Below are 57,671 nucleotides of genomic sequence, written 5' to 3' on the forward strand. Positions count from 1 at the left end.
TCCATTGATAGAGGCTGTCCCATTCATGCTGGCCTCCTCACTCCAGCCAGCATGATGAATCAGATTTTCGCTCCTTTGGGAATCCCTGGCGATTCGAAACGCTCGAAATCCGCTCTAGAAGAAAGATCCGGTTCAGCCAAGGTGCCCGTCGCGGCAGATCAAGGATGCTCGCGGACGCCAATGCACTGGCGGTCAGTCCGAACCAGCTGGAGGCGGCGGTGAACATATCGTTTCCAATACCGCCTTCCGGAAAGAGAAACAGCCGGGAAAGGCCCAACGTCCCCATGTATACCAGCATGGCCATGAAGGTGGCGAAAGCAAGCAAAATGAAATAAGGCTTGCGGTCATAATAGAAGAAGACAAGCTGGATCACGAGCAGCACCCCCATGCCGCCGAACCACGTGCCGGAAGCGAGGCCCAGGATCGTCGTGCGGATGGTATGGTCAGCTGGCGAATAGAGCGAAACCGTCAAGGTAAGCGAGGAATTCACCGCAGACGCGCGAATATAGATCCTCGCCTCTTCATCGGCCGCCAGATCGATAGGCACCACGTTGTCGAGGCCGGAAAGATCATCGTCCCGCAGGGGACGGTGGTCCCCCATCCGATAATGGGTCATCACGGCAGAACCGCTGTTGTCGTTTTCCGCAAGAATATAGACATCGAGTTCGTCGATGAAATTCGGCGATAAAGAGAGCAGCAAAGGACGCTCTTTGTCGCTGGGAAGTGTCAGTCTCACCCACGCGGCGGTCCGCCTAAAGCCGAGATTGATGCTATTCCCCCGGACGGGTGAAAACTCATTTTCCATCGCCCCCACGGCAACGTCATGGACCGTGAGACTCTGCGAAGGATCCACGAGCAGTTCCAAGCCTACGACATTTCCCCCTTTCTGGGCGCTTGCCGCATGAGCCTTGAGGCTGGAAGGATGGAACGGCATGACTGCCATGATCAGAAGAAGGAGAAAGATATAACACAAACGCATCTTCGCACCTTCCTCTTGTTCATATACGCTTTGGTCATCGGCAGCAGCACCCTCGCGTTTTGTGCTATGAATGGGGTGACTGTCGGCTGGTCGTGGGGAAGACTGACATGGACGTTTAGGTACCTATGATTATAGATACTCCTTCAGCGCAAGCATTTCTTCCTTCTGTTGATGAGGCGTGCGTCGTCCTGGTCGAGGATGACGAAGAACTACGCGAAGGACTGGCCGAGAACTTGCGGCTTCATGGACTGGATGTGATCGAGGCCGAGTGCGGATCTGTCTTTCGTGAAGCCGTCAAAACGTCATTGATCGACGTGGCCATCATCGACGTCAATCTGCCCGACGCCAACGGCTTCGAACTGGCAAGAGAACTGGCCATCAGCACGATCCGGCCCGGCATTATTCTATTGACGGCAAGAACGGGTTCTCGCGACCGCCGTCAGGGCTACGCCGATGGGGCCGACCTCTATATGACCAAGCCCGTCGACACTGAGGAATTGTTGCTGGCGATTTGGAACCTGACCCGCCGGGTCCGTGACTGCCAAGCCAGCAGGGCCTATGACGGTGGGGAAGCGCGCTGGCAATTGAATATGCCGCGCAAATTGCTCGTTGCTCCCAATGATCTGGTTATCACCCTGTCCGGACGAGAAACCCTGCTCCTCGAGCAATTCGTGAAAGCGCAGGGGCAGTTGATCCCGCGCACCAAACTTTCCGTCATGATGGGCTATGGAGTTCCGGGACCGGAAAACCGCGGCCTTGACGCTGCGCTTCACCGGCTCCGTGACAAAGCAGCCAAAAGGAACCTCGATCTTCCGCTGCTGGTCGTGCATGCCGTCGGCCTCCGTTTCGCAGCTCCCCTCTGTCTCGCCTGAGAAGGATGGAGCAACGGTGCCGAGAGAGCTGTCTCGAGGCTGGATATCCCCCTCCGCCCGGACTGGCGCAAGCTGGTGACGTTCACCATGTCGAACCAATCCCACAGGACAGGAAAACCGGCATCCGAAACGGGAGGGGAGGATGAGCCAGTTCGGGAAAAGCGATTTTCCGGTTGAGAATGTCCGGCGCTACCTGGAGCCCGGTCCCATCGTCCTTGTCTCATCCGCCTGGCGGGGCAAGACCAACATCATGACGATGGGCTGGCATACGGTCATGGAGTTCACGCCCTCGCTGGTCGGCTGCATGATCTCGGCCGGCAACCATAGCTTCGAGATGATCCGCCGGAGCCGCGAATGCGTGATCAACCTGCCGACAACGGCGCTGACCGACACGGTCGTCGGCATCGGCAACACGACCGGCGCGGAGATCGATAAATTCGCTGAATTCGGCTTGACCGCCGATCCGGCGGAAAAGGTCGGGGCTCCGCTGATCCGTGAATGCCATGCGAATTTCGAATGCATCCTGCGGGACGACGCCCTGGTCGGCAGCTACAACTTCTTCATTTTCGAAGTCGTGAAGGCGCATGTCGCCGAACAGCCAGCACACCCGCAGACATTGCACTATACCGGCGACGGGGTCTTCATGCTGTCCGGCCGGATCATCAGCAAAAGAGAATTGTTCCGGCCGGAGATGCTGTAACGGCATCCGGCCTCGCCCTGCCCCGCACAAAAAAGCGAGGGGCACAAGGCCCCTCGAAGTCTTGGCACAACATTCCCACCGTCAGTGACTGACCATCCAGGGACGTTTCTTGGGGAAGGTCTTCATTGCGGCCGGTGCAGCCCCTTTTCCCGGGGAAGAAGAATGGGAATGGCCGCAACCCGGCCCGCAGACATGCTTTTGGACGGAACGCGGCTCGTGGGCGCTTCTCTCGTTGACGGCATGGGCGTTGCGCGTGGCGGCGGGCATCACCGCCAGGCGCGGCGCGGAGAGGATCACGCGAGGCGACCTCGTGCCGCAATCGGGGCAGTCATGCGGTTCGCCGGACAGCGACATGGGACGCAGATCCGCAAACGGTCCGCAATGGGGGCAATTGTATTCATAGACGGGCATGGACTGCGCCTTCCTGCTACTTGTTCCAGAACGCAATGGGCAGTTCCGAACCCTGCACGGCCTGGATCGGGCCATTGGCATTGGGCTTGATGTCGAAATCAAAGATTTCGGTGGGCAGGAAGAGGGTGGCGCAGGCATTGGGCACGTCCACCACGCCGCTGACCTTGCCCTCGACCGGCGCGGTGCCGAGGATCGAATAGGCCTGGGCGCCCGTATAGCCGAACTTCTTCAGGTATTCGATGGCATTGAGGCAGGCCTGGCGATAGGCGATATGGACGTCCAGGTAATGCTGCTTGCCCTGCTCGTCGACCGAGATGCCCTCGAAGATCAGATAATCGTTATAGGTCGGCTTGATCGGACTGGGCTGGAAGATGGGATTCTTGATGCCGTATTTTGCCATGCCGCCCTTGATCAGATCGACGCGCAGATGGGCCCAGCCGGGCATTTCGATGGCGCCGCAGAAGGTGATCTCGCCATCGCCCTGCGAGAAGTGCAGGTCGCCCATGGACAGGCCCGCGCCGTCGACATAGACGGGAAAGAAGATGCGGCAGCCGCGCGACAGATCCTTGATGTCGCAATTGCCGCCATGTTCGCGCGGCGGCACGGTCCGCGCCCCTTCCGCCGCCGCCTGTTTGGCGGCATCGCCCTGCAGCCTGCCCATATGGGCGGTCGGCGCGTAAGGCATGTTGGCAAGGCCGGGCACGCGCTCGGGATCGGTATCGAACAATGCCTTCTCGCGGGTATTCCACTCGCCGAGCAGCTGGCGCGACGGCAGGCAGCCGATCAGGCCGGGATGGATCAGCCCTGCGAAGCGCACACCGGGAATGTGGCGCGACTTGGCGAACAGCCCTTCGAAATCCCAGATGGACTTGCGGGCCTCGGGAAAATGCTCGGTCAGGAAACCGCCGCCATTCTGCTTGGCGAAGACCCCGTTGAAGCCCCATTGCTGTTCCTCGAAGACGCCGATATCCAGGATGTCGACGACCAGGAGATCGCCCGGCTCGGCGCCCTTCACCCCCACCGGGCCGCTGAGGAAGTGCACCTGGCTGAGATCGACGTCGCGGATGTCCTCGGCGGAATCGTCGTTCTTGATCTGGCCGCCGGTCCAGTCATAGCACTCCAGCTTGAAGTCGTCGCCGGGCTTGACCCAGGCAATCATCGGAATGTCGGGATGCCAACGATTGTGAACATTCTCGTTTTCGTAAGCGGACTTGGTGAGATCGACTTTAACCAAGGTCTCGGTCATTGAAATCACTCCCTTCTTCAGGTGTCATACCGACAGGAAGCCGGCAATCTTCGTCTCGTCGACATTCTCGGCGACGTCTTCGTAGACAAACTCTCCGTTCTCCATGACGAGGAACCGGTCGGCCACGTCCATGGCGAAGCTCAGGACCTGTTCCGACACGACGATGGTGAGGCTCATCATCGAGCGGATTTCCTTCAGCACGCGGGCCATGTCCTTGATGATCGAGGGCTGGATGCCTTCTGTGGGCTCGTCCAGCAGCAGCACCTTGGGATCGGCGACCAGGGCGCGGGCGATGGCCAGCTGCTGCTGCTGCCCGCCCGAGAGGTTGCCGCCGCGGCGGTGGCGCATGTCGTAGAGGACGGGAAACAGGGCGAAGATCTCATCCGGAATCCTCGACTTCTTCCGCACCACCATGCCGGTGCGGATGTTCTCCTCCACCGTCAGGGTGGGAAAGATCATCCGCCCCTGGGGCACGAAGGCCAGGCCATGGGCGACCCGCTCATGGCTTTCCAGCCCACCCAGTTCCGTCCCTTCCAGCCGGATGGAGCCGCTTCTGCTGGGCAGGATGCCCATCAGCGACTTCATCATCGTCGTCTTGCCCATGCCGTTGCGGCCCATGACGGCGACGATCTCGGCCTTGTCCGTGGCGAAGGAGAGAGAGTGCAGGACCTCGCTCTGCCCATAGGCGACCGAGAGACGGGTTACATCGAGCATGATCTGCCTCTCCTCTTTAATGGCCCAGATAGACTTCGATGACCTTAGGGTCGTTCTGGACCTTGTTGATGTCGCCTTCGGACAGGATCCGGCCCTGGTGCAGGACCGTGACCTTGTGGGCGATGTTCTTGACGAATTTCATGTCGTGCTCGATGACGATCACCGCCCGGTCGCGGGTGATGCGGTTCAGCAATTCGGCGGTGCGTTCGCGCTCGCTGACGCTCATGCCCGCCACCGGCTCGTCGAGCATCAGAAGTTCGGGCTCCTGGATCAGCAGCATGCCGATCTCCAACCATTGCTTCTGGCCGTGGCTCAGATATTCCGCCCGCTTGCCCAGCTGGTCGGCAAGGAAGATTTCCTCGGCCACGGCCTCAATCCGCTCGACCACGGACCGGCTGCGGCGGAACATCAGGGCACCCGAGACGCTGCGCGCCATGGGCAGCGAAACTTCCAGATTCTCGAAGACCGTCAGGTCCTCGTAGATGGACGGGGTCTGGAACTTGCGTCCCACCCCGGCCTTGACGATCTGATGCTCGGACATCCTGGTCAGCTCGCTGCCCTTGAAGGCCACCGAACCGGCGGTCGCCTTGGTCTTGCCGCAGATCAGGTCGAGCACGGTGGTCTTGCCGGCGCCATTGGGCCCGATGATCACGCGGATTTCGTTGCGGTCCACGTAGAAGGATAGATCATTGACCGCCTTGAAGCCGTCGAAGGAAACGGTTAGTCCCTCGACCGAAAGGAGGAAGTCATTGGTGGTCATGCTCGCCTCCTCACTGCCCGACCGCACTGGGCGGGATGACCGGTTCGGCCGCGGGAAGGCGGCGGCGGAAACGTTCGGCGACCCAGGGCTTCAGGTATTGCTCGTAGAGGCCGGCCAGGCCGTAGGGGAAGACCATCACTACGCCGATGAACAGCGCGCCCATGGCCAGCAGCCACAATTCGGGAAAGCTTTCCGACAGCAGGGTCTTGGCGTAGTTGACGATCAGCGCCCCATAGGCCGCGCCGATCAGCGACAGGCGACCGCCCACGGCACAGAACACCACCATCTCGATGGAGGGGACGATGCCGACGAAGGAAGGCGACATGAAGCCCACCTGCAAGGTGAACATGGCCCCGCCGATGGCCGAGAAGGCCGCCGCCACGCAGAAGACGAAGACCTTGAAATTGGCGACGTCGTAGCCGGTGAAGCGCAGCCGATCCTCCTTGTCGCGGATCGCCACCAGGATGCGGCCCAGCCGGCAGTTCTTGATGAAGCGCGCCAGCATGATCACGCCGATCAGCAGGACGGCATTGACGAAATAGAGGATGGTCTTGGCGTCGTCGCTGCGGATGTCCCAGCCCAGCAGCGTGCGCAAATCGGTGATGCCGTTGACGCCCCCGGTCAGCCCCTGCTGGCCGATGATGAGGATGCTCAGGATAGAAGCCACGGCCTGGGTGATGATGGCGAAATACACGCCGCCGACGCGCCGCTTGAACATCGCGACACCAAGGACATAGGCGAAGAGCGTGGGCACGACGATCACCGCGATCAGCGTCAGCGGCAGACTGTGGAAAGGTTCCCAGAACCAGGGCAAGGCGGTGATCTGGTTCCAATCCATGAAATCGGGAATGCCCGGCGTGGACTGGATGGCGGTGCTTTCCGGGTCGGAAGCCTCCAGCTTCAGGAACATCGCCATGCAATAGCCGCCCAGGCCGAAGAACACGCCCTGGCCCAGCGACAGGATGCCGCCCAGCCCCCAGCACAGGACCAAGCCCACGGCGACGAAGGCATAGGTCAGGTATTTGCCCGCATTGTTGAGACGGAAGCTGTCCAGGCCCAAGGGCAGCACCACCAGAATCAGGACGGCGAACAGCAGCAGGCCGATCCGTTCGGACATGTCGCCCAGGAAATAGGACCAGCGGCTTGGCAGGGTGGTGTGGCTCTTCATGTCACTTCCTCACCTTGACGACGAACAATCCCTGGGGACGCAGCAGCAGGATGCCGACCACGGTGAGCAGGGTCAGGACCTTGGCCATCGAGCCGCTGAGGAAGAATTCCATGGTCGATTGCGACTGCGAGATGGCGAAGGCCGAGGCGATGGTGCCGAACAGGCTTTGCGCGCCGCCGAAGACGACCACCAGAAAGGTATCGACGATGTAGAGCTGTCCTGCGGTCGGGCCGGTCGAGCCGACCATGGTGAAGGCGCTTCCGGCCACGCCGGCGATACCGCAGCCCAAGGCGAAGGTCAGGCGGTCCACCCGCTTGCCGTTGATTCCGGCCGCTCCGGCCATGACGCGATTCTGGGTGACGGCGCGGACCTGCAGGCCCCAGGTGGAGCGGAACATCAACGCGAAGACCGCCGCCGTGATCGTCGCCGTCAGGGCCATGACGAACATGCCGTTGATGGGCACATCGATCATGTCGGTGACCTGATACGACCCCATCAGCCAATCGGGCAGCACCACGCCAACCTCGCGCGCGCCAAAGACCGAACGGTAAACCTGCTGCAGGATCATCGACACCCCCCAGGTGGCGAGCAGCGTATCGAGCGGGCGGCGGTAGAGATGGCGGATCAGCACCCATTCCAGCGCATAGCCCAAGGCACCCGCCGCCAGAAAAGCGAAGGCCATGGCGAAGAAGAAATAGCCGCCGAAGAAATGCGGCAGGTTGCTCTGGAAGAAATTCGAGGTCAGGAAGGTGACATAGGCGCCAAGGATCATGAATTCGCCATGCGCCATGTTGATGACGCCCATCTGGCCGAAGATGATGGCCAGTCCCAGCGCCATGAGCAGAAAGACCGAGAACAGGATCAGACCGGCAAATCCCTGCATGGCAAAGATCGACATGAGTTGCGAGGCCGTGTAGCCATCGAACATGGGCGGGCTCCTTATGATGGGAATGAGACCGATGCGGGGGGCGCCTTGCCGCCCCCCGGTGCCCCGGCTTACTGATAGCCCTCGGGGAAGGGATTGGGCTCCATCAGCTCCTTGGTCTCGTAGATCACGTCATACTGGCCGTCCGCCCGGGCCAGGCCGATGCGGGTCTTGCTCCACAGGTGATGGTTGGGGTGGATCTTGACGTAGCCTTCCGGCGCCGTGGTCAGTTCCAGCTCGATCGAGGCTTCGCGAACCTTGTCCACATCGAAGCTGCCGGCCTTCTCGACGGCGGCCTTCCACAGCCAGGGCCCCAGATAGGCGGCCTGGGTGACGTCGCCGATGACGATGTCCTTGCCCCAGCGCTCCTGGAAGGCCTGGACGAAGGCCTTGTTGTTCTCGTTGTCCAGCGACTGGAAATACTTCATCGCGGCATAGGCGCCGGCAATGTTCTCGCCGCCGATGCCCTGGATCTCGTCCTCGGTCACCGAGATGGTCAGCAGGGTCTGCTTGCTGAGGTCGATGCCCGCGGCCTTCAACTGCTTGTAGAAGGCGACGTTGCTGCCGCCCACGATGATGGCGTAGATGACGTCCGGCTTGGTCAGCTTGATCTTGTTGATCACCGAATTGAACTGGGTATGGCCCAGCGGGAAGTAATCCTCGCCGACCACCTTCATGCCGTTCATTTCGATATGCTTGCGGGCGATCTTGTTCGAGGTGCGCGGCCAGATATAGTCCGAGCCCAGCAGGTAGAAGCTCTTCGCGCCCTTCTCCTCGGCCACCCAGTCCAGACCCGCCAGGATCTGCTGGGTTGCCTCCTGGCCGGTATAGATGACGTTCTTCGACTGCTCCAGGCCTTCATAGAAGGTGGGATAGTAGAGCAGGCCGTTCTCCCTTTCGAAGATCGGCAGAACCGCCTTGCGCGAAGCCGAGGTCCAGCAGCCGAAGACGGCGGCGGCCTTGTCGTTGACCAGCAGCTTGCGCGCCTTTTCGGCGAAGGTGGGCCAGTCGCTGGCGCCGTCTTCCTGGATGTACTTGATCTGGCGGCCCAGCACGCCGCCCATGGCGTTGATCTGCTCGATGGCCAATTTCTCGGCCTGCACCGACCCGGTTTCCGAAATGGCCATGGTGCCGGTGACCGAGTGCAGGATGCCCACCGTCACTTCCGTATCGGTCACGGCAAGGCCGGTCGTGTTGACTTCCGCCGTCGGCGGATTCGCCGCCAGGACATCGAGCGGCGCCAGGGCCGTGGCGGACAGCATGGCCGCGCCGACCAGGCGCTTCCAGTGAGGCAGGGTGGAACCACCCGGATTGCGATGAGACGTCATTTCCCCTCCTCTCGAGGACACCAACAGGGCAAGGCGGAAGGCTCCACCTTCGTGCCGGAGAATGGTCGGGGAATTTGTGCGGCGCACCCATACGTGTTTCTGCGTATATGGCCGCCGGCCGGTCGGCGTTAGTCTTCAAGGCAAGATGGAACAGGAGTGTCCAATGCCCGCCAGTCATTGACCTATGTAAAATGTAGACATAAGCTTCTTGTGCGGCGCATCAATGCAGTCCTCCGTCCGCATAGACTTTACGGATATTTACCGGAAACAGAAAAAGAAAGAAAATCCGCATGCCGCGCGCCTTCATCGACGAGGAGCCCGTTCAACCGGTATGACAGCCCGCCAGAGAATTGTCCGCGTGCGCCGCCAGTACAATCAATGGGTCGCGAACCAGACCCTGGAAGACTATGCCCTGCGCTTCACCGCCAAGGGCGCGCGGCGCTGGTCGGCTTGGCGGGTCGGCAACACCGCCATGGGTTCCATCTCCTTCCTCGCCCTGGAAGCCATCGGCGGCGCCATCACCCTCAGCTACGGCTTCGACAATGCGGTGGCGGCCATCCTGGTGGTGGCGGCCATCATCCTGGCCACCGGCATTCCCATCACCTATTACGCCGCCAAGCATGGCGTGGACATCGACCTGCTGACGCGCGGGGCAGGCTTCGGCTATCTCGGCTCGACCATCACCTCGCTGATCTACGCCTCCTTCACTTTCATTTTCTTTGCGCTGGAGGCCGCCATCCTGGCGATGGCCCTGGAATTGCTGGTCGGCATTCCTGTCTCGGTCGGCTATCTGCTCAGCGCCGTGGTGGTGATACCACTGGTCACCTACGGCATCACCGTGGTCAGCCGCTTCCAGCTCTGGACCCAACCCGTCTGGCTGGGCCTGCAGATCCTGCCCTTCATCTTCATCGCCTTCCAGGACCCGGCGTCCATCGACGGCTGGAAAAACTTCGAGGGCCGCACGGAAGGCGGCGGGTTCAACCTGCTGATGTTCGGAGCCGCCGCCGGGGTGGTCTTCGCGCTGATCGCCCAGATCGGCGAGCAGGTGGATTTCCTGCGCTTCCTGCCCGAGAAGAAGGGCCAGAGCAGCAGACGGCGCCTGGCGTGGTGGGTGGCGATGCTGAGCGCGGGGCCGGGATGGATGGTGCTGGGGGCGTTGAAGCTGCTGGCCGGTTCCTTCCTGGTCTATTTCGCCCTCAGCCACGGCGTCGAGACGGAGCATGCCGCCGAACCGACGCGGATGTATCTGGCGCTGTTCGAGCATGTCTTCTCGGTCCCGGCCCTGGCGCTGGGCTTCACCGGCATCTTCGTCGTGCTGTCCCAGGTGAAGATCAATGTCACCAATGCCTATGCCGGTTCCATCGCCTGGTCGAACTTCTTCTCACGCCTGACCCACAGCCATCCGGGCCGGGTGGTCTGGCTGGTCTTTAATGTCGCCATCGCCTTCCTGCTGATGGAATTCGGCATCTATGGCGCGCTGGAACAGATCCTGGGGCTTTATTCCATCGTCGCCATCGCCTGGGTCGGCACCATCGTCGCCGATCTGGTGGTGAACAAGCCGCTAGGTTTCAGCCCTCCCCATATCGAATTCCGCCGCGCCCATCTCTACGACATTAATCCGGTCGGGCTGGGTTCGACGGCCGTGGCGACCCTTGCGGCGGGGCTGGCTTATTTCGGCGTCTTCGGCGCCTATCCCCAGGCCTTCGCCACCTTCATCGCGCTCGGCGTGCCCTTCGCCGCCGCCCCGCTGATCGCCTGGGCCGGCGGGCGGAACTTCTATCTCGCCCGCCCGCCGGGCGAGCACCTGCCCGAACGAAAGCGGCTGCAATGCTGCATCTGCGAATATGAATTCGACCGCGAGGACATGGCCTCCTGCCCGGCCTATGGCGGCTGCATCTGCTCGCTCTGCTGCTCGCTGGACGCCCGCTGCCACGACCTCTGCAAGACCAATGCCCGGCTTTCCCAGCAGGCGGCCAACATCCTGGGCAACCTTCTGCCCCAGAACGTCCTCGACAAGACCCTGCGCCCGCTGGGCACCTATCTCGCCGCTTCCTCACTGACGCTCCTGATCATCGGGGCGGTGCTCTACCTGATCTATCTCCAGATCCAGTCCCAATACGAGATCGACGGCGCGATCATCGGCGGCGCCTTCCTGCGCGTCTTCGTCATCATGGTCATCGTCACCGGCGTGGCGGCCTGGCTGTTCGTGCTGGCCCAGGAAAGCCGCCGGGTGGCGCAGGCGGAATCACAGCGCCAGACCAATCTGCTGATCAATGAGATCGAAGCCCACAAGCTGACCGACGAGAAACTGCAAAAGGCCAAGGAAGCCGCCGAGGCCGCCAATCTCGCCAAGTCCCGCTACCTGGTCGGCATCAGCCACGAGGTCCGCGCCCCGCTCAACGCCATCTTCGGTTATGCCCAGTTGCTGGAGCGCGACGCCGACATGCCGCCCCACCGGCGCGAGGCGATCAAGGTCATCCGCCGCAGTTCGGAGCACCTGTCGGGACTGATCGACGGCCTGCTGGACATCTCGAAGATCGAAGCCGGCCATCTGCATCTCGACCGCAACGAGGTGCGGCTCGATGAATTCCTAGCGCAGCTGGTGGGCATGTTCAGCCTGCAAGCGCAGGACAAGGGCGTGCGTTTCGTCTTCGATCCCGCCAGCAACCTGCCCGACGTCGTCTATACCGATGAAAGCCGCCTGCGGCAGATTCTCATCAACCTGCTGTCCAATGCCATGAAGTTCACCGAAGCCGGGCAGGTGACGCTGCGCGTGCGCTATCGCAGCCAAGTGGCCGAATTCGATATCGAGGATACCGGCCTGGGCATCCGCCCCGAGGATATCGGGCGGATCTTCGAGCCCTTCGAGCGCGGCCGCCTGCCCAAGGCCACCAGCACTCCGGGCACCGGGCTGGGCCTGACCATCACCAAGCTGCTGACCCAGATCCTGGGGGGCGAAATCTCGGTGACCAGCGAGTTGGGCAAGGGCAGCCGCTTCCGTGTCAGGCTGCTGCTGTCCGAGGTCAGCCACCGCGAGGCCGCGTTCCCGGTGGAACGGATGATCGGAGGCTATGCCGGGCGGCGGCTGACGATCATGGTCGCCGACGACGATCCCGCCCACCGCGCGCTGGTCAAGGAAGTCCTGGCGCCCTTGGGCTTCACCATCATTGCCGCCCCCGACGGCGAGACCGCTCTGCTGCTGGCGCCGGAATGCCAGCCCGACCTGTTCCTGCTCGACATCTCCATGCCCGGCCTCAGCGGCTGGGAGGTGGCGCACCGGCTGCGCGACACCGGCTTCCGTGACGCCCGCATCATCATGGTTTCGGCCAATGCCCTGGAATACCGCCGCGAGCGCAGCCCCGAAGACGCCCATAACGATTTCCTACTCAAGCCGCTGAACATCTCACTGCTGCTGGAACGAATGGCCTCCTTGCTCGGCCTGACATGGCTGGCTCATCCCGCCCTGGCGGAAACAGCCCCCCTGCCCGGCTCCACGCCCCTGCCCGGCCAACACGTGGCGGAACTGCGGCAGCTTGCCGAGATCGGCTATGTGCGCGGCCTGCAAGCGAAGCTGGAAGCGATGGAGCGGGACTTGCCGCAAAGCAGCCGCATCATCCTTCGCCTGCGCGGGCTGGTGGACAGCTTCGACCTCAATGCCCTGGCGGCTGCGCTCGACCGTATGACCGAGGAGGAAACTTCCCTTGAAATCTCGTGACATCGTCCTGGTCGTCGACGATTTCCCCGGCTCGCTGAGCATGCTGACCGATGCCATCGAAGCCGCCGGACTGACGGTGCTGGTGGCCCTGGAAGGGCCCAAGGCGCTGTCCCTGGTCGAGAAGATCACCCCCGACATCATCCTGATGGATGCCGTCATGCCCGAGATGGACGGGTTCGAGACCTGCCGGCGGCTCAAGGCCATGCCCGCCCTGGCCGATGTGCCGGTCATCTTCATGACCGGCCTCAGCGAGACGGAACATGTGGTGAGGGGCTTCGAGGCCGGTGGGGTCGATTACGTCACCAAGCCCATCGTTCCGGAACAATTGATCGCACGGATCAAAGTCCATCTCGCCAATGCCCGCCTGACCCAAAGCGCCCGCGCCGCCCTGGATGCGACAGGAAAATACCTGCTGGCAGTGGGCCGCGACGGCACGCTACGCTGGGCCACGCCGCAGGCTTCGGAACGCTTGGCGGATCTTCTCGCCCCCGTCCCGGCCGCGCATGACGACAGGATGGACGTGACCGTCCTGCCCCAGCCGGTCGTTTCCTGGCTGGGGCAGGTCACGAATGCCGGAGCCAAGGGGGGCGAGGTCACGGGTCCGGTCCTGGGCAAGGCCGAGAACGGCCCATTGCGGCTTTGCTATGTAGGGCAGGTCGGGCCGGATGAATTCCTGCTGCGCCTGGTCGAGGACAAGCGCCCGCGCGAGGAAGACCTGCTGAAGCAACATCTGGCCCTGACGACGCGCGAGGCCGAAGTGCTGCTGTGGGTCGCCCGGGGCAAGGCCAGCCGCGACATCGCGACCATCCTGGGCCTCAGCCCGCGCACGGTGGACAAGCATCTGGAACAGGTCTACGGCAAGCTGGGCGTGGAAAACCGCGCAGGCGCCGCCGTGGCGGCCATGAAAGTCCTGACGCGGGAGTAGACCACCCGGCACCACGGCTCGCCCTCCGCCAGGAATCGCAGGGGGCAGGCTGCAACAAGATCATCGCGCCCGCTGTTATGCCCGTGAAGAAAAGGCGTCACGAGGAACGGAGGGCCGATGTTTGGAAACCGATTGTCGATGCGCGGCTTGGCGATGGTCGCCGGGGGCGTCTCGCTGGGAATGCTCGCGGGCAACCTCCTGAGCCGCCGCGGCGGGCGGGACATCACGTCCTTGCCGACAGAAGGCGCGGAAGAATACGGCCGTCCCGATCCCCAGCAGGAAAGACTATGGCGGACCGTCGTCCATCTCGCTTCCGAGATCGGCCCGAGGAACATCCACCATTATGGCGCCCTGTGCGCCGCGCAAAACTTCATCACGCGCGCCTTCAAGGAAGCCGGGCTACCCCCAGTCCTCCAGACCTACGAGACCCGTGGCCGGACCTTTGCCAATATCGAAGCGGAGATAAGAGGGGAAAGCCGCAGCCGGGAGATCGTGATCATCGGGGCGCATTACGATACCCACAAACATTCCCCCGGCGCGGACGACAACGCCTCGGCCGTCGCCGCCCTTCTCGAATTGGCCCGGCATTTCAGCACGAGCCGGACCGCCCGCACACTGCGCTTCGTCGCCTTCACCAACGAGGAAAGCCCCTTCACCCACGGTAAGGACATGGGCAGCCGCGTCTATGCCGAACGCTGCCGCGCGCGAGGGGAGAAGGTGGTGGCCATGATCAGCCTGGAAATGCTTGGCTGCTATTCGGACCGGGAGGGCAGCCAGCTGCTGTCCTTGGGCGGGCGCCTGCTGCCCCGGAAGGGGAATTTCCTCGCTCTGGTCGCCAACAAACACTCGCAATCCCTGCTTGCCGGAGTGGAAGAGGTGCTGGGACGGCAGGGCCGCCTGCCTTACCAATCCCTGGTCCTTCCGACGCATCTGCCGGGGGCCTGGAGTTCCGATCACTGGTCCTTCTGGAAGGCGGGATATCCGGCGCTGATGCTGACGGATACCGCCCGCCTCCGCAACAGCCACTACCATGGGCGCGGAGACACCCCCGAGAAAATCGACATCAGCCGATTGAGCAAGGCGGTGGAGGACATGAAGCCCGTCATCCGCCTTCTCGCCATGAGCCGATAGCCCCCGTTCAGAGGCCCAGGCCGCTCAGCCCCGGGAAGTCCAAGGGGCGTTGCACGCCCTGCCACAGGAACTTCCGTTCCCCGGCCGCTATCGGCACGTCGTTGATGCTGGCTTCCCGGCGGCGCATCAGGCCGTTTTCATCGAATTCCCATTGCTCGTTACCATGGGAACGGAACCACTGCCCGGCACCGTCATGCCATTCATACTGGAAACGCACGGCAATACGGTTCCCGTGAAAGGCCCAGAGTTCCTTGATGAGGCGATAGTCCAGTTCCCGTTCCCATTTGCGGGTCAGGAAGGCGACGATGGCCGGGCGCCCTTGCAGGAAGTCCGAGCGGTTCCTCCACCAACTGTCTTCGGTATAGGCAAGCGACACGCGCTGCGGGTCGCGGCTGTTCCAGGCATCTTCCGCCATGCGGACTTTCCGAGTCGCGGTTTCCAAGGTGAAGGGCGGAAGCGGGGGACGAGGAGACATGACGCAGTCCTTCAAGAAAACGGGCGAAGCCTCCCGACTTCGCCCCTGTGTCGTCGCACGCGGCCGTCAGGCGTCGCCGAAGCCGTAATCGGGCACGCCCTCTTCATTGCCGTAATACTTGTACGGCAGGAACTTGCCCGACATGGTCAGCTTCACGCGGTCGCCCTTGGGATGAGGCAGGCGTTCCATGTCCATCTCGAAATCGATGGCCGACATGATGCCGTCGCCGAACTCCTCCTGGATCAGTTCCTTGAAGGTCGTCCCGTAGACCATGACCAGTTCATAGAAGCGGTAGATCAGGGGATCGGTCGGCGGCATCGCGGGAATGGAGCCGCGATAGGGCGGCTCGTTCAGCATCTTGGCCTCAGTGGGGGTCAGGCCGAACAGCTCGGCCGCCTTTTCCGCCTGCGGCTTGGTCAGCTTCATCTGGCCCAGCAGCGCAGCGGTAATCAGGATCGGCGAATAGCCCCCGATCGTCTCGGCGATCTGCTGCCAGCTCAGTCCCTTCTCGCGCTTGATATCGAGAATCTTTTCGGTCAGGTCTTCGCGCTTCATGGAACTCTCCTCGTCATCGAAGGGTGTTGCGCCGACGCTTGGTCGGACGAGATCGGGGCCACGGGTTCGGGCGCCGCATGGGGCCGAACCACCGGCGGGTTGCGGGGATCACGATCCGCGGCGGGGGCGTCGCGGAGCGTGCGGCTGCGGGTCACCAGGAAGTCGATCAGGTGGTTGCGCAGCGGGTAGTAATGCGGGTGACGATGCAGGTCGGTGCGGCTGCGGTCACGCGGTAGGGGATTCTCGACGATCTCGGCCACATGGGCATTGGGGCCGTTCGTCATCAGCACGATGCGGTCCGCCAGATACATGGCCTCGTCCACGTCATGGGTGATCATGAAGGTCGTCTGGCCGGTCTCCAGGCAGATGCGCCGGACTTCATCCTGAAGCGTGCCCCGCGTCAGCGCATCGAGCGCCGAAAAGGGCTCGTCCATCAGCAGGATCTTCGGCTCGATGGACAGGGCGCGGGCGATGCCGACGCGCTGCTTCATGCCGCCGGACAATTCGGCCGGGCGCTTCCTCTCCGCCCCTTCCAGGCCGACCAGGCTGATGAAGCGCTTGGCCTGCTTCTCGATCCAGTCCTTGCCCTTGGCGGGCCAGCGGGATTTCACCGCGAAGGCGACATTGCCGAGAACAGTGCGCCAGGGCAGCAGGGCATGGCTCTGGAAGATGACCGCGCGGTCGAGGCTGGGGCCGCCGATCTCGCGGCCGTCGACGATCACCGCCCCGTCCGAGGGGGCCTCCAATCCGGCCAGGATGTTGAGCACGGTGGTCTTGCCGCAGCCGGAATGGCCGATCATGCAGACGAATTCGCCACGCCGGATCGGCAGCCACAGATCCTCGAAGATGACCGTCTCGTTGCCGCCGGGCGCCGGATAGCGCCGGGCGACCGCTTCGATGGAGATGAGGGGTTTTTCTGTCATGGCATCACTCCGGGAAGCTGACAAGGCGGGCGATGCGGGCGAGGATCTGGTCGAGGATCATGCCGACCACGCCGATCGCCACGATCGCCGTGATCACATTGGTGATCGACAGGTTGTTCCACTCGTTCCAGACGAAGTAGCCGATCCCCGTACCGCCGACGAGCATCTCGGCGGCGACGATCACCAGCCAAGCGATGCCGATGGAGATGCGCATGCCGGTCAGGATGGTCGGGGCCGCCGCCGGAAGGATCACCAGGAAAGCCCGGCGGAAGGCCCCCACTTCCAGGGTCCGCGCCACGTTCAGCCATTCCTTGCGGACACTGGCGACGCCGAAGGCGGTGTTGATCAGCATCGGCCACAGCGAGCAGATGAAGATCACGAAGATCGCCGACAGCCCGCTATCCTTGATGGTGTAGAGGGCCAGCGGCATCCAGGCCAACGGCGAGATCGGCTTCATGACCTGGATGAAGGGGTCCAGCGCCCGCGACATCAGCGGCGACATGCCGATCAGGAAGCCGACCGGAATGGCGACCGCCACGGCCAGGAAATAGCCCAAGGCGACACGCAGGATGGAATGGCCGAGCTGGATGCCCAGCCCCATGTCGTTGGTGCCCCGGACATAGAAGGGATCGGACAGGTGGCCCCACAGAGTAGCGGCCACGTCCATCGGGCCGGGCATCGCCGACTTGCCCTGCACGGCGGCCTGCCCCATCAGCGCGGCATAGGCGGGGTCCATCTCGACGGTGGGCCCCGTACCGCTGACGGCAAGGTGCCAGGCCAGGAGGAAAAGCCCGAACAGGACGACCGAAAGGATGCCCGCGCGCAATGGCAAGGAATTGATCATTGCCTCTCCTCTCAGCTCACCCGCTTGATGGGGAAGGATGCCAGATAGCCCTCGGGATCGGCCGGATCGAAGGGCTTGCCCATGACGGAGAAGGACTTCTCGGTCGTCTCCGGCGCTTCCAGCCCGGCTTCCTTCATCAGCCGCGCCGCATCGGTGGCGAGGAAGACCTGGCGGGCAAGGCTGGTGTAATCCACCTCGCCCTTGATCTGCCCCCAGCGCTTCATCTGCGTCAGGATCCAGACGGCGAAGGATTCCCAGGGGAAGGGATCGAAGTCGATGCGATCGGGGACCTGCCGCACATTACCCAGGCCGTCCGCGAAGGTGCCGGTCAGTACCTGCTCGACCACCGTCACCGGCTGATTCAGGTAGTTGGTGGGGGCGATGGCTTCGGCGATTTCCTTGCGGTTCTCGGCCTTCGAGGCATAGGCCGTCGATTCGATGATCGCGCGCAGCAGGGCGGCATAGGTGTTGGGCATCTCGGTGACGAATTTCTGCGAGGCGGCAAAGGCGCAGCAGGGATGACGGTCCCAGATCTCCTTCGACAGGATGTGGATGAAGCCCACCCCATCATAAACCGCGCGCTGGTTCACCGGATCGGGCGCCAGGAAGCCGTCGATATTGTCGGCCCGCAGATTCGCCACCATGTCCGGCGGCGGCACGGCACGGATCTGGACATCGGTATCCGGGTCGAGTCCGGCCTCGGCGAGGTAGTAGCGCAGCAGGTAATTGTGCATCGAATAGTCGAAGGGAATGGCCAGCCGGAAGCCCTTCCACTGCTTCGGGTCGCGCTTGTCCTTGTGCTTCATCGCCAGGGTGATCGCCTGGCCGTTCACATTCTCCACCGCCGGCATCGTATAGGGGATGGGATTGGAACCGGCACCGATGGTGATGGCCAGCGGCATCGGCGAAAGCATGTGGGCGGCGTCATATTCCTCGTTCAGGGTCTTGTCGCGGATGACCGCCCAGCCCGCCGTCTTGACCACCTCCACGTTCAGATTCTGCTTGGCGTAGAAGCCCATGGGATGGGCCATGATGATCGGCGTGGCGCAGGTGATCGGGATGAAGCCGATCTTGAGGTTGGTCTTCTCCAGCGGGCCGGTGCTGGCCAGCGCGTCGGCGGCCATGCCCAAAGGCAGGACGGAAGCGATGGCGGCTGTCGCCGCCGAGCTGCCGACGGCACGCAGGAAATTCCGGCGGGTCAGGTCGTTGGGGAACAAGGCGCGCATCGCCGCACTCTCGACCACGCGGCTCAGCCGTCCTTCATCACTGGCGAGCGCGCTGTCGTGTTCCGCCTGGGACTTGTGCTGCCCGCACGAGCACCCGGCATGGCTCAAGCGTCGCGAAGGGTCGAAAGGATCGTCGAAGGTAGACATGGCAGGTTCCCCTTTCCATTGCGGCGATGACGCCTGTGGGCGTCGCGTGGCAATGAAAGCGCAAGGAACGTGCCAAAGCACGAACAGGCACTAATCTCTTGAAATTCCGAGGGAAAGGCTGCTATCCAGGAATTACGAAAATTCGTCATTGGCGATATTTCGCGATTAGAATAGCGGAAATTCGTGAAAAGGCCGGGGATGCATTCTGTCAGCAGGATTTCCAGAGGGCTTTTCGACTCCCTTCCCGATGCGGCTCTGGTGATCGAGTTGGCCTCCGGGCGCATTCTCGAGGTCAATGCCGCCCTCTGCCATCTCCTCGGCTATGACCGGGACTATCTGCTCCGCCTTACCGTCATCGATCTGTTCCGGGGGCAGGAAGCGGCCTTCCTGGTCTTCACTGAGGCGGTGATCAGCAAGGGCGCCTATTGGACCCGTGGTCTGACGCTGCGCCATGCCGACTGCTCCGACCTTTCTCTGGAATTTGTCGGCACGCTTCTTCCGGACGCGGAAGAGATGCTGCTCACCCTCTACGACCTCGATGCCCGCAGGCGCCGGGACATCGAGGCGGAAGGCGAGCTTTACCTCCATGACGGCCTGGGCGAATGGCAGCGGGTGGAACGGGTCTTCCAGGATATCGAGCGCGAGAACCAGTTGATCCTCAAGGCGGCGGGCGAAGGCATCTATGGCGTCAATGCCGAAGGCAAGACCACCTTCGTCAATCCCGCCGCCGAACGCATCCTGGGCTGGCCGGCGGAGGAATTGCTGGGGCGGGATTTCCATGCCATCGCCCATCACCACCATGCCGACGGCACGCCCTATCTGGCGCATGAATGCCCCATCTACGCCGCCTTCCGCGACGGCCGCGTACACCGGGTTTCCGACGAGGTGTTCTGGGCCCGGGACGGCCGCCCGGTGTGGGTGGAATATACCAGCACCCCCATCCGCGTGGGCAGCAGGCTGGTAGGAGCGGTGATCGTGTTCCGCGACATCTCGCAGCGCCGCGAGGCCGATGAACGCCTGCGCGCCGCCCTGGCCGAAGTGGACCGCCTGCGCCAGCGCCTGGAGCTCGAGAACGCCTATTTGCAGGAAGAAATCAGGATCTCGGGCAACCATCACGGCATCATCGGCAACAGTGCGGCGGTCCAGAAGATCCTCAAGCAGGTGGACCTGGTCGCGCCGACCGAGGCCTCGGTGCTGATCACCGGGGAATCCGGCACCGGGAAGGAGCTGATCGCCCGCGCCATCCACGAGGCCAGCGGCCGGTCCAAGCGGCCCTTGATCCGCGTCAACTGCGCCGCCATTCCCCGGGAATTGTTCGAAAGCGAGTTCTTCGGCCATGCCAAGGGCGCCTTCACCGGCGCGGTGCGCGACCGCGTGGGGCGGTTCGAACTTGCCGATGGCGGCACGCTGTTCCTGGACGAGGTCGGAGAAATCCCGCTGGACCTGCAAGGCAAACTGCTCCGGGTGCTTCAGGACGGCCTGTTCGAGCGCGTGGGCGAGGAGCGGACACGCACTGTCGATGTCCGTATCGTCGCCGCCACCAACAGGGATCTGCGCGCCGAAGTCGAGGCCGGACGGTTCCGGCAGGACCTCTACTTCCGCCTCAACGTCTTCCCCATCGAAACACCGCCTTTGCGCGAACGGCCGGAAGACATCCCGCAGTTGGCGGCGCATTTCCTGCGCGACCTGACCCGCAAGCTGAACCTGGGCGAGTTCAGCCTGACCGAAGGCGACGTGCGAAGGCTGATCGCCTATAGCTGGCCCGGCAATGTGCGGGAATTGCAGAATGTGATGGAACGGGCGGCCATCCTCGGCCGCAACGGCCGCATCCACCTGGACCTGCCCGCCCAGATCGCCTCTCCCCTGCCCTTGCCCGGAACGGCGGAAGGCAAAGCGGCGATCGAGACCAAGCAGGACCTGCGGGCACGCGAACGCACCAACATCCTCGCGGCCCTCGAAACCGCGAAAGGCAAGATCTCAGGCCCCGGCGGCGCGGCGGAACTGCTCGGCGTCCCTTCCACGACCCTCAATTCCCGCATCAAGACCCTGGGCATCGACCTTCAGAGCGTCAGGAACCGCGCCAGGCACAGGTCGTTCTGACACCTGGCGCGGTAGCCCAAGCGGTTCGTCAACCCGGCCGGTCGCAGTGATAGGCGCGTTCCTTCTGCCGCGCGTGAAGGGCACGGGCTTCATCCAGATGCGCCGCAATATTATTCCAGGCCGTGCTGCCGAGCGGCATGCGCGGGGGAAGCGCGTCCGCTCCGGCCAGGGCGATCATCTTGTCGGCCATCTTCCCGGCATCGCCGGTAAGCGGAAAGGTCCCTTCACGGATGCCCTTGCGCACCGCTCCCGCCGGAGTGCCGTCATAGACCGGGATCGGCTCGGCCATGTCCAGCGCGGCGGCGAAGCCCGTCACAGTCGGCCCCGGCTCCACCGTGCAGATCTCGATCCCGAAAGGCGCGACCTCCTGCGCGACCGAGGCGAGAAACCCCTCCTGCCCCCATTTGCTGGCGTGATAGAGGCTGAAGGCAGGATAGGCGATACGCCCGCCTTCCGAGGTCACTTGCAGGATCCGTCCTCCGCCGTTTTCCCGCAGCCGGGGGATGATTCGGCGAATGAACAGGATCGTGCCGATCAGGTTACCTTCGATCTGGTGCCGGACCTGGTCCTCGCTGACTTCCTCCGCCGCACCGAAGGTTCCGAAACCGGCATTGCTGATAATCCTGTCGATCCTGGGGAAGGCCGTGAAGGCGCCCTCGACGGCCGCGGCGATGGTTTCCGGTTTACGCAGATCCATCTCGGCCGTCCACAGCCGGTCGGGATAGCGTGCGGCAAGATCGTCCAGTGCACCGCTGCGCCGGTAGGTTGCCGCGACACTATCGCCACGTTCGAGCACCCTCTCGGCGATCAAGCGCCCGAAGCCGGAACTGGCGCCGGTAATAAACCATGTATGGGTCATGATTTTCCCTTTCATTTCGATAAGCTCGAAATAGGGTGGAAAAGCGTTTGAAAAATCCGTTCAATGCGGCCCAGCCTGTTCGAAATCGGCCAGTAATGAGCGACCCAACCCTCAAGGACCTGCGCATTTTCCTCGCCGTTGCCGACAGCGGCAGCTTCCGCGCCGCCGCCCGCCGGCTCGACATGGCACCGTCCAGTTTGAGCCACGCGATCTCGGGCCTCGAAGGGCAATTGAACCTGCGCCTCTTTCACCGCACGACGCGCAGTATTGCGCTGACGGAGGAAGGCGCGCGGTTTCTCGAGCAAATCCGACCGGTGCTTGAGGAATTGGGCGGCATCCTGGCGGATGCGGGCGCATCGGCCGGCGAGGTTACGGGGACGCTACGGGTCAACGCGCCCTACGCGGCGATCCAGTTGCTGATAGAGAATATCGTCCCCGACTTCCTGGCCGCCCATCCCGCCATTCACCTGGAGCTCCGCCATGAGGAGCGCTTGGTCGACATCGTGGCCGAGGGCTGCGACGCGGGCATCCGGCTGGGCGAGGCGGTTCCGCCCGACATGATCGGCATTCCCTTCGGCGGACCAGCCCGCTTCATTCCGGTCGCTTCACCCGCCTTTCTGGCCGCGCATGGAAGGCCCGAGACACCGGAGGACCTGAAACGCTTCGACTGCATCCGCATCCGCCTCCCCGGCGGCGCGCTCTATGCGTGGGAGTTCTCTCGGGACGGGGCGGCGGCGGCGGTCGATGTTCCCGGCCGCCTGACCCTCGACCGAATGGCCCTCTCGATCGCCGCCGCCGCACGCGGCCTCGGTATCGCCTTCGTGCTCGAAGGAGCGGTGCGTGACCTCATCGCCTCGGGACGGTTGGTGCCCGTCCTCCGGGAGTGGACGACGGAAGAGCCGGGACTGATGCTCTATTATCCGGGCCGCAGATACGTCCCCCCAGCCCTGCGCGCCTTCATCGATTTCATCCGGGGCCGGAGAGTATAGTCCCTTTCATAGGACAACCACCTGAGTCGCCTTGACATGCCAGTGCTTGACCTTTTGCTGGGCATCCCACATCCGCCGATACCTACCGGCGGCAGCCAGCAATTCTTCGTGCCTGCCGCTCTCCACCAGACGGCCTTCTTCGAGAACCAGAATTTGGTCGGCGCCCACGATGGTCGAAAGCCTGTGGGCGATCACCACCACCGTCTTGTGGCTTACCAAAGCGTCGATGGCGCGTTGCACCGAAATTTCACTCTCGGTATCGAGAGCTGCCGTCGGTTCGTCGAGGATGACGATGGGGGCGTTCTTGAGCAGGGCCCGGGCAATGGAAATGCGCTGCCTTTCGCCACCGGAAAGCCTCCCCCCGATATCGCCGAGGCGGGTTTCCCAGGCTTGCGGCAAGCGCATGATGAAATCCAGGCACTGTGCCGCCTCGGCCACCGCCCGGACCTCAGCGTCGGTGGCATCGGGCCGGGCCATGCGAATGTTGTTCATCACCGTGTCATCGAATAGATAGACGTCCTGGAAAACCACGGAAATCAGGTCGTGAAGGCGATCGAGGGGGATGTTGCGCAGGTCAACGCCACCGATCCGCACGCTGCCGGCCTGCGGATCGAAATGGCGCAGCAGCAGCCGCGTCAGCGTCGTCTTGCCCGATCCTGACGGCCCGACCAAGGCCGTCAGACTGCGTTCGGGAAATTCCGCTGTGAAGTCTCGGATCGACGGGGCGTTGGCATACGCATACTGGAAGGTCACCCCTTCAAAGCGGATTTCGTGAGAGGGGGGAAGCGCCTGGGGCAGGCGCTGCTCCAGCGGCTTGATGGCGAACAGGGCCTGGATCCGCTCGAGGGCCGATTCGATCATTTCAAGGATGGCGGTGTACAGAATGAAGGTGGACAACGGCTCGAAGAAGCGCGCCATGATCACCAGAAGGGCGGCGAGCACGGCAACGTCCAGCGAACCGCCGAGTACGAACAGCACACCGAGGGCGAGCACGAACAGCAGCCCCACTTCCACGATGCTGGCGACCAGGATATTCGGCTTGGCGCCCTTGCGATGGCCATAGATCTGGATTTCTTCCAGCCGGCTGAAGGTCGCGGCCAGGCGCTCGGCCTTGGCTCCGGCCTGACAGGCCGCCCGCAGCACCGGCAGCCCCTGCATGTATTCCAGAACGTCCGCATTCGCCTGCTGGTGCGCCTCGGCCAGGATGCGCTTGCCACGCCCCAACGCCGGCCGCCGCCAGCGGTAGAGCGGTACGATCGCGGGAAACACCAGCAGCAGGGCCACGGCCATGCGCCAATCCACCGCCAAGAGTGCAATCGCCGTGGCAAGGGGCGTGATCACGGCGATAAAGATCAGGTTGAGGATGGTCAGGGTGGTCAGCAGGTTTTCATCGACATTATTCAGTACCATGGAGTTCATTTCGCCGGTGCGCTTGTCCTGCAGGACCTCCAACGGAATACGACGCAACTGCTCGCCCAGCCGGGTACGCAGGCGATGTGTCGCCTGTGCCATCTGCCCGTCGAAATCGAAGGCCTGGGCCCGCCAGCGCAAGACCGAACTGATCACCATTAGCAAGGTGCAGGCCCCCAGCCACGCCAGCGCCGCCGCGCCCTCCCGCTGTGAAAAGATCGCCAAGAACAAGGGAACGATGCAGGCCAGCGCCAGCCCCTGTACGACCGCCGCCGCCAGCAGACCGATCAAGCTCCGGCGCAGCTGGGCGGCACCGGGGCCGACACTGTCGATCAGTTGCCTGTAGGTCGTGCGCCAGGGCGTGGGGCCCGACCTGCGCGGGGAATTGGCGCCGTTGCTCATTGTGTCTTGTCCTGACTTGCGAGAGAAGCATGAGCGGCCTTGCCCAACGACCAGTTCTGCGCCATTTCGTAATTGCGCCAGAGACGGGCATAGGTCCCGCCGTGAGCGACGAGATCGTCATGTTTGCCGCTCTCCACCAGCCGTCCATGATCGAACACCAAGATCTGGTCGGCATCGCGGATTGTCGCCAGGCGGTGGGCGACCATGATGACGGTCTTGCCCTGCATCAAGCGAGACAGCGCCGCGATCAGTGCCGCCTCGTTTTCCGGATCGGCAAAGGCCGTCGCCTCGTCGAGGACGAGAATCGGCCGGTTCTGCAGCAGTGCGCGGGCAATGGTGATTCGCTGCCGCTGACCGCCGGAAAGAAAGATGCCGCGTTCACCGACCCGGGTGTCGTAGCCCTCCGGCAGTGTCATGATGAAGTCATGCGCCTGGGCCGCCTGGGCCGCCCCGATCACGCTGTCCATATCCGCCTCCGGGCTGCCCAGGCGGATATTCCCGGCGATCGTGTCGGCAAACAGGAAGGTATCCTGGAAGACGAATGCCACCTGGCGCAGCAACTCATCCGAATGCATGTGGCGTACATCGACTCCGCCGACCAGCACGCGCCCCTCGTTCACGTCCCAGAAACGCGGGATCAGCTTGGCGACGGTACTCTTGCCGGCCCCCGAAGGGCCGACCAGCGCCGTGACCGTGCCGGGAGCGACCTCGAAACTGACTTGACTGAGAGCGTCGGCATCCCCCTCACCGTAGCGGAAGCTCACATTCTCGAAACGCAGACTAGCGTCACGCGGCCGCTCCCCCTCGCCGTCCGGGACCGGCAGGACCGGCGCGGCCATCACTTCCTGAATGCGGACGATGCTGAGTTTGACCTTCTCGATCATGTGCCGCAGCATCATTGCCGGCATCATCGCCTCGGCCATGCCCGTGCACAGCAGCAGAACCGCCAGCCAGCGCACGGGATCCAACGTCTCCTGCCAAACCAGCCAGGCCCCAAGCCACAGCACGACCGCCAAGGTCGGCATCGGGCTCAGCACCACCCAGGAAAAACGCGCGGGGAAGCCCGGCTCGCGGTACCAGCGCGTCAGAACGTCCAGATAGGCCTCCAGCGCCTTCTGGTAACGGCCGAAGGTCGCGTGTCCGGTATCGAAGGTTCTGACCACCGGCATGGCCTGCACGAATTCAACGACGGCCGCGCTCACCCGCTCCCGCGCGTCATTGTAGAGCCGGGCCATCTCGCCCCGCCGCCGCAGGGCCCTGCTGAGGATCCCAAAGCCCAGAGCCAGCACGCCCAGAGCCGCCAGGGCAAGCCGCCAGTCGAGCCACAACAACAGGACAAAGGCAACCAGCGGAGTGACATAAGCCCGCGCGTAGAGAGGCGTGCTGTCGGCGACGAATACATGGAGAGCCTTGACGTCGTCGTGGATGACCTTGGTCAAGGCACCGGCTCCCTGGCTCTGCACGTATCCCAGCGGCACCTTGGACAAACGGTCGCTGAGCCGCATCCGCAGAATGCGTTCCAGCCGGAAAGCGGCATAATGCGACTGGTTGAACGCGCCCAGGCGGGCCAGATAGGTGCCGACGGCACAAGCCAGGACAGCCGCAGACAACATCCAGGGCCACTGATCCGGCGTGTCGATCAGGGCTTGCACCGTGAGGGCGAGCAGCCCCATGGTCAGCAACCCCAGCAGTGCCGAGACAGCCGCAAGGCCCATTGCATAGCGGACCTGCCCACGAACCGGCCTCATAATGGACCATGCATCAATCCGGGGCGGTGAAGGTGCGGCAGCAATGTCCCGCTCGATCTGCGGGACTGCGGCTTTCGATGCGTTCATGTTCAAAATCTCGTTAAGAGCGTATGGCAGCCGCCACCGGATCCAGGAAATGGCGAGAGTATGCACCGGGCATCTTAATGAAAATGATTCTCGTTATCAATATTTTCCTTCATCCTAGGTTGCCCCCACCGCTCATCTGTCGACTTGAGGTAATGACACCCGGGTAAGCAGGTGTCCTTTGAACAGGCAGTGACGAACCTCTAGCACCGTGCCCGCCACCCAGCGCTCGCCCAGGTCAGTGCAAAGCCGTAATCTTGCTCTTCCCTGCGGGTCCCAATCGAGCAATTCAGCGGCGTCAAAATAGAATGTGCGGCGGACCAGCGGGTAAAGCGCCTTGAACAGGCTCTCCTTTGCACAAAAAACCAAGGTGACGAGAAACGATTCTGCCGCATGGCCCCAACGTCTCTGCTCACCGCCGGTCATGATCAGCGGCGCGACCGTATGCGCTTCTCGGCGTTCAAGCAGTCTCTCCAGATCGATTCCCAGCCCCAGATACTCATGCGCGTGTCCGGCCAAGGCCAATGCATGAAGGCCGCAATGAGTGATGGAACCCACCACCCCCTTAGGCCAGAGGGGCGCCCGATCCACCCCCCTTGCGGGAGCCTCTGAACGCCCTGTCAGCAACAGCAGCGCTTCCTGCGCGCAGCGTCGCCCCGCCATGAACTCCGCTATCCGCCGAGGCATGGCGCGCTCAAGCTCCGACGGGATGACAATACCGGCCTGTCTCCACTGCTCCGGATCCGTCGTGAAGCAGGTGGCGACCAATCGGCATCCCGCAGGCTCGTCATCCCAAGGCCATACCGCCTTGGGTATCCAGAGTGAGTCAGGCTCAAGGCCCGGGAACCGCTCAAGCACCCAGCGTCGCCCCGCCGTCGACGACCATATCCTGAAGAGTGATATGACCAGCCCGTTCCGAAGCGAGGAATAGCACGGCTTCGGCGATATCTTCCGTAGTCGCCAGTTTGCCAAGGGGAATGCCAAGCTTGTAAAGTTCAGGCAGTCCGTCCAACAAACGCTGGCGGTCCGCAGGGGTCGGACACATCGCATCCAACATTGGCGTGACGGTGGAACCTGGAGAAACCACATTGCAGCGCACGCCATAAGGTGCCAGTTCCAAGCCGACACAATGGCTCAGGCTCACCAGCGCCGCCTTGGAGGCACAATAGGCCGCCATGCCGACTCGCGGCACATGAGCGGCATTGGAAGCAACAGTGACCACCACGCCGTGACGCTGCCGCTTGAATAACGAAATCCACTGGCGAAGCAGGTAGAATGGTCCACTGACGTTGACGCCCAGGCAATCGTGCCAGTCTGCGTCGGACAGAGATTCGGCGGCTCCCAGCCGCAGGATCCCGGCAGCGTTTACCAGTACATCAAGCCGCTGACACTCCTCCTGTAAACGGAGGCTGACCGCTTCGACCTGCACCGGGTCACGCAGGTCGAGGGGGAGCAGACGATAGGATATCCTCTCATCGGGAAGATTGAGATCCAGACCGATCACTTCGGCACCGTAAGCATGAAAGCGTTCGGCGACGCACCGACCGATGCCGCTCGCAGCGCCGGTCACTAGCACGCGCTTACCAGCGAATTCCTCTTGTGGCATGGAACGGACTCCCGACAGATCAAGCGGCAGCACGCTGGCTTTCGATAAGCGCGCACCATGCGTTGACAGTAGGAGCCCGCGCCAGATCCTCGAAGCTCACTTGTATGCCGCGCTCCCGCAATTCACCGGCCAAGGTCATCACTTGAATGGAGTCGAGGCCGTAGCAGAGAAGATTCTCGTCGAGATCGATATCACCCTCGTCGTCGATCAGCTGGCGCACGCGCGCCAGCAGCCACTCCCGGCTTGGCTCGCCAGTTCCGACGCCGACCAGGGCGGCAGTGTCGATTACCCGACCGCAGCGCGTCGCTACGTAGCGCAACGCCATGTGGTGGTCGGCCTCGGAAAAGTCAGCGACGGCATCTCCCACCAGAAAAGGCTGAATGTCGTTCATGAAGGCATCCAGCGCTGTAACCAAGCAGCCGATATGTGCATAGACACCACCGATGATGAGTTGGTCGCGCCCCCATCTCTTCAGAAGATTCGCGAGGTCGGACCGTTGGAAAGCGCTGTAGCGCCATTTGACCAGTACCGTGTCGCTGTCGTTAGGCGCGAGTTCGTCCACCACCCTCTGCATATCCGACTCGACGGCAGTGAGACCCGGGCCCCACATGTCGTTGAGCAATGCGCGTTCGGCAGGCGATTGCTGGTGGGGCTGAGCGGTATAAACCACAGGAATGCGATGCGCGTCGGCCCATCGCCGCAGGCTGACCAGATTGTCGATCAGCCGCCGGATCAAGGCGCTATCAGGTTCGTAGAAACCAAGAAAGTATCGCTGCATGTCATGCACGAGCAGCACCGCGCGGGAAGGGTCCGGCTGCCAGAACACCCGGTTGGCCGGGAAGGCGTCGACCTTCGGCATGGGATAATCGGCAAGATGCGGAATGGCCATGGTGATTCCTCGCTTCGAAGGCTCAAAAGGAAGTTGGCTCTGCCCGGTCACGCAGGCGGCATTTGTCGATCTTGCCAACCGGTGTCAGAGGCAGAGCGTCAACAAAGCGGAAACGGTCCGGCAGCTTGAATTCGGCCACGCCGAGTGTAAGCAGGTGTTGACGCAGTGCGGAGGGACGCAGGGCCTGCTTAGCGACGATAAAGGCGCAGCTTTTCTCACCCATTAGTGGATCATTAATCGCCACCAGCGCTGCATGGCTTACATCTGGATGAAGCAACAGCAGGTTTTCGATCTCTTCCGCAGCGATCTTTTCGCCGCCGCGGTTGATCTGGTCCTTGACCCGCCCGACCACGCGCAGGTAGCCATCGGCGCTCCGCTGAACGAGATCGCCGGTGTAGTAGAACCCGTCCGCGTCGAACACCCGGGCGTTATGATCCGGACTGCGGTAATACCCGCGGAAAGTATAGGGACCACGCGTGGCAAGCAGGCCAGCAGTACCGTCCGGCACCTCGCGTCCCTGGTCATCAACCACCCTTATCTCGTCGTCCGGGCAGATCGGCCGCCCTTGCGTGGTGAAGATTCGTTCGTCGTCGTCATCCAAGCGTGTGTAATTGACCAATCCCTCCGCCATCCCGAACACCTGCTGCACGGCACAGCCCAGCACGGCCGGCACCTGTCTGGCATGCGCCTCGGAAAAGCTTGCTCCTCCTACCTGCAATAGGCGCAGCGAGCGCAGGGCCTGTTGGCGTCCAGGCGCGGCCCGCAACCAAAGGGCCACCGCCGGAGGCACCAGAGCAACCATGTCCACCGCATGACGCTCGATCAGGAGGAAACAAGTGAGCGGCTCCGGATTTGGCGCCATGACCACGCAGCCCCCGGCATGAAACACACCCAATGCTCCAGGAGAACTCAGGGGGAAATTGTGTGCCGCCGGCAAAGCACAGAGGAAACGGGTGCGGGGCGTCAAACCACAAATCTCGGCACTGGCCCGGATACTGTAGTCGTAATCGTTGTGCGTACGTGGAATCAGCTTCGGTGTGCCGGTACTGCCGCCGGAGAGTTGAAAGAAGGCGACTTCATCCGGGGGCGACGGGCGGCCTCGGCTAAGCCGTCCCAGCGGTGAAGCGAGCCAATGGTCGAGACTGCGGTCGGCCTCCGGCTCGCCAAGCAGCAAAGCTAGTGAGAGATTTGGGGAGAGCTTCGCCAGTTCGGCGAGGAAGACATCGTCCTCGAATAGCTCGTGACGGCGCGAGGCGATCACCAGACGTGGCTGGATTTGCTGGGCATAGGAGCTCAGTTCCAACCGCCGATGGCTGAACAATGCATTCACCGGCGCCACGCCGATCTTGAGCAAGGCAAAAAAGACCAGATAGAACTCGGCCACATTCGGCAGTTGCACCAATGCGGTGTCGCCCTGTCCCAGCCCCTGGGCACTCAGCCGTGCAGCCAGGTTGTTCGCCAATCGCTCCAGGTCTGCATAGCTGTATTGACGTTCGCCGCATATAAGTGCAATTGCCTCGGGACGCGTGCGCACCTGTTCGTCGAACCCGCGCGTCAACGGCTGGTCCAGCCAGTAACCGCGCTGCCGGTAATAGCGGGAAAACTCTTCCGGCCAGCGGACGTAGTCGATCATCACGACGCCACCCCCGCTTCAGTACGCTGCCTGAGGCCGCAAGCGCTGAGCATTGTGCTTAACTTGGCCTGGATTTCCGCCCATTCGGCCTCCGGCTCGGAAGCTTCGACGATTCCGGCGCCGGCGAACAGACGCACAATGTCTCGCTTGACTGTGCCGCACCGGATGGTCACGACCCATTCGCCATCCCCATTGGCATCGCACCACCCCACCATCCCGGTGAATACTCCGCGCTCGAAGGGTTCGACCAGATTGATCAGCTTGCGCGCCCGTTCGGTAGGAAAACCGCACACGGCCGGCGTGGGATGCAGGCGGCAGGCCAGTTGCAGGACGGTGGTGCGGGCGTCCCACAGCAGGCCGTCCACCTGGGTGGACAGATGCCAGAGCGCAGGAGTGCCGAGCAGCGAAGGCTGCTCGGGGATATCCAATTCAAGGCAATGCGGTTCCAGCACACGTCTGACCTCATCGACCACCAGACGATGCTCATACTGATCCTTCGGCGAGCGTTCCAGACGCTCGGCCGCAGCGCGATCCTGGTCCGGGTGAGGCTGACGCTTGGCAGAACCAGCCAACGGATTGGATTGGATGCGTCCTCCCCGCTTGCGCAGCAGCAGTTCAGGGCTCACGCCGATCAACTCTGCCCCATCGGGCAGCGGCACGCGGAACTGGTAGCCCTCGGGATTCTGGGCACGCAGACTCATCAGCAGCCGGTCGATATCCACGGGAGCAGAAAAGCGGAGCTCATGGGACACCGACAGCACGGCCTTGCGGATGTCGCTGTGGCGGAAATTGGCAATGGCATGGGTGACGGCTGCCTTAAAACCCTGCTCGTCAGGGATGCTCCGCTGATCAAGCAGATGCGGCATCACCGCCTCACTGGAGGCCGATCCGGGCAGTTCCGGACGTTGTCGCCATTCGTAACGTCTCGGGACGTAGAGATAGGAGGGCTCGGCGAGATCGAAGGGGATGGCACCAATGACCAGAGGGTTATCCTGGCCGGCATGGAAAGCCTGTTCGAAGGCGTCCCGAATGGCACGCTGGAACGCTCCCTCCATCTCCTCTCCCCCACGGGCGGGGACACTGATCCACTGGGCGATCCCCCAGGCCCGCAATTCCTGTGATCCCGAGGTAAAGAGCAACTTGTTGCTATCCGATAACGGTTCCAACGCCTGTTGCACACTTTCGGCACTGCTCCGCATGGGCTGCCCTCGCGTTGAGAATGAAAATGATAGACATTCGCAATTAAGGAAGTACATTCATCTATGGGTTGTCAATACGGGACTCACAAAACCATGAGGGATCTGACAGCGATGCAAGCCGCCTATTGGGTCGGTCGGCATGCAGCCGGGCCGTTAGGAGGTGTCGCCGCGCACCTGTATGCGGAGTTCGACGGCTGCGGCATTGATGTGGCGCGCCTGCGTCGCGCGGTCCGAGCCCTGTTTCAGACACATGGCATGCTTCGCCTGAGTGTTGACGCCGACGGCCTGCAAACGATCCGTCCGCTGGAAGAACGGCACGGACTGGTGGTCGAGAATCTTTGTCACCTTGATGATGCTTCCCTCTCCCATGCACTGACGGCCAAGCGGGAGGCCAAGACCCACCAGCGTCTCAATCTTGGAGAGGGCGAGGCAATCGACCTGAGCCTCTCGCTACTTCCCGACGGACGCTTCAGGCTTCATGTCGATCTGGACATGATCGCTGCAGACCCGTCGAGCTTCCGCGTGCTCATGGAGGACCTGGCACGCTTCTACGAGGAGCCTATGCTGGCCAACCAGCCACCGTCGGTCTCCTACTTCGACTACCTCTCCTGTCTGCGCACCAAGCCCGACGCAGCGCAGCGCCGCGACCAGGACCGACAATGGTGGCAGGCGCGCCTGGCCCAGATGCCACCGGCGCCGCCCCTCCCATGGCGAGATGCCATGGAAACAACGCCTATTCGTAGCGAGCGTTTCGCTGCGCGGCTCGAAGCGACAGAACGCCAAGCACTCGAACATGCCGCCAGAAGACACGGTGTGACCCTCTCCACATTGATGCTGGCCCTGTTCGCCCTGACGCTGGGCACTCACACCGGCGCGCAACGTTTCCGGCTGAACGTCCCCATGTTCTATCGCCATCGCTGTCTTGAAGACGTGGACAGATTGTTGGGGGACTTTTCCGAGTTGCTGATCCTTGGAGTGGATCTTGATGCCAAACAATCCCTGCTCGAGCTCTGCCAGTGCATCGCCGGCGAATTGGCGCAACTCATCTCACATGCGGTCTATCCGGGGGTCAGCGTCATGCGCAACCTGTCCCGGCAGCAAGGCGGAATGCAACTGGCCCCGGTGGTTTTCACCTCCGGTTTGAACATGCCCGGGGGCGAGTTGTTCTCGGAGCGGGTTACCCGCAGATTCGGCGAGATGACCTGGGTCATTTCCCAAGCCCCCCAAGTCGCCCTGGATGCCCAGGCTGCAGCGGTCGACGGCGGTATTCTTGTCAACTGGGATGTCCGTCTGGACGCTTTGCCCACATCGTGGGTGCAACCGTTCTTTGAGGACTATTTGACCTGCCTGCGTCTGGTCGTCGGCTCTTCGGACCGATTGACAACACCGCTCGTTCAGGCCTTTCCCATCCTCCATGAAAGGCGCGTTGCGAAAACCATCATGGAAACGCCCCTGACTCCGTTGCAACAGGCCTACCTCATGGGACGCCGAGAGCACCTGCCGCTCGGAGGCGTGGCCATGCAAGAGTTCCGCGAATACCGGGGCCGCATCGTCACAGAAGAACTACGCCGACGTCTCGCCCGGTTGGTACGACGGCACGATGCCCTGCGTACCCGCATCGACGAAGATCGGCTTGTCCAACGGGTCGATCCGGATCCCGTGACAAATCTGGAAGAGTTGGACCTACGGGTACTGACGCCTGCCGAGGCCTGGCAACAGGTTGACACCCTGCGCGAGGATTACACCCACCGCCTGTGCGATCCATCTCGTTCCCCATGGCATCTGTTGCTGATCCAGCTTCCCCCTGACGCGGCGGACAGCCATGTGCTATTCGCACGGTTCGACGCCCTGATTCTCGATGGTCAGGGAATCGCCGCCATCCTGACCGAGCTTCTCGCGGAACAGGATTTCCCGGCACCGGTTCCCGCCGGAGAGGCGATCCGAATCGATGCCGGCAACCGTGATACCGATGCCGCCTATTGGACCGCCAGACTTCAGTCTTTCACGGGTCCAATGCGGTTACCTTGGCTCAAGCCGCTGGCAAGCATCAAGGCCTCGCGGTACCGTCGGGAGCATCTCATGATACCTCGGGAGCATCTGACGGCGCTGAGCCGCCTGGGCGCACAGCATGGACTGTTCCGCAATGCGATTCTCTCGACGCTCATCCTTGATGTCCTGGCGCGCTGGTGCGAGGAAGGAACCATGTGCGTCGCCGTGCCAGTGGCTCTTCCCCAGGCTGGACAGCTGAGCAACGCATCAAGCTTCATCCCCCTCCTGTACGACCCGACCAGCGGCAGTCTGGAAGACCGCGCACGCCGTGTACAGACGAGTATACTTGAAGGCCTGGAGCATTTGGCATTTTCAGGCGTCGACCTCAATCGCCTGCTGCTCAGCCGTCACCCGGACGGCCCACCGCTACCGGTGGTGCTGACCAATGCGTTGTCCTGGCCGAAGCTGAGACCAGATGGCCCCGTCCGGCTCCAGGGGGGCCTGACGCAAACGCCGCAAACGGCAATGGACATTCGCCTGACGTTGGATGAGTGGGACAATCTCGAACTGTGCATCGATTATGCCGAACAGGCGCTGTCTCCCGCACTGGTGCGGGACTTGCTTCACGCTATGGGCAAAGCCCTGGAAGCCGTTGCTCGCCGCGGAGTGCTGGACCTCCAGGCACGGGATTTCATCGACCACGCCCATTACCGGCATAACGGCAAAGAAGAGGATTTCATCTGCAGCAGCTTTCTTCAGCGCATCGCCCAGCACCTGTTCGAGACGGGTGCCGATAAGACCGCCCTGATCTGCGGCAAGAATCACATCTCCTACGGACAGTTGGGCCGCAATGTCGCTGCCATCATGCATGGCCTCGACCAGCGTGGACTCCGTAAGGGCAACATCGTAGCGATCTGTCTGCCACGTGGCCCGGAGCACGTGACGGTCACACTTGCCTGCGCATTGCTGGGGATCCTTTGGGTGCCGGTGGATGCCGGTTCGCCGCCAGACCGGCTGCGCGTTCTACTGGATACGTGCCGTCCCGACCTAGTAGTCGGCGAAGAAAACATCGACGGCCTGGAAATGGTCGCACCACAGATGCTGGTATATTCCATTGCGTCGGAATACCCGGTCAACTCTCAGTCTTTGGCCGAGTTGAGCCGGAGCGAGAACGCGGCCTACTATCTCTTCACCTCCGGCACCACCGGCAAGCCGAAATGCGTTGTATTGTGCAACCGGGCCACCTCCAATGTCATCGGGCACACGCAGACGCTCTGGCAGGTCGGGCCGCAGGATGTCTTCATCTCGGTGACGCCGCTGCATCACGACATGTCCGTGTTCGATGTTTTTGGCGCATTGAGCGCTGGTGCCACCCTCGTTCTACCCGCCCCCGGCGAAGAAAAGGATGCCGTGGCGTGGAACCGCCTCGTGCAGCGATACGGGGTGACCGTGTGGTGCTCGGTTCCGGCGATTCTCGAGATGCTCCTGACATGTCGCCAGAGCGACGAACTTCGCTCGCTACGGCTGATCGCCCAAGGAGGGGATTACATCAAGCCGGCTACTATTGCAGCCTTGCGCACCATTCTGCCCGAATGCCGGTTGTTCTCGCTGGGCGGCCCCACCGAAACAACCATCTGGAGCATCTGGCATGAGATCACGGCTGAGGACGAAGCAATCATTCCCTACGGCCGCCCCCTGCCAGGCAGCCGCTATTACCTCCTGAACGATGCAGGAGAGCACTGCCCGGCCGGTGTCGTGGGAAGAATCCACACTGCCGGAGTCAGCTTGTCTCTCGGCTACCTGGAAGACGGAGTTCTCACACGGTCTGACTTCGTGACCATCCTTAACGAGCACAACAGGCCGATACAGGCGTTCCGCACCGGCGATCTGGGCCGCTATCGCGAGGACGGCACCCTCCTGTTTGCCGGTCGGGTCAACGGTTATGTGAAAGTGCGCGGGGTCAGGATTTCGCTACCGGATATCGAAAACGAACTGTCCAAGCACGAAAACATCCAGAGCATTCTGGTAACCGACTTCGGTGATGCGCGCACAGGCGAGATAGCCCTGGGTGCGCTATATGTCGGAGCCGAGATGCCAGTGGCCGAACTGCGCAGCTTCGCTCGCCACCAGTTGCCTGACTCCCACGTGCCTAGCCGCTTTCTGAGGGTTCCGGAACTGCCATTAACGGGCAACGGCAAGCCTGATCGGGCCCGTGCTCGCACGTTGCTGTTCACAGGAGCCGGAGCAAGTCCAGCGCCCGACGCCATATCGGCACAGCCCCCCACACACGCCCAGCAGATCCTCGGCATCTACCTAGGTGTCATCGGCAAACAGCATCGTGAAGACGTAGGCGAAGAGACCGCCTTTCTCGACCTCGGTCTTCTGCCGTCTCATCTTCGCTCCATCGCCACAGGCCTGCGCGAAGCGTTCGGCGTCGACCTGTCACCCGGCCTCCTGGCCCGCTGCCGCAATGCACGACAGGTACAGGCCCTACTTCAGAACGTGCCCCAAGGCTGATCCGCCGCCCGCCCGTTCTCATCAATACATAGGGACGAAGCATGTCAGCAATCGAACCAAGCGGCGAGTGGTTGCCGCTCACCTTGGCGCAGTTGGATTTCTGGGAAGAGTTCATCCTGAATCCGGGACGGCCGCTTTCTACCGTGGCGCATTGCCTCGACTTCCAGGGCGAGGTGAACCAGGACGCCCTATGCCAGGCGATCAGCCGTACCGCCCGCGAGGCGGACGTCCTTTCCGTGCGATTTCACGTGCCCCCCGGCGCAACCGTTCCTTTGCAGCAATGTGACCCGGACCGCGCCCCGATGCCGAAGTTGCTCGACCTGCGCGGCTGCGATGATCCGCTCTCCGAGAGCCCGCTCACTGATGCAAGCCGACGTCGAGGCCTATCTCGAACTGCTTGATGGGCCCCTGGTGGAACAGTGGCTGATCCGGGTTGGAGCCGAGCGCTATCTTTGGTACATCCGCGGCCACCACATCATTCTTGATGGGTATGCCATGATGCTGCTGGAACAGCGCTGTGCCCGGCTCTACATGCACTTCCTCGGACGCGGCGATGCTGGCCCACCATTTCATCCCTTCGCCAGTTACCTTGCCGAAGAAAAGCGCTACTGCACCAGCCCGAGATTCGCAACCGACCGCCTATACTGGAAGAATTACCTGGAACAAGGCCGGTTGCCATCGCTGCACAAGGATCAGGAGGGCTATGGAGGCGGCGGACTACACCATGAAAGCTCCCTGTCCCCAACCATAAGCCAACTTCTACGCCAGTTGGCGAACGAAACCGGGATCGGCTGGCCGGACCTGCTGATCTTATTATCCGGCGCCTACCTGTACCAGCACCTGCCAGCGGCGCGCTCCGGCAACGGGTCCCTCCTCCCGCTGTGGCTGCCGCTCATGAGCCGCTGGGGCAGCGTCGGCGCATACATGCCGGCAATGGTGGTGAACATCCTGCCCCTGTGGATCGATATCCGGCAGGAAGAGACGCTGGGCATGTTCCTGCGCCGACAGGCCGGCGCCCTGCGCGAACAGCGGGCCCACAGCCGCTACCGCATTGAGCAGATCGCTCTCGATCAGCGGCTAGGGCAAGGTCGCCGCTACTTCTTTTCTCCTCTGGTGAATGTACTCCCCTTTGATCCCCCGCAGTTCACAAACTGCAGGGTGACGCGCGAGATACTCTCCAGCGGCTACGGCGACGGGTTCAACATCACCTACCACAGCCACAGCGACGGAGCTGAGCTGATGGTGGATATCGATGCAGACCCAGCCATGACAAACCTGGAGGACTTTGCGCGGCACCGGCTCGACCTGCCGGCATTTCTTTCCCACGCCTTGAAGCCCGGTTCCCTGCATCGCAGACTGGAGACACTTTGTCCGTAAAGACACCAATGTATGAGAATGAGACTCAATATCATATTGATGCCTGGACTACTTCTGCGATAATCTCACCCTCCATATCGCCTGTAGGCTTTGTGCCTGAAGCGGCTCTTCGATTGTCATGAACCCGAGGAAAGTATGCGAATTGGGAAGAGACTGGTCCTGCTCTGCCGGATGCTGGTTCTCTCCGTCCTGACAGTCGGGACGACGGCTTATGCTGGACAGAGCGACCAATCCCAGGCGGCTTGGCCGCGCAGCTTGGTCAATGCCGATGGAAGCCGGACCACTATTTCCCTCCAGCCACAGCGCATTCTTTCCACCTCGGTCACGATCACCGGAACATTGCTCGCCGTCGATGCACCGCTGGTCGCCAGTGCGACCACGGTCAATGGTCACTTCTTCGACCAATGGGCCGGGATCGCGGAAGCGCGCGGCGTGGAAAAGCTGTGGCCTGCTGGCAGTGTGGATCTGGAAGCCGCCTATGCCATCGCTCCCGACCTGATCGTCGTATCGTCCAGCGGTGCCGATTCCGCCCTGCCACAACTGAGTGAATTGCGGCAAATCGCGCCCACCATTGTCCTGGATTACGGCGGGCAAACATGGCAGGAACTCGCCCTGCTGATCGGTCAAGCCACCGGGCTGGAAGCGCAGGTGAAGGACAAGCTGGCCGCATTCGAGGCCTATCTCGCCGAAGCACGGGCGAAGATTTCGGTCCCTCCGGGATTGACCAACATCATCAGCTATAACGGGCCAGGGACGCTCAATCCGGTCGCCACCAGCGAGGGCGTCCACGGCAGGCTGCTCGGTGCGCTGGGGTTCACGATCGAGTCGCCGCCACGGAGCTGGCAGAGCGATGGCAATCCCAGCAATGACTTCATCCGCGCCCAGTACGAGCACCTGACCGAGCTGAAGGCGCCGACCACCTTCCTGCTCAGTGCCGACGACGACCGGGCCGCGGCGTTCATGCGCGACCCGATCCTGGCCAACCTGCCGGCGGTCCGCAACGGCCAGGTCTATGGCCTGGGCGTGAATTCGTTCCGCATCGATTTCTTCAGCGCCCGTGAAATCGTCGACGGCATCGTCGCACGCTTCGCCAGCGACCGCCGCATCTCCGATGGCCGAAACTAGTCCATTGGCACTTCACGCCGTTCCGACGCACGGACCAGAACGGGGACACGAGGAATCGCGCATCCTCCGCATCAGGCGCCGCCGTTGGGGACTGATCCTCTGCACAATGCTGCTAATCCTGATATCCGTCATCAGCATCTTTGTCGGCACCCGATCAATCCCGCCGCGCGTCACGCTGGAGGCTCTTACCGCCTTCGACCCCGCCAGCAGCGAACATCTGCTCGTTCGCCATCTACGTGTGCCGCGCGCCTTGCTGGGTATCGTGGTCGGCTGTGCGCTGGGCGTGGCCGGAGCGATCATGCAGGCGCTGACGCGCAACCCGCTCGCCGATCCCGGCATTCTCGGTGTCAATGCGGGGGCCACCTTGGCCATCGTGGTGGCAATCGCCTTTTTCGGCATCATCGACGTAACCGGATATATGTGGTTCGGCTTGGTCGGCGCAGCCCTGGCGGGTGCCGGAGTCTATCTGCTGGGCGGCATCCGACACGGCCTCAATCCGGTGCGGCTGGTATTGGCGGGATCTGCCCTCAGCGTCGTGCTGCTGGCACTGACACAGATCATCACCGTCAACAGCGACGAACAGGTCTTCGACCAGTTCCGCCACTGGGTCGTGGGATCCTTGCAGGGACGGGGGACCGATGTCCTGCTGCCGGCCGCCCTGCTCTCCGCACTGGCGCTGGCGGCATCCTTCGGGCTGGCCCGGATGCTCGATACCGTCGCCCTTGGGCATGACACCGGCAAGGCCCTGGGCGCCAGTCCCCGGACGGTATGGATCTTCTCGGCCCTGATCGTCATCATCCTGTCCGGAACCGCGACCGCTGCGGCCGGGCCGATCAGCTTCGTCGGCCTGACGGCACCCCATGTCGCCCGCTTCGTCGTTGGCCCCGATCATCGCTGGCTGCTGCCGTTCTCGATGCTGTTTTCGGCATTGATGGTCGTCGGAGCCGATGTCCTGGGACGCTTCGCCGGCCATCCGGGCGAGGTAGCCGTCGGCATCATGGTTGCCCTGATCGGCGGGCCGTTCTTCATCCTCCTGGTACGGCGCTGGCGGATGGTGCGTCTATGAAGGAAAACGCCATCGCCCTTCCTGTACGGGTTTGGCGCCTGGGCCGCTGGTCCCTGCTCTACTCGCCGCGCGCCCTCACCGTCTGCACGGTCCTGGTCCTTCTCATCCTGCTGTCGGCCTTCCTGACGCTGACCCTCGGCAAGATGGATATACGCCTCGCTCACGTCTTCGCCGCTCTGCTGGGCAAGGGGGAAGGCGGGCTGCGCGACCACATCATTCTCAACATTCGGCTGCCGCGGGTGATGGCGGCATTTTTTGTCGGGGCGGCCCTGGGCGTTTCCGGTGCCGTTTTCCAATCCATTTCGCGCAACGCCTTGGGCTCGCCGGACGTCATCGGCTTCACTACCGGTGCGGCGACAGGCGCACTCGCCCAGATCATGCTGTTCGACCCGGGGGCGATGCAGGTTGCCCTGGCTGCAGTAATGGGCGGCGTACTTACGGCGGTGATGGTCTATGTCCTTGCACGTCATGGCGGCGTGGTCGGCAGTTACCGGCTCATTCTCACCGGCATCGGCGTGGGGGCGGTACTCAGTGCCCTGAACGGGCTGATGCTGGTGCGCGGCAACCTGGACAACGCAGTTATGGCCAATCTCTGGCTTGCCGGTTCCCTACACGCGCGGACCTGGGCGCATGTGGTACCGGTGATCTTCGGCGTCCTCCTACTGGTACCGGTGATCGCCATCGGCGCATCGGCCCTCAGGATGATCGAGATGGGTGACGATATCGCCAGCCAATTGGGAATTCATGTCGAGCGGGTTCGCCTCTCCATGATCTTCGCCGCCGTCGTCCTGGCGGCTTTGGCCGTCGGTGCCGCCGGACCTATCGCCTTCATCGCCCTTGCCGCCCCGCAACTGGCCCTCCGCCTGTGCCGCGGCACTGGTCTACCGGTCCTCTCTGCCGGGCTGATGGGCGGCTTCCTGTTGCTCGCTGCCGATCTGCTGACCCAGTCGCTGCCCCTGCCGGTCAGCGTTCCCATCGGACGCATGACCGGGATCGTCGGCGGCCTCTATCTCGTCTGGCTGTTGACCCGATCCCGGCAATTCTGAGAACTCGGCTATTCCTTCCTCGTCTCTAATCAGGAAACAGAATTCCGCCCCCAAACGTTATTGCGAATGATGGCTTTGACATCGAAGGAAGTGACCTGCCCCGCGCCCCGAAACTCACTGCCGCCATGGGGGGCTGCGTGGATGTTCGCCGAGAATTTTGATCTCAGCGGCAACGTCACCTATACCGGCGCCTACTATTCGGCCGTGGACAACGACCCTCGCGGCAAGCTCAAGGCGCATTGGCTGGCAAACGCCCAACTGGGCTATGATTTCGGTTCCGGCCGCGCCGCCGTATTCGTCGAGAACCTGTTCGACTCGGACGACCGGCTGCTGGTGTTCAATAACGACGAAACACCCCCCCTTCTCCAGCGTCCGCGCATATTCGGCGCATCTCTGGAATTGCGGTTCTAACTCCTCTTCCGATCACACAAGGAGGCCGGCCGAGGCTGCAGACCTTTCGTACCGAAGGCCTGCAGCCTCTGATGCTCGCCGAATAACGGGAGACCAAGAAGGTGGGAACTTCGGACAGGATGGCGGCAGTCGGTCCGCAACCGGCCTTGAAACCAAGCGAGCATGAAGAGCGCTCATGGCTCCGACCGAGCCGTTCGCCCGAGTCTTGGGCAAGGCTGGAGACGGCGATCGAAACGATGTTGCACCACGTGCCGCATCTCAATATGCGCTACCGCTCCGACCATTACGACACGTCACAAGTCGAAGCCATCCGGAAAACCACCAGCGCGACGTTGGCCCGCTTCGTCACCGCCGACGCCACATCGCCGTTGGCAGCGCTGCGGCCATCAATCTTCTGAGGAAAAGGGCAGCATGGCAGAACTCGGCATGTTCGGCCCCTCCAAATCCCGCTCCAACGCCCGGGCGCCCTGCCGCCTCTTGGCAGAGAGGTTGCGCCTTGGCTATGGGCAGCGCGTCATCTGCGAGAATCTTTCCGTCAGCGTCCCCGACGCCCGGTTTACCGCAATCGTCGGCCCCAATGGCTGTGGCAAATCCACTCTGCTGCGCAGCCTGTGCCGGCTCATGCAGCCGCTGGCCGAACAGGTTTATCTGGATGGAAAGGACATCCACCGCGTGCCCACGCGCCAGCTTGCCCAGCAGATGGGCCTCCTGCCGCAGAGTTCCCAAGCCCCCTCCGGCATCACCGTTATCGATCTGGTAGCCCGGGGACGCTATCCACATCAGGGGCTGTCTCGCCAGTGGAGCGAGGAGGACGCCAAGGCCGTGGAGCAGGCCATGACCGCAACCGGCGTCGCGGAACTGGCCGAGTGCCAGGTCGATCAGCTTTCGGGCGGCCAGCGACAGCGGGTATGGGTAGCGATGGTGCTGGCACAGCAGACGCCGCTGCTATTGCTCGACGAACCAACGACTTTCCTGGACATCGCCCATCAGATCGACCTGCTGGAGCTGTTCCGCAACCTCAACCGCACTGCCAACCACACGCTTATCGCCGTCTTGCACGACCTCAATCAGGCCTGCCGCTACGCAGATCACCTGATCGTCATGGCAAATGGAAACATCGTCGCCGAAGGCGATCCAGCGAAACTGATGACGGAGGAATTGGTCTCGGAGGTTTTCGGACTGGACAGTGTGATCATCGAAGATCCCGTGAGCCATACGCCTCTGATGATCCCACGTGGCCGTTCCTCGCGAGCGCAGCTCTCCCTGGAAGATCGCCAGATCCCGGAAAGTCAGCCCCTGGAGAAAGAACGGCATGCGGATCGCTGACCCTATCGGCAACGGCAGCCGAGACGAGATGACTGCCGCTGGACCAGACAAAATGCGATCTCCGGTACCGTAACTGCCGCCCAAGGACTCGGCACCGTCCTCGGCCCTTTATTTGGGACGATTATCTATGCCGTCGATGTCTCGGCGCCCTATGTTCTGATCGCGCTGCTATTAGCGGCACTCGCTGCGTGGGGTGGGAAGCAGGCTACCTGAGCAACCGGCCGATGCGATGGCTTTTGTATCGTTATCCTGTAAAGCCGCCCTCACGATGTGATACCGACTCCATCCAATCCATGCTGCCCGTCGCCGGTTTATACTCCGCTCCAAACACACCGGTATATCCAAGGCGCTGGAGCTCGGGCAGGAGCCAAGCGTAATCGACCTCGCCATGGTCTGGTTCGGCACGATCGGGCGCCGAGGCGAACTGGACATGTCCGATCAGGTCCTTGTGGCGCAGGAAGGTGCCGATCAACTCGCCGCCCAGGCGCTGCTGGTGGTAGCAATCGAACATGATCTTCAGATTGGGCGCCCCGACCGTTTCGATGACGGCGCGGGCCGTCTCGATGGAATTCAGGAAATAGTCCGGGGCGTCATGAGGGTTCAGCGGCTCGATCAGGATGCCGATGCCATGCGCGCCCGCCAGTTCGGCGGCGAAGCGCAGGTTGGCGACGAAGGTCGCCGTTTCGGCCCCATGCCCCTTCCTGCCGGCCATGACATGGACATTGGCCGCGCCGATCGCCGCCGCATACTCGACGGCCCGGCGGATGACGGAGCGGGCTTCCTCCTCACGGCCGGACAAGGCGGCAAGCCCGTTCTCGCCGCGCGTCAGATCGCCCCGCAAGGTATTGATGCCGACCATCGGCAGACCGGTAGCATCGAGCGCCGCCTTGATCTCCACCGGATCGAAATCATAGGGCCAATGGCATTCCACGGCGGAAAAGCCCGCCGCCTTGGCTGCGAGAATGGCCTCGGGCAGCGGCCGGTCGGTAAAGAGAAAGCCTAGATTGGCAGAAAATCTTATCATGAGTCCCACTCCACCCCAAAATGGGTCACCAGATCCCTGACCTGCCCGGGCGTCAACACCTTCGGATTCATGCCGCGCGTCAGCAGAGTAAGGCGCGCCGTCTCCTCCAGTTCCTCCATTGCATTGGCCGCTTCGTCAAGCGTTTCTCCGGCGACGACAGGGCCATGATGAGCCAGAAGGACGGCCGACCTGACCCCCCCCAATTGCCGCACGGCCTCGCCCATCGCGGGGTCACCGGGGCGGAAATAGGGCAGCAGGGCGACCCGTCCCAAACGCATGACCGAATAGGGCGTCAAGGGCGGCAACACGCAATCCGGATCCGTCTCCGGCAGAAGCGAGAGGGCGACCGAATGGGTCGAATGCAGATGCACCACGGCACCGGCCTTGGCGCCGCGCGTTTCATAAAAGGCGGTGTGGAGGGACAGCTCTTTCGTGGGGCGGTCCCCCGACAGCAAGCGCCCATCCCGATCGATATGGGACAGCCGCGCCGGATCGAGACTGCCCATCGAACTGCCAGTCGGGGTGACGAGGAAGGTTCCGTCATCGAGCCGCATCGAAATATTCCCGGAACTCCCGTTGGTCAGCCCCCGCGAGAATATCGAGGCCGCCAAGAGGCAGATTTTCTCCCTTGCCTTCGCGCTCATTCCGCATGCTCCTTTTCGGCCATCGTCCCACCCAAGACCAAGGCGGCTTTCTCGAAGAAGTTCAGGCCGCCAAAATTTCCGGATTTAAGGGCAAGAACAAGATTTTCGCCGACCACGCTCACCGCCGGCACGCCCGGATCGATTTCGGGACCGATGTGGAAGGCCTTGGCACCGAGAACGGACACCACCGCGCCGGAGGTTTCTCCGCCCGCGGTGACGATCTTCTCGACGCCTCGATCGCGCAGGCGCTGCGACACGCGGGCGAATAGATTTTCGATCGATTCGGCCACACGGGCCTTGCCATGACTGTCCTGCGCCCGCCTGATCACCTCGGGATCGGCCGAGGAATAGATCAGCGGCACACGGCCCTCCGCCGCCTGCGCCACGGCCCAATCGGCAAGTGCATCCGCATCGAGGCCGGCCATGACGTCATCTGCCGCAACGCTTCTTGCCGGATGTCTCTCGGCGTGATAGGCGACTTGCCTGCGGCTATTGACCGAGCACGAACCGCACAGCGCCACGACCGGTCCCTTCCGCCCGGCCCAGGACTGCTCGGGCACGGCTTCGGCCCCTTCCCGGGCGAAATTCTTCGGCAGGCCGAGGGCGATTCCAGATCCTCCGCTCAGAAGAAGCTCGCGGGCCATCGCCCGCCCGATCGCTTCCAGATCCTCGTCCGAAACGGCATCCAGAACGATATAACGGGCCCCCTTCTGCGCCTGTTCATCCAAGGCGGCCTCGATGGCACGGGCGCCTTTGGCGATTTCACGATACAGCACATGACCGACAGGCTCTTTCGTCTGAAGCCCCAGCCAGCGGCGGATATCGGGATCCGTCATCGGCGTCAGCGGATGGGATTCCATCCCCGATTCGTTCAACAGCCGGTCATTGACGAAGAGATGCCCGTTGTAGACGGTCCTGCCCGTCGCGGGAAAGGCCGGGCAGACAATGGCGCGGCTTGCCTTCAGCTCTCGTGCCAGCGCGTCGAGCACCGGGCCGATATTGCCCTCGGGCGTCGAATCGAAGGTCGAGCAATATTTGAAGAGATATTGCCGGCAGCCCTGCGCCATCAGCCAGCGCAACGCCGCCAGGCTTTCCGCCACCGCCTGTTCCACCGGCGCGGTTCGTGTCTTCAGCGCGACGACGCCCGCCTCGATATCCGCCTCTGCCGGGGCATCGGGAATACCGTTGAACTGGACTGTGCGCATGCCGCCCTTGGCCAGGGTATTGGCAAGATCCGACGAGCCGGTGAAATCGTCGCCGATACAACCGATAATCATGACATGCCTTTCATAAGGGCTGTGGGCCGGAACCGGCCCTGCTTAGCCTTGGAGCGTCTTGATGATGATGTCCAACTGGCCATCGACCATTTCCGGCCCGGTCTGGGTCCGCAGCCCACGCGCCTTCGCGGCTTGCACCCAAGGGGTCTCTGCGGGATAGGGAACGATGTCGGTAACAATGGCCTCTGGACCGAGCCGGTCGAGCGGATAGGGCATGCTGGTATCGCCGGACATGCCGGCGGGGCTTGCATTGCACAGCAACTCGTACCGGAAGTCTTGCGGTGGTGCGGCAAGGACCTCCAGCCCCGGAAAAGCCTCCGACAATTTGTCCGCAAGTTTCCTCTGCCGTTCGGCATCCAGCTCGACGATCACCAGGCGGGCGATCCCCGCCTGCGCAAGCGCGTAGGCGATCGCCGCCCCGGCACCACCCGCCCCGACAAGCAGGACATCCTTGCCGCGCGGCGAGATCCCATTCCGCCGCAACGCCTCCAGATATCCCTGCCCGTCGCTGATGCTGCCCGAAAGCGATCCATCTGCCTCGCGCTTGAGGATATTGCAGGCTTCCAGGAAGGCGGACTGGACCGAGACCGTGCTGGCGGCGGCGAAGGCCCGTTGCTTGTAGGGATAGGTGATAATGCACCCCACGCAATTCTCCATCGCGCGCAGCATGGCGAAGAACGCATCCAATCCGGTCTCGAGCAGGTCCACGGGAACGTTGACAACATCCACCCCCTGCTCGGCCATACGCCGATTGAAGACTTCGGGCGTGCGCGCCTGCCGGATCGGATGGCCGAGCATGAAGCAGACTTTTGAACTTGCAGTAACGGATTGCATGGCGTTCAGCTTTCAGTCTTGGCGGCAGTGCGCCGCGAGAGCCGCCCCCACAGGGCGCCGATTCCCTTCCGCAGGAAAGGAATCTGGGACAGGAGCAGAAGGACGATGATCGCCGCCACCACCGCCGAAATCGGGCGGGTGAAGAAGGCGGTCCAGTCGCCATCCGCCAGCACGAAGGAACGACGCAGATTACGATCCAGCAGCTCGCCCAGCACGATCCCGAGCACGAGCGGCGCCATGGGATAGTTCAGGAGACGCAGGAAGTAGCCGATCACGCCGAAGGCCACGACAACCCAGATATCGAAGAGACGCGACTGGATCGCATAGGGCCCGATCACGCACAGCACGGCGATGATCGGCATCAGATAGACGTCCTTGGCGCGCAGGATCAGCACCATGGCGCGGGTCAGGCTGAGCCCCAGGATCAGGATCCCGAAGGTCGCGATGACCAGCATCGCGATGACGTCGTAGATAAGCTGCGGCGAGGTCACCATGAGCAAGGGACCCGGCTGCGCGCCATGGATGATCAGCGCGGCCATCAGCACCGCGGCCACTCCGGAGCCCGGAATGCCAAGCGTCAAGACCGGAATCATCGCACCGGGAACCGAGGCGTTGTTGCCGGTTTCCGCCGCGACAAGCCCGTCCAACGACCCTTTGCCGAATTCTTCCGGCGTCTTGGAGAAACGCTTGGCGACGGCATAGGACGACCAAGCGCCGACATCTTCCCCGACGCCGGGCAGCAGGCCCGTGAATGTGCCGAGAATGCCCGAGCGCAGCACCGTCCAGCGGTAGCGCAGGAATTCCCTGAACCTCGGCAGCGTGCGGCCGGAATTGTCGACGACCGCCTCCTTGGCCTTGCGGCGCATCACATGCAGAACCTCCGCGAAGCCGAACGCCCCCACCATGGCCGGCAGCAGCATGATGCCGCCGGAGAGTTCGGTGATTCCGAAGGTGAAGCGTTCGACGCCGAAGGTCGTCTCGCGCCCGATCGTGGAAACGAGAAGGCCGAGAATACCGGCGATCCACCCCTTGACCGGGTCGGTCCCGCTCAGATTGCCCGAGATCAGAACCCCGAACAACGCGAGCCAGAAGAATTCGAAGGCCCCGAAGGAAAGAGCGAATTCCCCCAGCGGCGGCGTGATCAGCGCCAGCAGGAACAGGCCGATCAGAGTTCCGACCGCCGATCCCATGGTGGCCATCCCCATCGCCTGTCCGGCCATGCCGCGCCGCGCCAGGACATTGCCGTCCAGCGCGGTCGCCGCGCTGGACGGCGTCCCCGGGATGTTCAACAGGATCGCCGTACGGCTGCCGCCGTAAATGGCGAGGACATAAGTACAGACCAGAACCAGGATCGCATTGGTCGGCGACAGATGAATGGTCATCGTCGTCAGCAACGCCAGTCCCATGGTCGCCGTCAGTCCCGGAAGCGCGCCGATGATCAGCCCTCCCAGACAAGCGGCTGCCGCGAGAGCGAGCGATTCCCAGTTCAGGAGCGATGCAAAGGCTGCAGCCAGCATGGAAAATGGATCAGTCATGACACACCGCTACGGGAGACGGACGAGGAAGACTTCCTGGAAGACGAAGGAGACGACGGCAGCGGTTAACGCGCCCGTCAGCATTGCCTTGACCAGGAGAACAGACACGGCCCTCGGACGAAAATCTTTGACGCCGAAGGTGACGATGAACGTGCTGACGAAAAGGAAGGTCGCAAGCCAGAACGGCATCCGCCCTACAAGCACGAGCGCATAGACAGACATCAGGCCCAGCGCGACCAGCGCCCGGACTCCGGAAGCCTCCATCCTCAGCTCCGGCATTTCGGGGACATGTCCCTTCAAGCTCCGAACGACAAGCACGACGCCGAAAAAAGCCAGGGCAAGGCCCAGCATGAAGGGAACGAAGCCCGGTGCGGTAAAGAACGTCGCCCCCAGATGCTCGCGGCGGTCCATCTGCAATGACAGAATCGCGAAGATTCCGCCGAGTATTATCCATCCGCCCCCGCTTAGGGCGTCCAGCATATGATTACGCGGCTCTTTCATGCGCCTTCTCCCGTCGACACACAGAATTACGCGGCGGGCACTCCAGGCACCCGCCGCGACTCACGGCCTATTCCAGACGCTGGATTCCCAGCGTATCGGGAGAAATCGTGGCAACGCCGTTATCAAACATCCGCCAGGCAGTCTCGCGCACCGCCTCCTGCGCCATCTTCTGGGCTTCCTCGCCATAGACCGGCGTGAAGATGGAACCATTCTCGGCGGCGTAATTCTTCAGCGTCTCGGAATTGGCGATCTCGTTCGCCCAGACGCTTTCCATCCGCGCGACCACCTCGTCAGGCGTGCCCTTGGGAAGGAAGATGCCGACCTGGATGGTGAGGCCGGGCGCACGGAAATCGGGATAGGTTTCGGTGATCGGCGGGATCACGCCATAGCCCTTGATCACCAGCGGCGCATCAGCAAGCACGGCCAGCGGACGGACGCGCTTTCCCTTGATCATGGCCGCCTGGCCAGGCCCCGACTGCGTCGTCGCCTGCACCTCGCCGGAGACGACCGCGACCATGGTCGGCGCATCGCCATCATAAGACACCGCCTGGAAATCGCCTTCCACATGCTGGGCGAAAGCCTGCATCGCGGAATAGGCGGTCGACGGAATGCCGGACGTGCCGACAGTCAGCTTGCCGGGATTGGCCTTCATGAAGTCCACCAGGCTTTCGACCGTATCGAATTGCGAATTCTGGCCGACGGTAAGCACCGGGGCGTTCCGCACGATCAAGAAGATATGCCAGTCCTCGATGGCCGTATCGAGCAGGCCCTGCACCCCATAGGTTCCCAGATCCTGCACGCCCCCGGAAGCCCAGGTATAGCCATCGGCCGGAGCATCCATGACGCTCTTGGTCCCCACGGTACCGGTCGCCCCCGTCTGGTTGACGACCACCACGGGCGTGCCGAGCGCCTTGGAGACTTCGCCGGAAAGCACGCGCATGATGGCATCGGTCGCACCACCCGCCGCCCAGGGCACGACAATATTGACCGGCCTTTCAGGCTGCCATTCCTGTGCGCTTGCGACGGATGCCGGACCAAAAGCGGCGAGAGCCGCAGCAGCCAAGCCCCAAATGACTTTCCTCATTGTGTTTCCTCCAGTGAACATATTGATCTTGGCGATCGGCACTTTCTGCAGCTGCTCGACCACATGTAACCGGATACATTCCTCCAGATGGCGAGCCATTAAGTCAAGAGAAACATGGAATTTTCCTGGCTTTTGGTGATATCCAGCACGCAATGATTGCCATACCGAATAAGCGGTTACATAAAGGTTTTATCCAAAGCCATCAGGGAGGCTCAGCGCCGAGGCGCCGGCCCCGAGGATTGCCTCACGACGAGTTCGGAAGGAAGCTCCACCCCCCCGACCGATGCCCCTCCCGACACCATTTCGACAATCACCTTTCCCGCGATGCGCCCGATCTCGTCACTCGCCACCCTGACGGTGGTGATCGAAATCGGAAGTTCCCGCATGATCTCGATATCGTCATAGCCGACGATCGACATTTCCTCCGGCACCTTGATGCCCATGGCCTGACTTTCGAGCACCGCACCGATGGCCAGCATCGAGTTTCCGCAGATGACGGCGGTCGGCCAGGGCTTCGCATCCAGGATCCGCCGAAAGAGCTGCCTGCCCTCCTCGATACTCCACTGCCCTTCGGTGGAATGGGCCGGTGTAATCGCCAAGCCATGTTCGGCAAGCGCCGAGAACACGCCCTCGCGCCGAGCCTGGGCACGGTCATTGTTCTTGGTCGACTGGGCGATCAGGGCGAATTTCCGGTGCCCGAGCGAGATCAGATACTCGGTCATCCGGAAAAGTGCCTGATGATTGTCCGGCCCGATGCAGGGCACGCTCGACCCCGCCTCGAAAACGAAGGTGTTCACATAGGGAACCTTCTGCTGGTCCAGGAATGTCTGCAGCAGATAGGGCCGCGTCTTGCCGACCAACACCAAGCCGTCCACGCCACGCTCGACAAGCTTCACGACCTGCTGGTGCTCCAGCTCCTCCGAATAGCGCGAGCGCGCAAGAAGCAGCGTATGGTTCCGCTGGGTCAGTTCGTCCTGCAAGGCGTCGATCGCCCGGGCGAAATCACCCTGGGCGAGGGCCGGGAAAACAGCCCCGATCGCACCGGTCCGCTTTGTCGCAAGGGCGCGGGCAGCTCCGCTGGGAACCCAGCCGAGTTGCTTGATCACCATTTCGATGCGCGTCCGCAGTTCCGGCGAAACGACATCGGGATTATTGATGACGCGCGAGACCGTGGCTGTGGAGACCCCGGCAATCGCAGCCACCTGGCGCAATCCGATGGTTTGGCCGTTGCCTCGCCCACCAACCGCCCGCTTTCCGCCCACTGGCGGTGCGCCGCGCGAATCATCGGCGGGAGCTTTCCCCACGTTCTACCCCTCTACGACTGAACTTTCCTCGGCCGGGCCGGCTTGTTCCGCCGGCCCGGCAATATTCTCAACGCACTATGCGATACTTGCCGCTCTCAAACAACTCGCTGGCGCTGCACGCCCAGCCCGCTGACGCTGAGTTCCATGACGTCACCCTTGCGCAGATAACGTTCCGGCTTCATCCCCAGCCCCACGCCCGGCGGCGTGCCCGTGGTCACGATATCGCCAGCTTCGAGCACCATGAAGCGGCTCAGATAGGAGACCAGATGGGCGACGGGGAAAATCATGTTGGCGGTGGTGCTGTTCTGCAGCCGCTCGCCGTTGACGTCGAGCCACAGGGTGAGAGACTGCGGATCGGGCACTTCGTCGCGCGTCACGAGATAGGGGCCGATCGGACCGAAGGTCGGCGAGCATTTGCCCTTGACCCACTGTCCGCCCATTTCCAACTGGAACCGCCGCTCGGAAACGTCGTTGCAGATGAAATACCCCGCGACATGGTCCAGCGCTTCGCTTTCCGAGACCTCATAGGTGCGCTTGCCGATCAGGAAGGCCAGTTCGACTTCCCAGTCGGTGTGCTCGGATCCTTTGGGCAGCACCACATCGTCATTGGGGCCGACGATGCAGGACGCCGCCTTGTTGAAAATGATCGGCTCTTCCGGGATCGGCGCATTGGTTTCCACGGCGTGATCGACATAGTTAAGGCCGATCGCGATGAAATTCTTGACGCCGCCGACGCAGGGGCCGAGACGAGGCTGTCCCTCGACCCGCGGCAGGCTCGCGAGGTCCACACCCGACAGGGTCTCGAACAGACCGGCCTCGAAGGCCGGACCGGTGATGTCGGAAACCACGCCCGACAGATCGCGGATGGCACCATCGGCATCCAGGATGCCGGGACGCTCCTCACCTTGCTTCCCAAACCGAACCAGTTTCATTTCATTCTCCCTTTGTCATTCGCTTCGCTCGACGGGAGCTACTCCAGGTCGCCCTCATCGAGCAGATATTGAAGGGCATAGACATCCCGAGCCGCCGGCTCGGGAAGTCCGGCCCGAACCAGCCCCGCAAGCGCCGTGTCGAGCACCCCCTGGGCCGCCTCGGCCGACAGGGCCTCGACGATCAGCACCACCGGCCAAGTCGCATCGGGACGGTCGCGCAACTTGTTTTCCGAGGTCGTAATCGGCGTCGCCGGCTTTTCCTCGTAAAGCAGGTGCACGCCGCATATCCCCTGCCCCGCCCGCAAGCGCTGGACGGCCTCGCGCAGCCCCTGGTCATCCCCGGAAACCCGAATGTCGCACCGCAGGACGGCGACATGCGAGCCGACGCCCCTGCTGTCGCTCAAGGCGACCTGGCACAAGGTGCGGGAGGTATCGGTGAAGGTGCTGACGACGCGCTTCGTCCAATCCGTCGGATCGTTGAGCCGATCCAGATAAGGCTTGGACACGAGCACGGCGGGATCGGCCACTTCGTAGAAATTGAAGAATGCCGGATGGGCCTTGACCGCCGTATAGCGCCGCGCCCGAAGAAAACCGGGAAGGCCGACCCGTTCGGGAATGTGCTCGTTGACATGCCAGTCGAGGAAAGCATCCTCGTTGCCCTGCTGAACGCCGTTCCAGATGGCCAGAACGCCTTGTCCCAGAAACGCCATTGCCTTGTCTCCCCGTCCGGAGTCAGATCAGGATTGCGCCTGGGAGAGCTTCTTCGCCCAGCGCATGACATGCGTTCCCACCGCCAGCAGTTCATCACGCTGGTTGAAGACCTCGATCTTGGCGGTGCTCTTCCCCGCTTCGCGATCGATGCTGTCCACCGTGTAATAGACGGTCACGGTGTCGCCCAGAAAAGTCGGCTTCAGGAAACGGATCTTGTCGTAACCGGCAGAGACCGGGAAATCGATCAGATCTTCCTCGTGAATGATGTGCGCGATCGAGATCGTGGAGGCCGTCGACATGTAGCCGACGATCAGGGCGCCATGCGCGATACGGCGCCCAAGGCTCGAACGCTCCTGCATGTATTGCTCGTTGACGTGGGTGTCGCTGAAATCCCCGGTCAGACCGGCAAACAGCGTGACGTCCACCTCGCCCACGGTTTTGGCGAATTTAAAACGCTCGCCGACCTTGACGATATCCAAACCTGACTTGGCCACGCATCCCTCCGAGATTATGCACTGCAGACTTGACATTCCAGCCTCGCAATGGCTGATGTGTAACCGCTTACACTGAGTTACAGTGCGCGTCAACCATCAGTGATGCAACCGTATAAACGAACGAGGAAGGTCAGGAATGGAAGTGATCAGCGCCGAGCGCGCAGCACAGCTCATCAAGCCGAATGACAGCGTGATCGTCAGTGGTTCTGGCGGCGGGCATGCCGTGCCCGAGGCCGTGATCGCCGCCCTCGGCAACCGCTATGAGAGCGAAAGCCAGCCCGGCAATCTGACGCTCATCCATGTCGTGGGCATCGGCGACCGGGTGTCCAAAGGGGCGGCGCATTTCGCCAAGCCTGGGATGGTGAAGCGCGTCATCACCAGCGCATTGATCGATTCGCCCGTCTTCATCGACCTAGCCTTCGCGGACAAGATCGAAGCCTATACCCTGCCCCAGGGCGTGCTTTCGCAGATCATGCGCGAGATCGCCGCCGGGCGGCCGGGCCTGATCACGAAGACAGGGCTGCACACCTTCATCGACCCCCGTCAAGCCGGTGGACGCCAGAGCCCCAGCGCCAAGGAAGATCTCGTCGAATTGATGGAAATCGGCGGAGAGGAATGGCTGCGTTTCAAACCTTTCCCCATCGACGTGGCGATCCTGCGCGGCACGACCGCCGACGAAGACGGCAACGTGTCCATGGAGGAGGAAGCCATCCTGGGGGAAATGCTTTCCACCGCCCAGGCCGCCCGGCGCAATGGCGGCAAGGTCATCGTCCAGGTCAAGCGACTGGCGAAGCGGGGCACGCTGCCCGGCAAATCGATCAAGATTCCCGGCATCCTCGTCGATTACGTCGTGGTCGACCCCGAACAGCGCCAGACCTATGCGACGCATTACAATCCCAGCTATGCTGGGGAATTGCGCGTTCCGCTCGAGAGCTTCAAGCCGCTGCCCTTCACCCCGCGCAAGGTCATCGCCCGGCGCGCCGCGCTGGAGCTGCGTCCTGGTGCCGTCTGCAACCTGGGCGCCGGCATCTCCACCGGGATTTCCGCCGTTGCCGCCGAGGAGAAGATCCTCGACCACGTCATCCTGACCAATGAACAGGGCTTTATCGGCGGCGCCCCCCTGACCGGCCCGGATTCCGGCGCGGCCCAGAATTACAGCGCCGCCGTCGACCAGCCCTATCAGTTCGATTTCTATGATGGCGGCGGCATCGACTGCGCCTTCCTGTCCTTTGTCGAAGTCGACCCGAACGGCAATGTCAATATCAGCCGCTTCGCCAACAAGATCGTCGGCATCGGCGGTTTCATCAATATCAGCCAGAACGCCAAGAAGACGGTGTTCAGCGGCACCTTCACCGCCGGTGGTCTCGATGTCGCCTGCGTCGATGGCAAGATCGAAATCCGCCAAGAGGGCAAATATCCGAAATTCGTGAAATCCATCGAACAGATCTGCTACTGCGGCCCCTTCGCCACCCAACAGGGACGCAAGGCGCTGTTCGTCACCGAACGCGCGGTGTTCGAGATCGTCGACGGCCAACTCACCCTCATCGAGATCGCCCCCGGCGTCGAGCTGGAACGCGACATTCTCGCCCATATGGCCTTCAAGCCGAGGATCGCCTCCGACCTCAAGACCATGGATGCCCGCCTCTTCCGCCCGGAGGTGATGGAACTGGCCAAGGATGCCGCCTTCGCGACGGCACAATCGTAACCGGCAAGGACGCAGTCGAAGGAAAGAGACTCATGAATATCGTCGTCACCGGAGGCGCGGGCTTCCTCGGCAGCATGCTGATCGATAAGCTGCTGGGGGAAAGTGACCTTGGCGCCGGAAAGAGCAAGATCGAAAAAATCACCTCGATCGACTTGGCGGAAGCAAAGTCGCGGGACCCGCGTGTGGTCTCGAAGGTCGGGGATATTTCCGATCCCGAGTTCTTAGCGGAAAACGTCGCGCTCGGCACCGATGCGGTCTTCCACATGGCGGCCGTGGTCAGCGGCCAGGCCGAAGCCGAATTCGAAACCGGCATGCGCGTCAATATCGACGCCACCCGTGCCCTACTCGACCGCTGCAGAGCGTTGGGAAACAAGCCGCGCTTTGTCTTCTCAAGCTCCCTCGCCGTTTTCGGGGGCGAACTGCCAGCCGTCATTCCCGACAACTTTGCGACCCGCCCGCAATCCTCGTATGGAATGCAAAAGGCCGTCGGGGAATTGCTGGTCAGCGAATATTCCCGCAAAGGCTATGTTTCCGGCGTCTCGCTCCGCCTGCCCACCGTGGTCGTCCGCCCCGGCAAGCCCAATGCCGCGGCATCATCCTTTGCCAGCGGCATCATCCGCGAACCGCTTTCCGGCCTTGCCAGCACCTGCCCGGTTCCGGCCGACACGAGGCTTTGGGTCTCCTCCCCCGATGTCGTCGTCGCCAATCTGGCGCATGCCCTGGACCTCGACCAGGCGCGGCTGACGCCCTGGCCGGTCCTGAACCTGCCGGGAATCAGCGTGACGGTTTCCGAAATGCTGGAAGCGCTGGAAAACGTCGCCGGCGCAGAGACGAGGGCCCTGGTGACCGAAGCCCATGATGCGCGCATTGCCGCGATCGTCTGCAGCTGGCCCGGCGACTTCGACGTCAGCCGCGCTCTCGGTCTTGGCTTTACCCGCGACGAGGACTGCACGTCCTTGATCACGCAATTTCAGAAATTGCGTAGCAGGGGCTAAGATACCCAAAAGGTACCAATGTGGCGTGGAAGCTGAAATATTGATCCGCTTCTACGCCACGGGTCCAAACCTGTCAGAAGGACACCCCCTCATACGAAAGTGGTGGGCTATACGCCACGAGGCGATGACTGCAGGATGGGACAAAGGGCACCAGGCCCCATGCTGCTTAGATGCGGAAACGCTCGGCTGCCCGTGCGATGACCGTAAGCTTCTGCTCCGCGTGGGAATGCGAGCATATCGGGTTGTCGGCGAAGGTCGCGAAGCCGCAATCGGGATGCAGGAGCAGGCGGTCCCGGCCGAACAGATCGATGGCATGGGCGATCTTTTCAGCGACTTCGTCTATCCTTTCCGCTTGCGGCAGTTTCTGGTTGACGACGCCGATCCCGATCCGCGCCGTCTGGGGCAGGCGCCGCAGCACCTCCATTTCACCGGCACGTGGCGTGCACATTTCGAGAAGGTAAGCGCCGACATTCATGGCCGAAAGCGTATCGACCAACGGCTCGTAGCTGCCGGCCAATGCCACGCTTTCATCAGGCGTCCAATTGCCGCGGCAGACATGGACGGCGATGCGGTCACGGTCGAATCCATCCACCACCGCATTCATCAGATCCCGTGCAAAGCCGAGTTCATGCGCCGGACCCAGCGATTCCGACAAAGCGCCGCACATGAAGCTGCGCTTGTTCTTGGCGCCGCTGAAGACCACTTCGGACAGGACCGGTTCGTCGAACTGCACGATGGCGGCGCCGCCATCAAGAAGATCGGCAAGTTCCTCGCGCAGCACCCGGACCAGATCGGCGGCGATTTCCTCCCGCGACGAATAGACCTGTTCGGAAAGGCATTCCATCCACATCGTGCGCGCGAGCAGATAGGGACCGGGCAGCGAGACCTTCACCGGTTTCGAGGTGACGCTGCGGGCGAAATCGAGTTCGTGCCCGGCAATGGGACGACTGCGGGCAATGGCGCCGAACACACCGGGATGACGCACCTCGTCCGCAGGCACGTCGAGCGCGCGCAGTTCCGCCTCGAAGTCCTCGGGATGATCGACCAGCGGCAGCAGGTCGATCAGCGGCACGAGCTGGCAATTGTCCAGCCGGGTCGCGACGAAGCTGGCATAGCTGTCGCGACGCTGCTCTCCGTCCGTGACGACATCGACACCGGCCTTTTCCTGCGCGGCGATCGCCAGACGGACGGCATCATCCGCCGTTTCCTGGAATGCCGCCTCATCGAGCCGCCCCTCGACGAAGCCGTGCATGGCCTCGACCACCCAGCGGGGGCGCGGCCAGCTTCCCATTCCCATGACGGCGAGAGCGGGCACGGCAGGGGCCGGTATCTTTTCCGCACGGGGCTTCACCCTTGCCGGGGATGCTGCGGGAATTGCGGCGGGTGCGGCTGCCGGTGCAGGTGCTTCCTGCACCTTGCCGCGCTCTTCCAGCGACCCCTTACAGACGAGGAAGCTGCGTTGCTTGCCTTCCTTCGTCCAAGAGACAAGCTCGTTCCTCGTCAGCCGACACCAGGCGGGCAGGTCTTCATCGACCGAAATCTCGGTGGAGCGGATTTCCAGCAGCCCCCCACGGGGAAGCGGGTCGATATGCTTGCGGATCAGCAGAAGCAGGCCATTGCCGCAATCGAGGTCACCGCCGTCAAAGCTGACATCCGGCCTGTATTCATGTCGGGCGACTGGCTGCATGATCTTCCTTCTCTTTCGCGACAGCCGTCCCACAGAGGGGACGGCCGGTTCCCTGTCCGTTAATGATTAGGCTTGCTGCGTCAGTTTGACTTGCCGCGCCTGCGGCCGGCCTCGTATCCGACCG

At 62.5% G+C, this 57,671-nt stretch carries 52 protein-coding genes (1 of these 52 running past the window's edge); 18 read left to right on the forward strand and 34 right to left on the reverse strand.

Annotated elements, in window-relative coordinates; all coding sequences use genetic code 11:
• Positions 1–37: 37 nt before the first annotated feature.
• Positions 38–979 carry a 7TM-DISM domain-containing protein gene (locus tag EPD66_RS20305; protein WP_142850367.1) on the reverse strand — a complete coding sequence of 314 codons (942 nt, stop codon included), beginning with the start codon at positions 977–979 and terminating at the stop codon, positions 38–40.
• A gap of 125 nt (positions 980–1,104) precedes the next feature.
• Between EPD66_RS20305 and EPD66_RS20310 the strand changes: the two genes are divergently transcribed.
• Both EPD66_RS20310 and EPD66_RS20315 read left to right on the forward strand, forming a co-directional pair.
• Positions 1,105–1,851, forward strand: a complete 747-nt coding sequence (locus tag EPD66_RS20310) for a response regulator transcription factor (RefSeq protein ID WP_142850368.1) — start codon at positions 1,105–1,107, stop codon at positions 1,849–1,851.
• Between the two features lie 142 nt (positions 1,852–1,993).
• Entirely contained in the window at positions 1,994–2,551 is a 558-nt protein-coding gene (locus tag EPD66_RS20315; protein WP_142850369.1) for a flavin reductase family protein, read from the forward strand.
• 81 nt (positions 2,552–2,632) lie between these two features.
• Here the strand turns inward: EPD66_RS20315 and EPD66_RS20320 are convergent, their stop codons facing one another.
• The 7 genes from EPD66_RS20320 to urtA all read right to left on the reverse strand — a co-directional run bounded on the left by EPD66_RS20320 (position 2,633) and on the right by urtA (position 9,037).
• A complete protein-coding gene (locus EPD66_RS20320) occupies positions 2,633–2,962 on the reverse strand; it encodes a zinc ribbon domain-containing protein (RefSeq protein WP_142850370.1) in 330 nt (109 codons plus the stop codon).
• Between the two features lie 16 nt (positions 2,963–2,978).
• Positions 2,979–4,208 carry a formamidase gene (gene fmdA, locus EPD66_RS20325; protein WP_142850371.1) on the reverse strand — a complete coding sequence of 410 codons (1,230 nt, stop codon included), beginning with the start codon at positions 4,206–4,208 and terminating at the stop codon, positions 2,979–2,981.
• A 24-nt stretch (positions 4,209–4,232) separates the two neighbouring features.
• On the reverse strand, positions 4,233–4,922 hold the full coding sequence (gene urtE, locus EPD66_RS20330; protein ID WP_142850372.1) for an urea ABC transporter ATP-binding subunit UrtE: 690 nt from the start codon (positions 4,920–4,922) through the stop codon (positions 4,233–4,235).
• 16 nt (positions 4,923–4,938) lie between these two features.
• Positions 4,939–5,682: an urea ABC transporter ATP-binding protein UrtD gene (urtD, locus tag EPD66_RS20335; protein ID WP_142850373.1), complete on the reverse strand. Its 744-nt coding sequence runs from the start codon at positions 5,680–5,682 to the stop codon at positions 4,939–4,941.
• Between the two features lie 10 nt (positions 5,683–5,692).
• A complete protein-coding gene (urtC, locus tag EPD66_RS20340) occupies positions 5,693–6,799 on the reverse strand; it encodes an urea ABC transporter permease subunit UrtC (RefSeq protein ID WP_142850428.1) in 1,107 nt (368 codons plus the stop codon).
• A 52-nt stretch (positions 6,800–6,851) separates the two neighbouring features.
• A complete protein-coding gene (urtB, locus tag EPD66_RS20345) occupies positions 6,852–7,778 on the reverse strand; it encodes an urea ABC transporter permease subunit UrtB (protein ID WP_142850374.1) in 927 nt (308 codons plus the stop codon).
• A gap of 68 nt (positions 7,779–7,846) precedes the next feature.
• Positions 7,847–9,037 (reverse strand): urea ABC transporter substrate-binding protein, encoded by a 1,191-nt coding sequence (gene urtA / locus EPD66_RS20350; RefSeq protein ID WP_221931069.1) that lies wholly within the window; start codon positions 9,035–9,037, stop codon positions 7,847–7,849.
• 397 nt (positions 9,038–9,434) lie between these two features.
• Here urtA and EPD66_RS20355 point away from each other — a divergent pair, with 397 nt between their 5' ends.
• The 3 genes from EPD66_RS20355 (at position 9,435) to EPD66_RS20365 (ending at position 14,874) form a co-directional block, all read left to right on the forward strand.
• Positions 9,435–12,818, forward strand: a complete 3,384-nt coding sequence (locus tag EPD66_RS20355; protein WP_142850376.1) for an ATP-binding protein — start codon at positions 9,435–9,437, stop codon at positions 12,816–12,818.
• On the forward strand, positions 12,805–13,743 hold the full coding sequence (locus tag EPD66_RS20360; protein WP_221931055.1) for a response regulator transcription factor: 939 nt from the start codon (positions 12,805–12,807) through the stop codon (positions 13,741–13,743). Before EPD66_RS20355 ends, EPD66_RS20360 begins: the two co-directional genes overlap by 14 nt.
• A gap of 117 nt (positions 13,744–13,860) precedes the next feature.
• On the forward strand, positions 13,861–14,874 hold the full coding sequence (locus EPD66_RS20365) for a M20/M25/M40 family metallo-hydrolase (protein ID WP_142850377.1): 1,014 nt from the start codon (positions 13,861–13,863) through the stop codon (positions 14,872–14,874).
• Positions 14,875–14,881: 7 nt separating this feature from the next.
• Here EPD66_RS20365 and EPD66_RS20370 read toward each other — a convergent pair whose 3' ends face one another.
• The 5 genes from EPD66_RS20370 to EPD66_RS20390 all read right to left on the reverse strand — a co-directional run bounded on the left by EPD66_RS20370 (position 14,882) and on the right by EPD66_RS20390 (position 19,044).
• On the reverse strand, positions 14,882–15,349 hold the full coding sequence (locus tag EPD66_RS20370; protein WP_142850378.1) for a nuclear transport factor 2 family protein: 468 nt from the start codon (positions 15,347–15,349) through the stop codon (positions 14,882–14,884).
• A 66-nt stretch (positions 15,350–15,415) separates the two neighbouring features.
• The gene (gene cynS, locus EPD66_RS20375) at positions 15,416–15,904 is read right to left on the reverse strand and encodes a cyanase (RefSeq protein WP_142850379.1); all 489 of its coding nucleotides are present in this window, start codon (positions 15,902–15,904) and stop codon (positions 15,416–15,418) included.
• Positions 15,901–16,827, reverse strand: a complete 927-nt coding sequence (locus EPD66_RS20380) for an ABC transporter ATP-binding protein (RefSeq protein WP_142850380.1) — start codon at positions 16,825–16,827, stop codon at positions 15,901–15,903. Before EPD66_RS20380 ends, cynS begins: the two co-directional genes overlap by 4 nt.
• Positions 16,828–16,831: 4 nt before the next feature.
• The gene (ntrB, locus tag EPD66_RS20385; protein WP_142850381.1) at positions 16,832–17,671 is read right to left on the reverse strand and encodes a nitrate ABC transporter permease; all 840 of its coding nucleotides are present in this window, start codon (positions 17,669–17,671) and stop codon (positions 16,832–16,834) included.
• 11 nt (positions 17,672–17,682) lie between these two features.
• A complete protein-coding gene (locus EPD66_RS20390; RefSeq protein WP_142850382.1) occupies positions 17,683–19,044 on the reverse strand; it encodes a CmpA/NrtA family ABC transporter substrate-binding protein in 1,362 nt (453 codons plus the stop codon).
• A gap of 198 nt (positions 19,045–19,242) precedes the next feature.
• On the opposite strand from EPD66_RS20390, the gene EPD66_RS20395 reads away from it, so the two are divergent.
• A complete protein-coding gene (locus EPD66_RS20395) occupies positions 19,243–21,144 on the forward strand; it encodes a sigma 54-interacting transcriptional regulator (RefSeq protein WP_142850383.1) in 1,902 nt (633 codons plus the stop codon).
• A gap of 28 nt (positions 21,145–21,172) precedes the next feature.
• Here the strand turns inward: EPD66_RS20395 and EPD66_RS20400 are convergent, their stop codons facing one another.
• Complete coding sequence (locus tag EPD66_RS20400; protein ID WP_142850384.1) at positions 21,173–22,003, reverse strand: SDR family oxidoreductase; 831 nt, start codon at positions 22,001–22,003, stop codon at positions 21,173–21,175.
• 95 nt (positions 22,004–22,098) lie between these two features.
• Between EPD66_RS20400 and EPD66_RS20405 the strand changes: the two genes are divergently transcribed.
• Positions 22,099–22,992, forward strand: a complete 894-nt coding sequence (locus tag EPD66_RS20405) for a LysR family transcriptional regulator (protein ID WP_142850385.1) — start codon at positions 22,099–22,101, stop codon at positions 22,990–22,992.
• A gap of 6 nt (positions 22,993–22,998) precedes the next feature.
• On the opposite strand, the gene EPD66_RS20410 is transcribed toward EPD66_RS20405, so the two are convergent.
• The 7 genes from EPD66_RS20410 to EPD66_RS20440 all read right to left on the reverse strand — a co-directional run bounded on the left by EPD66_RS20410 (position 22,999) and on the right by EPD66_RS20440 (position 31,819).
• A complete protein-coding gene (locus EPD66_RS20410) occupies positions 22,999–24,804 on the reverse strand; it encodes an ABC transporter ATP-binding protein (RefSeq protein WP_142850386.1) in 1,806 nt (601 codons plus the stop codon).
• Positions 24,801–26,639, reverse strand: coding sequence for an ABC transporter ATP-binding protein (locus tag EPD66_RS20415; RefSeq protein ID WP_221931056.1), 1,839 nt, complete (start codon positions 26,637–26,639; stop codon positions 24,801–24,803). Before EPD66_RS20415 ends, EPD66_RS20410 begins: the two co-directional genes overlap by 4 nt.
• 132 nt (positions 26,640–26,771) lie before the next feature.
• Entirely contained in the window at positions 26,772–27,404 is a 633-nt protein-coding gene (locus EPD66_RS20420) for a 4'-phosphopantetheinyl transferase (RefSeq protein WP_142850387.1), read from the reverse strand.
• An 82-nt stretch (positions 27,405–27,486) separates the two neighbouring features.
• Positions 27,487–28,275, reverse strand: a complete 789-nt coding sequence (dhbA, locus tag EPD66_RS20425; RefSeq protein ID WP_304650115.1) for a 2,3-dihydro-2,3-dihydroxybenzoate dehydrogenase — start codon at positions 28,273–28,275, stop codon at positions 27,487–27,489.
• Complete coding sequence (locus tag EPD66_RS20430) at positions 28,262–29,131, reverse strand: isochorismatase family protein (protein WP_142850388.1); 870 nt, start codon at positions 29,129–29,131, stop codon at positions 28,262–28,264. Before EPD66_RS20430 ends, dhbA begins: the two co-directional genes overlap by 14 nt.
• A 22-nt stretch (positions 29,132–29,153) precedes the next feature.
• On the reverse strand, positions 29,154–30,764 hold the full coding sequence (locus EPD66_RS20435) for a (2,3-dihydroxybenzoyl)adenylate synthase (RefSeq protein WP_185961536.1): 1,611 nt from the start codon (positions 30,762–30,764) through the stop codon (positions 29,154–29,156).
• A complete protein-coding gene (locus tag EPD66_RS20440; protein WP_221931057.1) occupies positions 30,764–31,819 on the reverse strand; it encodes an isochorismate synthase MenF in 1,056 nt (351 codons plus the stop codon). The genes EPD66_RS20435 and EPD66_RS20440 overlap by 1 nt, the downstream gene beginning before the upstream one ends.
• A 237-nt stretch (positions 31,820–32,056) precedes the next feature.
• Here EPD66_RS20440 and EPD66_RS20445 point away from each other — a divergent pair, with 237 nt between their 5' ends.
• From EPD66_RS20445 to EPD66_RS20480, 9 genes are all read left to right on the forward strand, one after another.
• The gene (locus EPD66_RS20445; protein WP_221931058.1) at positions 32,057–36,469 is read left to right on the forward strand and encodes an amino acid adenylation domain-containing protein; all 4,413 of its coding nucleotides are present in this window, start codon (positions 32,057–32,059) and stop codon (positions 36,467–36,469) included.
• 41 nt (positions 36,470–36,510) lie between these two features.
• Positions 36,511–36,870 carry a hypothetical protein gene (locus EPD66_RS24415; RefSeq protein ID WP_221931059.1) on the forward strand — a complete coding sequence of 120 codons (360 nt, stop codon included), beginning with the start codon at positions 36,511–36,513 and terminating at the stop codon, positions 36,868–36,870.
• Positions 36,833–37,846: a condensation domain-containing protein gene (locus EPD66_RS20450; protein WP_221931060.1), complete on the forward strand. Its 1,014-nt coding sequence runs from the start codon at positions 36,833–36,835 to the stop codon at positions 37,844–37,846. Before EPD66_RS24415 ends, EPD66_RS20450 begins: the two co-directional genes overlap by 38 nt.
• 135 nt (positions 37,847–37,981) lie before the next feature.
• On the forward strand, positions 37,982–38,971 hold the full coding sequence (gene fepB / locus EPD66_RS20455) for a Fe2+-enterobactin ABC transporter substrate-binding protein (protein WP_142850392.1): 990 nt from the start codon (positions 37,982–37,984) through the stop codon (positions 38,969–38,971).
• Positions 38,972–39,077: 106 nt separating this feature from the next.
• On the forward strand, positions 39,078–40,037 hold the full coding sequence (locus EPD66_RS20460; RefSeq protein ID WP_221931061.1) for an iron ABC transporter permease: 960 nt from the start codon (positions 39,078–39,080) through the stop codon (positions 40,035–40,037).
• Positions 40,034–41,083: an iron chelate uptake ABC transporter family permease subunit gene (locus EPD66_RS20465; RefSeq protein ID WP_142850394.1), complete on the forward strand. Its 1,050-nt coding sequence runs from the start codon at positions 40,034–40,036 to the stop codon at positions 41,081–41,083. The genes EPD66_RS20460 and EPD66_RS20465 overlap by 4 nt, the downstream gene beginning before the upstream one ends.
• 141 nt (positions 41,084–41,224) lie before the next feature.
• Positions 41,225–41,494 carry a TonB-dependent receptor gene (locus EPD66_RS20470; RefSeq protein WP_185961537.1) on the forward strand — a complete coding sequence of 90 codons (270 nt, stop codon included), beginning with the start codon at positions 41,225–41,227 and terminating at the stop codon, positions 41,492–41,494.
• 119 nt (positions 41,495–41,613) lie between these two features.
• Complete coding sequence (locus EPD66_RS20475) at positions 41,614–41,892, forward strand: hypothetical protein (protein WP_142850396.1); 279 nt, start codon at positions 41,614–41,616, stop codon at positions 41,890–41,892.
• A 13-nt stretch (positions 41,893–41,905) separates the two neighbouring features.
• On the forward strand, positions 41,906–42,820 hold the full coding sequence (locus EPD66_RS20480) for an ABC transporter ATP-binding protein (protein WP_221931062.1): 915 nt from the start codon (positions 41,906–41,908) through the stop codon (positions 42,818–42,820).
• 244 nt (positions 42,821–43,064) lie between these two features.
• Here EPD66_RS20480 and EPD66_RS20485 read toward each other — a convergent pair whose 3' ends face one another.
• The 11 genes from EPD66_RS20485 to EPD66_RS20535 form a co-directional block, all read right to left on the reverse strand.
• Positions 43,065–43,844, reverse strand: coding sequence for a hydroxypyruvate isomerase family protein (locus EPD66_RS20485; protein ID WP_142850397.1), 780 nt, complete (start codon positions 43,842–43,844; stop codon positions 43,065–43,067).
• Positions 43,841–44,488, reverse strand: a complete 648-nt coding sequence (locus EPD66_RS20490; RefSeq protein ID WP_142850398.1) for an aldolase — start codon at positions 44,486–44,488, stop codon at positions 43,841–43,843. The genes EPD66_RS20485 and EPD66_RS20490 overlap by 4 nt, the downstream gene beginning before the upstream one ends.
• Complete coding sequence (gene otnK, locus EPD66_RS20495; RefSeq protein WP_142850399.1) at positions 44,485–45,765, reverse strand: 3-oxo-tetronate kinase; 1,281 nt, start codon at positions 45,763–45,765, stop codon at positions 44,485–44,487. The genes EPD66_RS20490 and otnK overlap by 4 nt, the downstream gene beginning before the upstream one ends.
• Positions 45,766–45,807: 42 nt before the next feature.
• A complete protein-coding gene (locus EPD66_RS20500; protein ID WP_185961538.1) occupies positions 45,808–46,563 on the reverse strand; it encodes a shikimate dehydrogenase in 756 nt (251 codons plus the stop codon).
• A gap of 41 nt (positions 46,564–46,604) precedes the next feature.
• On the reverse strand, positions 46,605–48,134 hold the full coding sequence (locus EPD66_RS20505; protein ID WP_142850401.1) for a tripartite tricarboxylate transporter permease: 1,530 nt from the start codon (positions 48,132–48,134) through the stop codon (positions 46,605–46,607).
• A 9-nt stretch (positions 48,135–48,143) separates the two neighbouring features.
• Positions 48,144–48,635, reverse strand: coding sequence for a tripartite tricarboxylate transporter TctB family protein (locus EPD66_RS20510; protein WP_142850402.1), 492 nt, complete (start codon positions 48,633–48,635; stop codon positions 48,144–48,146).
• A gap of 67 nt (positions 48,636–48,702) precedes the next feature.
• Positions 48,703–49,719 carry a tripartite tricarboxylate transporter substrate binding protein gene (locus tag EPD66_RS20515; protein WP_185961539.1) on the reverse strand — a complete coding sequence of 339 codons (1,017 nt, stop codon included), beginning with the start codon at positions 49,717–49,719 and terminating at the stop codon, positions 48,703–48,705.
• A gap of 212 nt (positions 49,720–49,931) precedes the next feature.
• Positions 49,932–51,023, reverse strand: a complete 1,092-nt coding sequence (locus tag EPD66_RS20520) for a LacI family DNA-binding transcriptional regulator (RefSeq protein ID WP_221931063.1) — start codon at positions 51,021–51,023, stop codon at positions 49,932–49,934.
• 95 nt (positions 51,024–51,118) lie between these two features.
• Entirely contained in the window at positions 51,119–51,955 is an 837-nt protein-coding gene (locus EPD66_RS20525) for a fumarylacetoacetate hydrolase family protein (RefSeq protein ID WP_142850404.1), read from the reverse strand.
• A 38-nt stretch (positions 51,956–51,993) separates the two neighbouring features.
• Positions 51,994–52,665, reverse strand: coding sequence for a DUF4286 family protein (locus EPD66_RS20530; RefSeq protein WP_142850405.1), 672 nt, complete (start codon positions 52,663–52,665; stop codon positions 51,994–51,996).
• Between the two features lie 27 nt (positions 52,666–52,692).
• Positions 52,693–53,160 carry a MaoC/PaaZ C-terminal domain-containing protein gene (locus tag EPD66_RS20535; RefSeq protein ID WP_255448598.1) on the reverse strand — a complete coding sequence of 156 codons (468 nt, stop codon included), beginning with the start codon at positions 53,158–53,160 and terminating at the stop codon, positions 52,693–52,695.
• A gap of 136 nt (positions 53,161–53,296) precedes the next feature.
• Here EPD66_RS20535 and EPD66_RS20540 point away from each other — a divergent pair, with 136 nt between their 5' ends.
• Positions 53,297–54,865, forward strand: coding sequence for an acyl CoA:acetate/3-ketoacid CoA transferase (locus EPD66_RS20540; protein WP_142850407.1), 1,569 nt, complete (start codon positions 53,297–53,299; stop codon positions 54,863–54,865).
• 32 nt (positions 54,866–54,897) lie between these two features.
• A complete protein-coding gene (gene denD, locus EPD66_RS20545; RefSeq protein ID WP_142850408.1) occupies positions 54,898–55,860 on the forward strand; it encodes a D-erythronate dehydrogenase in 963 nt (320 codons plus the stop codon).
• Positions 55,861–56,026: 166 nt separating this feature from the next.
• On the opposite strand, the gene EPD66_RS20550 is transcribed toward denD, so the two are convergent.
• On the reverse strand, positions 56,027–57,547 hold the full coding sequence (locus EPD66_RS20550) for a 5-methyltetrahydropteroyltriglutamate--homocysteine methyltransferase (protein ID WP_142850409.1): 1,521 nt from the start codon (positions 57,545–57,547) through the stop codon (positions 56,027–56,029).
• Between the two features lie 80 nt (positions 57,548–57,627).
• Positions 57,628–57,671, reverse strand: the end of a protein-coding gene (locus EPD66_RS20555) for a hypothetical protein (RefSeq protein WP_221931064.1). Its footprint extends 1,510 nt past the window's final position; 44 of the gene's 1,554 nt are visible here — the last part of the coding sequence; its start codon lies beyond the right edge, outside the window — the gene reads right to left on this strand; its stop codon occupies positions 57,628–57,630.

Source organism: Telmatospirillum sp. J64-1 (genome assembly GCF_006980715.1).
GTDB classification, from domain to species: domain Bacteria; phylum Pseudomonadota; class Alphaproteobacteria; order Rhodospirillales; family Magnetospirillaceae; genus Oleiliquidispirillum; species Oleiliquidispirillum nitrogeniifigens.

Coding starts and splice junctions, on each gene's coding strand:
- EPD66_RS20365 (WP_142850377.1), top strand. CDS start 13,861: ATGTTTGGAAACCGATTGTCGATGCGCGGCTTGGCGATGGTCGCCGGG.
- ntrB (WP_142850381.1), bottom strand. CDS start 17,671: ATGATCAATTCCTTGCCATTGCGCGCGGGCATCCTTTCGGTCGTCCTG.
- EPD66_RS20315 (WP_142850369.1), top strand. CDS start 1,994: ATGAGCCAGTTCGGGAAAAGCGATTTTCCGGTTGAGAATGTCCGGCGC.
- EPD66_RS20305 (WP_142850367.1), bottom strand. CDS start 979: ATGCGTTTGTGTTATATCTTTCTCCTTCTTCTGATCATGGCAGTCATG.
- EPD66_RS20430 (WP_142850388.1), bottom strand. CDS start 29,131: ATGGCCATTCCGCATCTTGCCGATTATCCCATGCCGAAGGTCGACGCC.
- urtB (WP_142850374.1), bottom strand. CDS start 7,778: ATGTTCGATGGCTACACGGCCTCGCAACTCATGTCGATCTTTGCCATG.
- urtA (WP_221931069.1), bottom strand. CDS start 9,037: ATGCTGTCCGCCACGGCCCTGGCGCCGCTCGATGTCCTGGCGGCGAAT.
- EPD66_RS24415 (WP_221931059.1), top strand. CDS start 36,511: ATGTCAGCAATCGAACCAAGCGGCGAGTGGTTGCCGCTCACCTTGGCG.
- EPD66_RS20490 (WP_142850398.1), bottom strand. CDS start 44,488: ATGAGCGCGAAGGCAAGGGAGAAAATCTGCCTCTTGGCGGCCTCGATA.
- EPD66_RS20435 (WP_185961536.1), bottom strand. CDS start 30,764: ATGATCGACTACGTCCGCTGGCCGGAAGAGTTTTCCCGCTATTACCGG.
- denD (WP_142850408.1), top strand. CDS start 54,898: ATGAATATCGTCGTCACCGGAGGCGCGGGCTTCCTCGGCAGCATGCTG.
- EPD66_RS20530 (WP_142850405.1), bottom strand. CDS start 52,665: ATGGCGTTTCTGGGACAAGGCGTTCTGGCCATCTGGAACGGCGTTCAG.
- urtC (WP_142850428.1), bottom strand. CDS start 6,799: ATGTCCGAACGGATCGGCCTGCTGCTGTTCGCCGTCCTGATTCTGGTG.
- EPD66_RS20500 (WP_185961538.1), bottom strand. CDS start 46,563: ATGCTCGGCCATCCGATCCGGCAGGCGCGCACGCCCGAAGTCTTCAAT.
- fepB (WP_142850392.1), top strand. CDS start 37,982: ATGCGAATTGGGAAGAGACTGGTCCTGCTCTGCCGGATGCTGGTTCTC.
- EPD66_RS20410 (WP_142850386.1), bottom strand. CDS start 24,804: ATGAGCAACGGCGCCAATTCCCCGCGCAGGTCGGGCCCCACGCCCTGG.
- EPD66_RS20445 (WP_221931058.1), top strand. CDS start 32,057: ATGAGGGATCTGACAGCGATGCAAGCCGCCTATTGGGTCGGTCGGCAT.
- EPD66_RS20415 (WP_221931056.1), bottom strand. CDS start 26,639: ATGAACGCATCGAAAGCCGCAGTCCCGCAGATCGAGCGGGACATTGCT.
- EPD66_RS20475 (WP_142850396.1), top strand. CDS start 41,614: ATGGCGGCAGTCGGTCCGCAACCGGCCTTGAAACCAAGCGAGCATGAA.
- EPD66_RS20515 (WP_185961539.1), bottom strand. CDS start 49,719: ATGAGGAAAGTCATTTGGGGCTTGGCTGCTGCGGCTCTCGCCGCTTTT.
- EPD66_RS20310 (WP_142850368.1), top strand. CDS start 1,105: ATGATTATAGATACTCCTTCAGCGCAAGCATTTCTTCCTTCTGTTGAT.
- urtD (WP_142850373.1), bottom strand. CDS start 5,682: ATGACCACCAATGACTTCCTCCTTTCGGTCGAGGGACTAACCGTTTCC.
- EPD66_RS20440 (WP_221931057.1), bottom strand. CDS start 31,819: ATGGAGGGAGCGTTCCAGCGTGCCATTCGGGACGCCTTCGAACAGGCT.
- EPD66_RS20510 (WP_142850402.1), bottom strand. CDS start 48,635: ATGAAAGAGCCGCGTAATCATATGCTGGACGCCCTAAGCGGGGGCGGA.
- EPD66_RS20480 (WP_221931062.1), top strand. CDS start 41,906: ATGGCAGAACTCGGCATGTTCGGCCCCTCCAAATCCCGCTCCAACGCC.
- EPD66_RS20540 (WP_142850407.1), top strand. CDS start 53,297: ATGGAAGTGATCAGCGCCGAGCGCGCAGCACAGCTCATCAAGCCGAAT.
- EPD66_RS20355 (WP_142850376.1), top strand. CDS start 9,435: ATGACAGCCCGCCAGAGAATTGTCCGCGTGCGCCGCCAGTACAATCAA.
- urtE (WP_142850372.1), bottom strand. CDS start 4,922: ATGCTCGATGTAACCCGTCTCTCGGTCGCCTATGGGCAGAGCGAGGTC.
- EPD66_RS20390 (WP_142850382.1), bottom strand. CDS start 19,044: ATGTCTACCTTCGACGATCCTTTCGACCCTTCGCGACGCTTGAGCCAT.
- otnK (WP_142850399.1), bottom strand. CDS start 45,765: ATGATTATCGGTTGTATCGGCGACGATTTCACCGGCTCGTCGGATCTT.
- EPD66_RS20525 (WP_142850404.1), bottom strand. CDS start 51,955: ATGAAACTGGTTCGGTTTGGGAAGCAAGGTGAGGAGCGTCCCGGCATC.
- EPD66_RS20395 (WP_142850383.1), top strand. CDS start 19,243: ATGCATTCTGTCAGCAGGATTTCCAGAGGGCTTTTCGACTCCCTTCCC.
- EPD66_RS20380 (WP_142850380.1), bottom strand. CDS start 16,827: ATGACAGAAAAACCCCTCATCTCCATCGAAGCGGTCGCCCGGCGCTAT.
- EPD66_RS20460 (WP_221931061.1), top strand. CDS start 39,078: ATGCTGCTAATCCTGATATCCGTCATCAGCATCTTTGTCGGCACCCGA.
- EPD66_RS20370 (WP_142850378.1), bottom strand. CDS start 15,349: ATGTCTCCTCGTCCCCCGCTTCCGCCCTTCACCTTGGAAACCGCGACT.
- EPD66_RS20450 (WP_221931060.1), top strand. CDS start 36,833: ATGCAAGCCGACGTCGAGGCCTATCTCGAACTGCTTGATGGGCCCCTG.
- EPD66_RS20485 (WP_142850397.1), bottom strand. CDS start 43,844: ATGATAAGATTTTCTGCCAATCTAGGCTTTCTCTTTACCGACCGGCCG.
- fmdA (WP_142850371.1), bottom strand. CDS start 4,208: ATGACCGAGACCTTGGTTAAAGTCGATCTCACCAAGTCCGCTTACGAA.
- EPD66_RS20550 (WP_142850409.1), bottom strand. CDS start 57,547: ATGCAGCCAGTCGCCCGACATGAATACAGGCCGGATGTCAGCTTTGAC.
- EPD66_RS20465 (WP_142850394.1), top strand. CDS start 40,034: ATGAAGGAAAACGCCATCGCCCTTCCTGTACGGGTTTGGCGCCTGGGC.
- EPD66_RS20320 (WP_142850370.1), bottom strand. CDS start 2,962: ATGCCCGTCTATGAATACAATTGCCCCCATTGCGGACCGTTTGCGGAT.
- cynS (WP_142850379.1), bottom strand. CDS start 15,904: ATGAAGCGCGAAGACCTGACCGAAAAGATTCTCGATATCAAGCGCGAG.
- EPD66_RS20470 (WP_185961537.1), top strand. CDS start 41,225: ATGTTCGCCGAGAATTTTGATCTCAGCGGCAACGTCACCTATACCGGC.
- EPD66_RS20505 (WP_142850401.1), bottom strand. CDS start 48,134: ATGACTGATCCATTTTCCATGCTGGCTGCAGCCTTTGCATCGCTCCTG.
- EPD66_RS20400 (WP_142850384.1), bottom strand. CDS start 22,003: ATGACCCATACATGGTTTATTACCGGCGCCAGTTCCGGCTTCGGGCGC.
- EPD66_RS20405 (WP_142850385.1), top strand. CDS start 22,099: ATGAGCGACCCAACCCTCAAGGACCTGCGCATTTTCCTCGCCGTTGCC.